The following is a 56,584-nucleotide window of genomic DNA, read 5'->3' on the forward strand; positions in this document are numbered from 1 at the left end:
CGTGGCGGTCCGGACCGCCGTGGTTCGGGTCCATGATGAAGCCCCCAGGTTGGTCGGTGCCGTTGCTCTGCCGGCCGGTCACTCCCCCGGCGGTTGGGGGGTGCCCCCAGCCGTCGCGTGGTCCGGGGGGCGTCGCGGGTACGGGGTGCCGCGCGCCCCGCACTTTAGACCGTCACGCGGGGTCCGGGAAACAGCGGCAGGGGGGCGGAACGGGGAACGTCACGCGTTTGTGAGGAAGCCCGCGGACGAACCGCCGGACGGCCCCGCGCACGCCCGGCGGAAACGGAGTGACGCTGGTCACGGCCCCCGCCGGGGTGCCGGGAGGACAGCGGGGACCGGCGGGGTGCCGGTGGCACCGGAGGCACCGGTGACCCAACCGCGCCCCGCGCGGGGAGGGCCGGGCCCGGCGGGGGCACGGAGAGCGGGCGGTCTCCCGCTCACGCGCCGGGCCGGGCCGGCCGCCGTCACATCCCGGGGCGGGCCCCGGCGTGCAGGCCGTCCTCGATGACGAGGACGCGGTGCAGCCGGGTGGCCACCAGCACCCGCTGGAGCTGCGGCGGGACGCGGCGGAGCACCAGCCGGCGCCCCGCGCGCCCGGCCCGCCGGTGGACCCCCATGATGACGCCGAGTCCGGTGGCGTCCCAGGAGTCGAGTTCGCCCAGGTCGAGCAGGAAGTCGCCGTACCCGGAGTCGAGCGCCGCGTGCAGGGCGGTGCGGGCGTCCGCCGCGGTGCGCACGTCCAGGCGGCCGCCGACGATCAGTTCGGCGTGATCGCCCCTGATGTGCATATGCGCTCCCGGAAGATGCTGCGGTGTTCCCGGCCGGTTCGTCCGGCCCGGGCCTTTCGTCCGGCTCAGGTCTACAGAAGTGACTGCCGCTCAGGCAGCTCCGTTGCCATCTGTGAGCGAACCGATACAGAATTCATCCCACCGGGTGGCCTGGAGTTGCGCCACCGCCGCGGGCGGTGCTAAGCGGCCTTTCGCCACCGGGGTCACCGGCGGCGGCGCCGCGGCGGGCCGGCGGGCATCCGCGGCGGCCCCGACGTCTGCGGCGGCCTCCGGCGGTCCCACGGTCTCCCGCGTCTCTCCTTCCGGACTGTAACGGCCGCCGGGGCCCGAACTGAAGGCGGAGAGACGAGCATCACGTCTCACATGACGGACATCACACCGCTGCGGACCGGGCCCGCGCACGGCGGTCGCCACGGCCGGGACGGCGTGGCGGAAAGCTCCCGATGTCCTTGCGGGCGGGGAGCCGGAGGTGCCCCGGGGCCGGGGCGCGACGGAGGCACGGGACCGCCCGCCGGAGTGCGGGAGCGCCGTGTGCCGGGCGTCACGAGCCGGTGAGCCTTCCGCGGCCCGGCACTAGGCTCGGCCCCATGGTCAACCTCACCCGTATCTACACCCGCACCGGCGACGACGGCACGACCGCGCTCGGCGACATGAGCCGGACCGCGAAGACCGACCTGCGGATCGCGGCCTACGCCGACACGAACGAGGCCAACGCCGTGATCGGGACGGCGGTCGCGCTGGGCTCCCTGCCGGAGGAGGTCACGGCGGTCCTCGTCCGGGTCCAGAACGACCTCTTCGACGTGGGCGCGGACCTCGCCACCCCGGTGGTGCCCGAGCCCAAGTACCCGCCGCTGCGGGTGGAGCAGACCTACGTCGACACGCTGGAGGCCGACTGCGACCGCTTCCTGGCGGACCTGGAGAAGCTGCGCAGCTTCATCCTCCCCGGCGGCACCCCCGGTGCCGCGCTGCTCCACCAGGCGACCACGGTGGTGCGCCGGGCCGAACGCTCGACGTGGGCGGCGCTGGAGGTCCACGGCGACACCATGAACCCGCTGACCGCGACCTATCTGAACCGCCTCTCGGACCTGCTGTTCATCCTGGCGAGGACGGCCAACAAGGAGGTCGGCGACGTGCTGTGGGTGCCCGGCGAGAACCGCTGAGCACCGCGCTCCGCGACGGCCGGTGCGGCCCGGCGGCCTGGAGTGCCCCGGCCGCCGGGCGGCGTACCGGGGCTGCAAGGCATACCGGGGCCGCTCGGCAGGCCGGGCCGCTCGGCCCGGCGGGCCCTCGTCCCAGCGGGTTCTCCCCACGGGAGATTCTCCCGCCACGGCTCAGCGGGTGGCCGGCTCCTTCTTCGGCCGGAGCGTGTAGCTGAGCGCGATCAACGTGTGGACGCCCGCGGCCACGGCCATGCGCCCCTGCCACTGCGCCAGGGTGGAGGTGTCCCCCTCGCCCACGTAGACGATCGCCGCCTGGAGCAGCCCGGCGGCGACGGCCGCGGCCACCAGCGTCCTGACGCACAGCCGCCACTCGTGCGCCGCCCGCGCGGCCCCGTACTTCGGCGGGCCCGCGGGCTTGGCGCCACCGGCGAACCGGTGGGCGAAGTGCCGGTCCGCCCAGGTGATCATGGAGTGGCCGTAGGCGACGGTGAAGCCGATGTAGACGGCCGCCAGGCCGTGCGCCCAGCCGGGCTCCGCCCCGCGGCGCAGCTCCACGGCGGTGGCGGCCAGCAGAACGACCTCCAGCAGCGGCTCGCAGAGCAGCACCGCGACGCCGGCCCGCGGCCGCCGCGCCAGGTAACGCAGGCTCAGGCCGGCCGCCAGCAGCACCCAGAACGCGACCTCGCAGGCGATGATCAAGGTGACGACCACGAGAACCCCCTCTCTCGCGGTGGCCACCGATCCCGGCACCGCGCCCGGCACCGCCCCGGTGCGGGAGCGGCCCGTCCAGCCTCGTGCGCGCACCCCGTCTCCCACATCGTCGCCGGTGGTGAGAGAGGACTGCATCGTTCGGCGGAGGCAGGGCGGGCGGATCCGGGCCCCAGGGCCGAGCCGCCGCCCGCCGCCACCGTGTTGGATGGCGGGGTGACCACGGAACTCGCCACTTCCCGGACCTCCGTGCCCGCCGCGGCCGGGACGGACCCGGTCCGCCGCCCTCTCCCCCGGCCCCACCGGGACGACGTCCTGCTCGCCGCCGGGGGACTCGCCGGCGGACTCGTCCTGTGGTCCCTGGGGATCCCCACGGGCATCCGGTCCGGCCACGACCCGAGCGCCTGGGCGCTGCTGCCGCTGGCCGTCATGGCCGGGTGCGAACTGTTCCGGCGCATCGCCCAGCCGTGGACCCTGCTGGTCGCCTGTGGAGCGCTGGCCGCCGACATCGCGGCCGGCTCCCTCCTGGCGACCGTGCTGATGTTCACCGACGTCATCTACGCGGCGGTGCTCTACGGCCCGGAACGGCGGTACCAGCGGGTCATCCCGGCCTCGGTGATCTGTACGGCCGTCGCCACCGTGACGGCGCTGGCCCTCCACCCCCGCCCCGAGTCCCTGCTCGTCGGTGTCGTGGGGGCGCTCATCTCCGTCGTGCCCGCCTGGACGGGGCTGGCCATCCGCCGCCACCAGGAGGCCGCGCGGGTGGAACGGCTGCGCGCCGAGCAGACCGCGCTCCTCGCCGAGCTGGACCGGCGGAGCGCCGTCACCGCCGAACGGGCCCGGATGGCACGGGAGTTGCACGACGTGGTGGCCAATCACCTCTCGGCCGTCGCGATCCACTCCACCGCCGCGCTCTCCAGGGACGACCCCGCGGCCACCCGGGAGGCGCTCCGCGTCATCCGGGAGAACAGCGTGCAGGGCCTGGCGGAGATGCGCGGCCTCATCACGGTCCTCCGCGCCGGCGAGGACCGGACGGGGCGCGGAACGGGGCCCGGCGGGGGTGCCGGAGGCGGCCACGGGACGGCCGGCACCACCGTCGCGCCCCGTCTCGACGGGCTGGAGGCCCTGGTGGAGCAGGCCCGCACCGGCGCCGCCGGGAGCGGCCTGGCGCTCGTCCTGGACGACTCCCGGCCCCCGGGTACGCGCCTGCCGGCGCCGGTGGAGCTGGCGGCCTACCGGATCGTGCAGGAGTCGCTGACCAACGTCCTGAAACACGCGTCACCGGGGACCGCGACCGTGACGCTGAGGTGTGCCGCCGGCGCACTCGTCATCGAGGTGCGCAGTCCCTACGCGGCGCCGCGCCGGCCCCGGGCGCCCGGCTCGGGCGCCGGCCTCGTCGGCATGGAGGAGCGGGCGGCCCTGCTGGGCGGAGTCTTCACGGCCGGCCCCGCGCCCGGGGGCCCGGAGTTCCCCGCGGGGGAGGGCGGCGGAGAGGACGGCCGGGAAGACGGGCCGGTCTGGCGGGTGCGGGCGGAACTGCCCGCGGGAGGGGAGAAGCGATGAGGGAGCCGGTCGGAGTGACGGCCCCGGTGCGGGTCCTGGTGGCGGAGGATCAGGCCGCGGTGCGCAGCGGGCTGGTGCTGATCCTGGGCTCGGCCCCCGGGATCGAGGTGGCCGGCGAGGCGGCGGACGGGGAGGAGGCGGTGCGGCTCACCCGCGAGCTCCGCCCCGACGTGGTGCTGATGGACGTGCAGATGCCCCGGCTCGACGGGGTCTCCGCGACCCGCGAGATCACCACCGGGAAACTGGCCGATGTCCTGGTCCTCACCACCTTCGACCTGGACGAGTACGTGTTCGGCGCGCTGCGCGCCGGCGCGGCGGGCTTCCTGCTCAAGGACAGCGAGGCGGGCGACCTGGTCGAGGCGGTGCGGACCGTGGCGCGCGGTGACGGGATCGTCGCCCCGGCGGTGACGCGGCGGCTGATCGCCGAGTTCGCCTCCGCCTCCGGGCCGGCCCCCGGTCCCGGCACGCCCCACCCGGCCGCGCTGGAGACGCTCACCCGCCGGGAGCTGGAGGTGCTGGGCTGTCTGGGCGAAGGGCTGTCCAACGCCGGCATCGCGCGGCGGCTGTCCATGGCGGAGGCCACCGTGAAGACGCATGTGAGCCGGCTGCTGGGCAAGCTGGAGCTCCGCAACCGGGTCCAAGCCGCCGTGCTGGCTCGGGAGTTGGATGTGCGGGGCCCGTGACCGGCGGCTCCGCCTCCCGGCCCAGGTGAACTGGTCCAGACCTATTGACCAGAGGTCTGGACCTCCTTAACCTCCTCAGCAATGCGACGGACGTGCCCGTTCCGCCGCCGCACGCGGTGGCCCGGGGCGCCCCGGGCGGCCGCAGGTTCCACCCCCTACGGATCGACTGAGGAGCCCCCCGTGCGATCAGGAACCTCCCCCCGCGTCCCCCGCGGCCCGCGCCCGGTGCGCCGGGCCGCCGCGGTCCTCACCGCCCTGCTGCTCGCCCTCACCGCGCTCACCGCCACCGCCCAGGCCGCCCCGGCCGGAAAAGCGGCGGCCACCAGAGCCGCCGGGCCCGTGAAACTCGGGTACTTCACCAACTGGGCCGGCTACGACCGGAACCACCACGTCAAGAACCTGGAGACCTCGGGCACCGCCGCCAAGCTCACCCACATCAACTACGCCTTCGGCAACGTCACTTCAGGCCGCTGCACCCTCGGCGACGCCTACGCCGACCACGACCGGGCCTACACCGCCGAGCAGAGCGTCGACGGCGTGGCCGACACCTGGGACCAGCCACTGCGCGGCAACTTCAACCAGCTCCGCAAGCTCAAGGAGCGCCACCCCGACCTCAAGGTGCTCTGGTCCTTCGGCGGCTGGACCTGGTCGGGCGGGTTCGCCGACGCCCTGAAGGACCCCGCCGCCTTCGCCCGCTCCTGCCGCGACCTGGTCGAGGACCCGCGCTGGGCCGATGTCTTCGACGGCATCGACCTCGACTGGGAGTACCCCAACGCCTGCGGCCTCAGCTGTGACACCAGCGGCCCCAAGGCGTTCGAGACCATGATGCGCGCGATGCGCGCCGAGTTCGGGAACGACCTGGTCACCGCGGCCATCACCGCCGACGCCACCGACGGCGGCAAGATCGACGCCACCGACTACGCGGGCGCCGCGCAGTACGCCGACTGGTACAACGTCATGACCTACGACTTCTTCGGCGCCTGGGCCGGCACCGGGCCCACCGCCCCGCACTCCCCGCTCACCTCGTACGACGGCATCCCCCAGCAGGGCTTCCACAGCGACGCCGCCGTCGCGAAGCTGACCGCGCAGGGAGTCCCCGCGGCGAAGCTCCTGCTCGGCATCGGCTTCTACGGCCGCGGCTGGACGGGCGTCAGCCAGGACGCCCCGGGCGGCTCCGCCTCGGGCGCCGCGCCCGGCCGGTACGAGGCCGGCATCGAGGACTACAAGGTGCTGAAGACCTCCTGCCCCGCCACCGGGACCGTCGCCGGGACCGCCTACGCCCGCTGCGGCAACCAGTGGTGGAGCTACGACACCCCCGCGACGATCGAGGGGAAGATGGGCTACGCCAAGCAGCAGGGCCTCGGCGGCGCCTTCTTCTGGGAGACGAGCGGGGACACCGCGGACGGCGAACTGATCGCCGCCATCGACCGCGGGCTGAGCTGACCCGGCCCGCCCCGGACGGCCGGGGAGACGGTGCCGCCCGCCGTCTCCCCGGTCTTGTTTGTATCTCCGCTTCTCCCGCTTCTCCCGCTTCCCCCGCTTCTCCACCTCCGGCGGGAGGGGCGCTTCCGCACCTCCAGGCTCCGTTTGGGGGAGAGCACCCCTACTCAGGCAACATTGACCCTCCCCCAGGCTCCGCCCGGGGGCACCCCCAACCAACGAGCGCCCCTACTCAAGCCACATTGACTCTCCCCCAGACTTCGTCCGGGGGCACCCCCAACCAACGAGACGCCCTACTCAGGCAACATTGACTCGTTGGCCCGGTGGGGCTGCTTCGAGCCAGGCGAGGAAGCCGGTCAGGGCGTCCTCGCTCATGGCGAGTTCCAGGCGGATGCCGGCGTGGGCGCAGCCCAGGACGACCGCGTCGGAGAGCAGGGCCAGTTCCTCCTCGCCGCGCGGAGTGCGGCGGTCCAGGACCTCGATGGCGGAACGCTCCAGCATCCGGCGCGGCCGGGGCGCGTAGGAGAAGACCCGGAACCACTCGACCCGGTCGCCGTTGTAGCGGGCGACGCCGTAGGTCCAGCCCTTGCCGCCCGGGTCGGGCTCGGCAGCCGGAACGTCCCAGCGCAGGCTGCAGTCGAAGGTGCCCCCGGAGCGCTGGATCAGCCTGCGCCGCAGACCGAACACGAAGAGCCCCAGCAGCACCAGCGCGACGACCGCGCCACACAGCACAAGAGCGAGGACCATCTTCACCGACCTCCTCGCTTCACGTACCCGACCAGCCCGACCAGTATGACGCCCTGCGCGGCCGCGCACGGCCGGGGGTCGCCGGTCACGGCCCCGCCCCCCGGTACCACGACGGCCGCGGACCGCTCCGGGGTCTCCCGGAGCGGTCCGCGGCTGCGCTCATGTGGTGATGCGTGATGTCGCGTGGCGTGCGCTCAGTGCTTGCCCGCGGCCGCGACGAGGCGGACCTCCGCCCGGCGCTCCGCGGAGGCGTCCGTCTCCGACTTGGCGCGCTCCAGGGCCCGCTCGGCGCGGGCGACGTCGATCTCCTCGGCCAGCTCCGCGATCTCCGCCAGCAGGGAGAGCTTGTCGTCGGCGAAGGAGATGAATCCGCCGTGCACCGCGGCGAGGACCGTGCCCCCGTCGGTGGTGCGGATGGTGACCGGGCCCGACTCCAGCACACCGAGCAGCGGCTGGTGGCCGGGCATGACGCCGATGTCACCCGATGTGGTGCGTGCGACGACCAGGGTGGCCTCGCCGGACCAGACGCTGCGGTCCGCGGCGACCAGCTCGACGTGCAGCTCAGCAGCCAACGTGGCTCCTCGGGTCTTCCACCTGCCGTGGCAGGTGTCCAGAGAACTCTGGGGGTGGGAATTCCGGTTTCACTGGGTGGCCGCCGCTGGCGCGGCGGCGGTCCGGGGGCGGGGCCTCTCCCGCCCCCGGACACCGGGCCGGGGTCAGGAGACGCCCAGCTCCTTGGCCTTGGCCTTCAGGTCGTCCAGGCCACCGCACATGAAGAACGCCTGCTCGGGGAAGTGGTCGTACTCGCCGTCGGCGATCGCGTTGAACGCGGCGATCGACTCGTCCAGCGGCACGTCCGATCCGTCGAGACCGGTGAACTGCTTCGCCGCGTGGGTGTTCTGCGACAGGAAGCGCTCGATCCGGCGGGCCCGGCTGACGACCAGCTTGTCCTCCTCGCCGAGCTCGTCGATACCGAGAATGGCGATGATGTCCTGGAGGTCCTTGTACTTCTGGAGGATCCCCTTGACGCGGGAGGCGCACTCGTAGTGGTCCTGCGAGATGTAGCGCGGGTCCAGGATGCGGGACGTCGAGTCCAGCGGGTCCACCGCCGGGTAGATGCCCTTCTCCGAGATCGGCCGGGAGAGCACCGTCGTCGCGTCGAGGTGCGCGAAGGTGGTCGCCGGGGCCGGGTCGGTCAGGTCGTCCGCGGGGACGTAGATCGCCTGCATCGAGGTGATCGAGTGACCGCGGGTCGAGGTGATGCGCTCCTGGAGGAGGCCCATCTCGTCCGCCAGGTTCGGCTGGTAACCCACCGCGGAGGGCATCCGGCCGAGCAGCGTGGAGACCTCGGAGCCGGCCTGGGTGAAGCGGAAGATGTTGTCGATGAAGAACAGCACGTCCTGCTTCTGCACATCGCGGAAGTACTCCGCCATGGTCAGACCGGCCAGCGCGACCCGGAGACGGGTGCCCGGGGGCTCGTCCATCTGGCCGAAGACGAGGGCGGTCTGCGGGAGCACGCCGGACTCGGCCATCTCCTCGATCAGGTCGTTGCCCTCACGGGTGCGCTCACCCACACCGGCGAACACGGAAACGCCCTCGTGCAGCTTCGCCACACGCATGATCATTTCCTGGATGAGCACGGTCTTGCCGACGCCGGCGCCGCCGAACAGACCGATCTTGCCGCCCTTGACGTACGGGGTCAGCAGGTCGACGACCTTCAGGCCGGTCTCGAACATCTCGGTCTTGGACTCGAGCTGGTCGAAGTCGGGAGCCTTGCGGTGGATCGGCCACCGCTCGGTGACCTCGGCCTCGGCCGACGGGTCGTTCAGGATCTCGCCGAGGGTGTTGAACACCCGGCCCTTGGTGACGTCGCCGACGGGCACGGTGATGCCCTTGCCGGTGTCCGTCACCGGGGCCCGGCGGACCAGGCCGTCGGTGGGCTGCATGGAGATGGCGCGGATCAGGCCCTCGCCCAGGTGCTGCGCGACCTCCAGCGTCAGCGTCTTGGTGGCGCCTTCCGCGGAGGGGTCGGCGACCTCGACGGTGAGGGCGTTGTAGATCTCCGGCATCGCGTCGACGGGGAACTCCACGTCGACGACCGGGCCGATGACCCGTGCGACGCGGCCGGCGGCCACGCCGACCGGGGCGGTCGGCTCAACAGTGGTGGTCATAGTTGTCAGTCACTCCCCGCGTTCGCGTCGGCCAGGGCGCCAGCGCCACCGACGATCTCGCTGATTTCCTGGGTGATGTCGGCCTGGCGGGCCGCGTTCGCAAGCCGCGTCAGCGACTTGATGAGTTCCTCGGCGTTGTCGGTGGCCGACTTCATCGCGCGGCGGCGGGCGGCGTGCTCGGAGGCGGCCGACTGCAGCAGCGCGTTGAAGACCCGGCTCTCGACGTACCGGGGCAGCAGGGCGTCGAGGACGTCCTCGGCGGACGGCTCGAAGTCGTACAGCGGGAGGATCTCCGCCTTCGCCCCCTGCTCCCGGGGCTCGCCGGCCTTCTCGTCGAGGCTGAGCGGCAGCAGCCGCCGGTCCACCGGCGTCTGCGTCATCATCGACACGAACTCGGTGAAGACGATGTGCAGCTCGTCGGCCCCGCCCTCGGCGGTGTCCCGGAGCACGGCGTCGATCACCGGGCCGGCGACGGCCTTGGCGTCCGCGTAGGTCGGGCTGTCGCTGAAGCCCGTCCACGTATCCGCGAGCTTGCGCTCCCGGAAGGTGTAGTACGCGACGCCCTTGCGGCCGACGACGTACTGGACGACCTCCTTGCCCTCCGCGGTGAGCCGCTCACGCAGCGCCTCCGCGGTCTTGATGGCGTTGGAGGAGTAGCCGCCGGCCAGTCCGCGGTCGCTCGTGACGAGCAGGATCGCGGCGCGGACCGGGGACTCCGCCTCGGTGGTCAGCGGGTGCCTGGTGTTCGAGCCGGTGGCCACCGCCGTGACCGCGCGGGTCAGCTCCGACGCGTACGGCGTCGACGCCTCCACCTGGCGCTGGGCCTTGATGATGCGCGAGGCCGCGATCATCTCCATCGCCTTGGTGATCTTCTTGGTGGCGGTGACCGACTTGATACGGCGCTTGTAGACCCGGATCTGGGCGCCCATGGTCAGCCCTCACCCAGCAGCTTGCCGTCCGAGGTCTCGAACTGCCGCTTGAAGGAGGCGATGGCGTCGGCCAGCGCCTGAAGGGTGTCGTCCGACATCTTGCCGCCCTCGCGGATCGACGTCAGCAGGCCCTTGTGGTCACGGTGGAGGTAGTCCAGCAGCTCCGTCTCGAAGCGCCGGATGTCCTCGACGGGCACGTCGTCCATCTTGCCGGTGGTGCCGGCCCAGATGGAGACGACCTGGTTCTCCGTGGAGAACGGCGCGTACTGGCCCTGCTTCAGCAGCTCGACCATGCGGCGGCCGCGCTCCAGGGAGGCCTTGGAGGCCGCGTCCAGGTCGGAACCGAAGGCGGCGAACGCCTCCAGCTCGCGGAACTGGGCGAGGTCCACGCGGAGCCGGCCGGAGACCTGCCGCATGGCCTTGTGCTGGGCCGAGCCACCCACCCGGGAGACCGAGATACCGACGTTCAGCGCCGGCCGCTGGCCCGCGTTGAACAGGTCCGACTCCAGGAAGCACTGGCCGTCGGTGATGGAGATGACGTTGGTCGGGATGAACGCCGAGACGTCGTTGGCCTTGGTCTCGACGATCGGCAGACCGGTCATCGAACCCGCGCCCATCTCGTCGGAGAGCTTGGCGCAGCGCTCCAGGAGCCGGGAGTGCAGGTAGAAGACGTCACCCGGGTAGGCCTCACGCCCCGGCGGGCGGCGCAGCAGCAGGGAGACCGCGCGGTAGGCGTCGGCCTGCTTGGACAGGTCGTCGAAGACGATCAGGACGTGCTTGCCCTGGTACATCCAGTGCTGGCCGATGGCCGAGCCGGTGTACGGGGCGAGGTACTTGAAGCCGGCCGGGTCGGACGCCGGGGCCGCCACGATCGTGGTGTACTCCAGCGCGCCGGACTCCTCCAGGGCCGCGCGCACCGACGCGATGGTGGAGCCCTTCTGGCCGACGGCGACGTAGATGCAGCGGACCTGCTTCGACGGGTCGCCGGAGCGCCAGTTGTCCCGCTGGTTGATGATCGTGTCGACGGCCAGCGCGGTCTTGCCGGTCTGACGGTCACCGATGATCAGCTGGCGCTGGCCGCGGCCGACCGGGGTCATGGCGTCGACGGCCTTGAGGCCGGTCTCCATCGGCTCGTGCACCGACTTACGCAGCATGACGCCGGGAGCCTGGAGCTCCAGGGCGCGGCGGCCCTCGGTCTCGATCTCGCCCAGGCCGTCGATCGGGTTGCCCAGCGGGTCGACCACGCGGCCGAGGTAGCCCTCGCCCACCGCGACGGAGAGCACCTCACCGGTGCGCTGCACCGGCTGGCCCTCCTCGATGCCGCTGAACTCACCGAGAACGATCGCGCCGATCTCGCGCTCCTCCAGGTTCAGGGCGAGACCGAGGGTCCCGTCCTCGAACTTGAGCAGCTCGTTCGCCATGGCCGAGGGCAGCCCCTCGACCTTCGCGATGCCGTCGCCGGCAACGCTTACCGTACCGACCTCCTCGCGCGAGGCCGCGTCCGGCTTGTACGCCTGGACAAAGTTCTCCAGCGCGTCCCGGATCTCCTCCGGCCGGATCGTGAGCTCCGCCATCTGGGTTCCCTGCTCTCCTTGTTGGGCCCGAAGTCTTTGGGGGTCTGGGGTTGGCCCCCAGAGGACTCTGCACGGCCCAACCCGGGCCGCTGCCATGCTTGTTGAGTTGGTGGCTGGTGACGGGTGACCGTCTCAGCCGGCCATCCGGCGGGACACCTCGTCGAGGCGGTCCGCGACGGTGCCGTCGATGACCTCGTCACCGATCCGCACCCGGATCCCGCCGAGGACCTCGGGGTCCACGTCGAGGTTGAGGTGCATCCGCCGCCCGTACACCCGCGCCAGCCCGTCGCCGAGCCGCTGCTTCTGCACGTCGCTGAGCGGCACCGCCGAGGTGACGACCGCGACCAGCCGGTCCCGGCGCGCCGCCGCCAGCTTGGAGAGGGCGTCGAGCCCGCCTTCCAGGCTACGTCCTCGCGGCTGGGTGACGAGCCGGACCACCAGGCGCTCGGTGACCGGGTTCACCCGGCCGCCCAGCAGCCGGCGCAGGAGCGCGGCCTTGGCGGCGGCCTCGCCGCCCCGCTCGGCGAGGGCGGCGCGCAGCTCGGACGAGGAGGAGACGATCCGGCCGAACCGGAACAGCTCGTCCTCGACGTCGTCCAGCGCGCCGGCCCGCTCGGCCGCGACGAGGTCGGCGGTGTCCGCCAGCTCCTCGATCGCGTCCACCAGGTCACGCGAGCGCGACCAGCGGGAGCGGACCATGCCGGAGACCAGGTCGGCGGCCTCGCCGCCGACCTGCCCGCCCAGCAGCCGGGCCGCCAGCCCGGCCTTGGCCTCGCCGTCCTGCGCCGGGTCGGTGAGGACCCGGCGCAGCGACACCTCGCGGTCGAGCAGGCCCGTGACGGCGGCCAGCTCCCCGGCGAGGGCCGCCGCGTCGACGGAGGTGCTGTCCGTCAGCGCGTCGAGACGCTCGCGTGCGGCAGCCAGTGCCTCGCGGCTCGCTCCGTTCATCGGCCGGCCTCGGCCTTCGTCGCCGCCTTGCTCTCCAGCTCGTCGAGGAAGCGGTCGATGACACGGCTCTGCCGGGCGTGGTCCTCCAGCGACTCGCCGACGAGCTTGCCGGCCAGGTCGGTGGCGAGCTTGCCCACGTCCTGGCGGAGCGCGGAGGCGGCCTGCTTGCGGTCGGCCTCGATCTGGGCGTGACCGGCGGCGACGATCTCCTCACGCTGCCGCTGGCCTTCCGCGCGCATCTCGGCGATGAGCGCGGCGCCCTGCTCCTGGGCCTCCTGGCGCAGGCGCGCGGCCTCGTGCCGGGCCTCGGCGAGCTGGGCCTTGTACTGCTCCAGCACGTCCTGGGCCTCGGTCTGAGCCGCTTCGGCCTTCTCGATGCCGCCCTCGATCGCCTCGCGGCGCTCCTCCAGAACCTTGTTGATGTTCGGGAGGAGCTTCTTGGCGAGGAAGCCGAAGACGATGGCGAACGCGATCAGGCCGATGACGAGCTCTGGGATCGGCGGGACCAGAGGGCTCTGAGGCTCCTCCGCCGCCAGGTGAACCAGAACGTTCACATCAGTGCCTTTCGTCGAAAAGTGGTGTCGGTCGAGTCAGATCACGTACCGAACACGAACGGCATGACGAGGCCGATGAGGGCCAGCGCCTCACAGAACGCGAAGCCGAGGATCTGGTTGGCGCGGATCAGGCCGGCCGCCTCGGGCTGGCGGGCGAGCGCCTGGGTGCCGTTACCGAAGATGATGCCGACGCCGACGCCGGGGCCGATGGCCGCGAGGCCGTAGCCGATGGAGCCGAGGGAGCCGGAGACAGCGGCGAGGTTCTCCACAGCGGACATGCTGTTTCTTCCTTCTCTTTCACAAGCCGGTGGGGGTTGGCCACCGGACACCTATGGGCGGAGGTCGGGGCAGCTCAGTGGTGCTCGGCGAGCGCGCCCTGGACGTAGGCACACGCCAGCAGGACGAAGACGTACGCCTGGACGGCCTGGATGAAGAGCTCGAAGACGGTCATCACGAGGACCATCACGAACGAGACGCCGGCGTAGGCGATGCCGATGCCGTTCAGCAGGTACCAGCTGGCGATGGTGAAGAGCACCAGCAGGGTGTGGCCCGCGAACATGTTGGCGAAGAGCCGGACGGCGTGGGTGAAGGGGCGGACCAGCAGGTTCGAGAAGAACTCGATGGTCATGGCCAGCGGCAGCACCGCGCCGAGCGACTTGTCGTAGCCGGTGACGTTCTTGAAGAAGCCGACGAAACCGTGCTTCTTGAAGGTCAGCGAGACCCAGAGGACATAGACGATCAGGGCGAGCGCGGCCGGGTAGGCGATGATCGACGTCACCGGGAACTGGGCCAGCGGCACGATCGACCACAGGTTCATGATCCAGATGAAGAAGAACAGCGAGACCATGAGCGGCACGTACTTCTCGCCGTCCCGCTTGCCGAGCGTCTGGTAGACGATGCCGTTACGGACGAAGTCGTAACCGGCCTCGGCGACCATCTGGAGCTTGCCGGGGACGACCTTCGGCCTGGCGAACGCCATCCAGAAGAAGCCGACGACGACGATCGTGCTGAGCAGCGCCAGCAGCATCGGCTTGTTGAAGTAGAAGCTGGAGTCCGCGTCGCCCGCGATCGGGTCGAAGATGAACGACCACAGGCTGGGGGCCGGGAAGCCGCACCCGGTGAAGATGTGGCAATCGGTCTCGAACGCGAGCACCGTTGTCGGGTCAGCACTCACCGCGAGCTCCTTCAGCGTGGCGCATGGGTACGGCAACCTCGTTGTGTCGGCGCGGCAGCGGGCCGCGGTTCGGCACGGGACAGTTACGGATCTGGGAGTGGCCGGCCGGCGTGGAGCCGGGTGGCCGGGAGGGCGCCGGCAGCGGGGTCCGCCTACCGCTTCCCGTGGGGTCCGGGGGCCCGGCCGGACGCGCCCGCCGACCCGCAGTTGGAACCGGACGATAGCAGGCCCGCTTACGCGTTCTTGACGCGCCCCCCGGCATCATGCGGAGGACCCGGGGGCACCGGATCCGCTGCGCTCGGGATCCACGTAGAGGATCTTCTCCTTCATGTGCGCGCGGGCCTGGGCGGCGACCCAGGCGAGGGTCACGGCGACCAGCGTGGCGGCGAACGCCCGGTGGTCGAAGAGTTCGGTGTCCTTGAAGGCCGCCACGAAGACGAAGAGCAGCAGGAGCTGCGTCGTGTAGAGCATCAGCCCCATGGCCTGGAACAGCTGCGGGTACTTGCGGCCGGTCTGCTGGAGCACGACGAGGCCGATACCCATGAAGAGGATGACCACCGCCGCGCCGACCACCGCGCCGAGGGCGCCCTGGCCGCCCACGAGCACCGCGGACACGACGGCGGCGAGCGCACCGGCCGCGGCGGCCGGTCCGGCCGTGCGGAGGAGCATGCGGACGTCGTTGGACTCCATGGGGGCGGCTCCGGGACGTGGTGGGACGTGACAAGGCAGGGACGTGCGCGGAGTGCCGCGACCTGGTGCGGCACGGCCGCGGGATCCGGCGCGCGAGGCGCCGTCACCGCGGTGGCCGGACGGCCGGACGTCGAGGACGGGCGCGGGCCCTGGAGGAGCCGCGCCTGGCGGCTGATGGGCCCTCACACCGTGGTCCCCGACCCTGACTCCGGGTACTCGTGAACGGTATCACAAACTATTTGATGAGGTCTTTACTCTCCAAGTGTGCGGACCATCACACGAACGAGCTAATGCCCTGGTCACGGGCGGGGTGCATGTGCCACCCGGGACAGGATAAAACCCACGGGCCGGCAAAACTTCGGCGGGGTCCCGGCTGGGCCGTCCGGCCGTTCCCCGAACGGCCGCTTCCGCCGGTCGCCCCGCCCCGTCCCCCGGCTCCGGCGACGCGTCACGGCCGCCACCCGGCGGGCCCGCCCCGGTCCGGGGGTCCCGCGCGCCGGTGGGCCCGCCGTCCGCGTTCCCGGTGCGTTCCCGGTGCCCTCGGGGCCGTCCCGCCTCAGCTCCGGGTGCCGGCCGTGCTGCGCTCCGGGCGGGGGTGGTCGCGGCGGGCGCCCATCGCCGTGGCCCCGTTGGCCCGGGCGACGGCGCGCGGGCGTTCCTCCCCCGGCGCCCCGGCGCCCTCGCCACCGCTGTCCTCGCCGCCGCTGCCCGGCGTCCCCGTGCTCCCGGCTTCCGCCGGTTCCGTGCCCGGGGCGGCTCCGCCGGCGGCCGGCGCACCGGCGGAGGCCGTCGCCCCGCCCCGCCGGTAACGCGGCGGCACCAGGGACTCCGCCCAGCGCGGCACCCGGGGCGTGAACCGCGGCAGCAGCAGGATGAACAGGCCGAGCGCGCTGAAGACGGCCAGCGCCAGCACGACCCACATGGACGCGGAGTTCACCGAGTAGGCGACGGCGGAGAAGCCGATCAGCGCCGACCAGAAGTACATGATCAGGACGGCCCGGCTGTGCGAGTGGCCGATCTCCAGCAGCCGGTGGTGGAGGTGGCCGCGGTCGGCCGCGAACGGCGACTGGCCCTTCCAGGTGCGGCGGACGACGGCCAGCACCAGGTCGGCGACGGGCACCGCGATGATGCTCAGCGGCAGCAGCACCACGGGGATGTAGACGGGCACCGTGGACTTCACGGCCTCCTTCTCCGAGCCGGTGGCCGCCTGGAGCAGGTCCGGGTCCACCTGCCCGGTGACGGAGATGGCCCCGGCCGCCAGCACCAGGCCGATGAGCATGGAGCCGGAGTCGCCCATGAAGATCCGGGCGGGGTGCATGTTGTGCGGCAGGAAGCCGAGCGCCATGCCCATGAGGACGACCGCGAAGAGCGTCGCGGGGGCCGCGGCCTCGACGCCGTAGCCGTACCACATGCGGTAGGCGTACATGAAGAACGCGGCGGCGGCGATGCAGACCATGCCGGAGGCCAGGCCGTCGAGGCCGTCGACGAAGTTCACCGCGTTGATGGTGATGACCACCAGGGCCACCGTGAGCAGCGTGCCCTGCACGGGGGACAGCGCCACCGAGCCCACGCCGGGCACCGGGATCCAGAGGATCGTCAGGCCCTGCCAGACCATCACGCCGGCGGCGATCATCTGACCGCCCAGCTTGATCAGGGCGTCCACGCCCCACTTGTCGTCGAGGACGCCGAGCAGCCAGATCAGCGCGGCGCCGGCCAGCAGCGCCCTCGGCTCGCTGGACAGCTCGAACATCTCACCGATGTTCGACATCTGCGAGGCGACCAGGAGGCCCGCGCAGAGCCCCGCGAACATCGCGATCCCGCCCAGCCGCGGCGTCGGCTCGCGGTGCACGTCCCGCTCGCGGATCTCCGGCATGGCGCCGGCCGCGATCGCGAACTTCCGCACCGGCCCCGTCAGCAGATAGGTGACCGCGGCGGTGACGCAGAGCGTCAGCAGGTATTCACGCACGAACAGCCCCAGGGGTCTCGCCGGCCTTCTCGGCCCCACAGCCTAGAGGGCCGCACACCGGTCCCGTGCACAAGGATCGCTCCCAACGCTCCGTACGCGCGTTCACGGCGGATTTCTCACCGCCTCTTCACACCGGCCCCGCCACCTGCGGCTCACCGCCGGCCGGCCCACCACGACGGGCCTGCCACGAGCGGCCTCGGCGGCCCGGCCGCAGTGCGGCACCGGTCTGCGAGGCCCACGGGGCCCACGAGGCCCACGGGGCGCACAGGGCACGCGGGGAGGAGGCGCCCGTCACCGGTGGTGACGCCCGCGCGGCTCCCGTGGTTCCGCGCCCGGCTCCCATGGTCGCACCTCCCGCCCGCTCCGCGCGGGCCCGCGCGCCCCGCCGGGCTCCGCCGGGCTCCGCAGGGAGCGTCTACGCGCGTCAGCGGACCGCCGGGCTCTCCCCTGCGGCCCGGGATCCGGGCGGGCGGAGCGGAAGGGGCGAGACGTGCGGGACGTGCGGGAGGAAGTGCCGTACGGGCGGCGCGGGGCGCGGGGCCGGGCGCGCGTCAGGGGCGCGGGGCGGGGATCCCGGTGAGGGCGGTCAGCACCGGGTCGAGGGCCTGCTGGATCTCCTCGCCGACGGAGCGGAAGAAGGTGATCGGCGCCCCGTACGGGTCGTGCACCTCGTCGGCCTCCACGCTGGGGGCCAGCAGCCAGCCGCGCAGCGCCGCCGCGGCCCGGACGAGGGCGCGGGCACGGTCGACGACGGCGCCCTCCGGCTCCGGGTCGGGCAGGGTCGCCGGGTCGATGGCCCGGACGAGCCGGGTGAACTCCTTGAGCGTGAAGGTGCGCAGCCCCGCGGAGTGGCCCATGGAGATCACCTGGGCGCGGTGGTCGCGGGTGGCGGTGAGCACGAGGTCGGCGCGGATGACGTGCTCGTCGAGGAGTTCCCGGCCGGTGAAGCCGGTGGGGTCCGCGCCGAGGTCCGTCAGCACGGTCGCCGCGTGCGCCTCCATGGGGGCACCCTCGTGCCCCCAGGTGCCGGCGCTCTCCACGAGGATGCCCCGGGTCCCGCCGAGCCGGTGGGTGAGGGCATGCCGGGTCAGCCGCTCGGTGATCGGCGAGCGGCAGACGTTGCCGGTGGAGACGTGGAGGATGCGGAAGACGCCGGGGTCCCCCGCCCCGTCCGGCGGGGACCAGGGCCCCGGCCGCGGCGCCGGGAGACCGGCCGGTCCGCCGGGGCGGCCGGTCTCCCGGTGAACCGCTATGCCACGCCCCTGGGGGGCGGTCAATTGGCCTCCTCGAGGTCGGGTACCACCTCACGGAGCTGCTCCGCGGAGATCGCCCCCGCGCGCAGCAGCACCGGCACCTTCCCCGTGACGTCCACGATGGAGGACGCCACGGCGGCCGGGGTGGGCCCGCCGTCGAGGTAGACCGAGACGGAGTCGCCGAGCATCTCCTCGGCCGCGTCGCAGCTCTGCGGCGAGGGGTGCCCGGTGAGGTTGGCGCTGGAGACGGCCATCGGGCCGACCTCGGTGAGCAGTTCGATGGCGACGGGGTGCAGCGGCATCCGGACGGCGACGGTGCCCCGGGTGTCCCCCAGGTTCCACTGGAGCGACGGCTGGTGGCGCGCGACGAGGGTCAGCGCACCGGGCCAGAAGGCGTCGACGAGTTCCCAGGCGAGCTCGGAGAAGTCGGTGACCAGGCCGTGCAGCGTGTTCGGGGAGCCGACCAGCACGGGCGAGGGCATGTTCCGGCCGCGCCCCTTGGCCTCCAGGAGGTCGCCGACGGCCTCGGAGCTGAAGGCGTCCGCGCCGATGCCGTAGACGGTGTCGGTGGGAAGGACGACCAGCTCACCGCGGCGGACGGCGGACGCGGCCTCGCGCAGTCCGGTCTTCCGGTCGGTCGCGTCGGTGCAGTCGTATCGCCGTGCCATGTAACGGGCCTCCCTCGGCCGGAATGGAGTCTGCGCCCTGGGGCGGTGGGTGCAAGTGTGCTGGGTGCGGCGCCCGGGGTGGGCGCGCGGCGTGCGCGGCGCGGCGCGCCGCCGCCGGCCGGCCGGTCCGCGCGGGCCGGGCGGCGTCACGGCGAGGCTCACGGCACGGCCCGGCGGGCCGTGGCGAACCGCGGGCGGTTGTTGAGGTCGGGGTGGTCGGCCGCGTCCGCCCAGCCCCGCTCCTCGGTGAAGATCCACGGCACCTGGCCGCCCTGGGTGTCCGCGTGCTCGACGACGACGACCCCGCCCGGGCGGAGCAGCCGGTGCGCGGTGCGCTCGATGCCGCGGATGGTGTCCAGGCCGTCCTCGCCGGAGAAGAGGGCCAGCTCCGGGTCGTGGTCGCGGGCCTCGGGGGCCACGTACTCCCACTCGGTGAGCGGGATGTACGGCGGGTTGGAGATCACCAGGTCGGCCTGGCCGTCGAACTCGGGGAGCGCGGCCAGGGCGTCGCCCTGGTGCAGGGTGACGCGGGAGCCCTCGACGTTGCGGCGGGCCCAGCGCAGCGCGCCCTCGTCCAGCTCCACGGCGTGCACGCGGGAGCGCGGCACCTCCTGGGCCAGGGCGAGCGCGATGGCGCCGGAGCCGGAGCACAGGTCCACGATCAGCGGTTCGGCGACGTCCATGGCGCGGACCGCGTCTATGGCCCAGCCCACCACCGACTCGGTCTCCGGGCGGGGGACGAAGACCCCGGGCCCGACCTGGAGCTCCAGGTAACGGAAGAAGGCGCGGCCGGTGATGTGCTGGAGCGGCTCGCGGGCCTCCCGGCGGGCGACGGCCTCCCAGTAGCGGGCGTCGAAGTCGGCGTCGGCGACGGTGTGCAGCTCGCTGCGCCGGACGTCGTGCACGAACGCGGCCAGTTCCTCGGCGTCGAAGCGCGGCGAGGGCACGCCCGCGTCGGCCAGCCGCTGGGTGGCCTGCGCCACCTCGGCGAGCAGCAGCGACCGGGACGACCGGGAACGCGAAGAGCGCCCGGCGGCGGGCGGGTGCGGGGGGCGATCCCCGGACGTGGGCGGCACGCTGTTCCTCCAGCCGGTCCGACGGTGTTCGGCGCGGCGGCTTCCCGCCGCGCCACGGGGGTTAGTGGGCGGCCGCCAGCTTCGCGGCCGCGTCGGCGTCCACGCAGGCCTGGATGACCGGATCCAGGTCGCCGTCGAGCACCTGGTCCAAGTTGTACGCCTTGAAGCCCACGCGGTGGTCGGAGATGCGGTTCTCCGGGAAGTTGTAGGTGCGGATCCGCTCCGAGCGGTCCACGGTGCGCACCTGGCTGCGCCGGGCGTCGGAGGCCTCCCGCTCGGCCTCCTCCTGCGCGGCGGCCAGCAGCCGGGAGCGGAGGATACGCAGCGCCTGCTCCTTGTTCTGGAGCTGGCTCTTCTCGTTCTGGCAGGAGACGACGATGCCGGTGGGGAGGTGGGTGATCCGCACCGCGGAGTCCGTGGTGTTGACGGACTGGCCGCCGGGCCCGGAGGAGCGGTAGACGTCGATCCGCAGGTCGTTGGGGCCGATCTCCACCTCGACCTCCTCGGCCTCCGGGGTGACCAGCACCCCGGCCGCGGAGGTGTGGATCCGGCCCTGGGACTCGGTGGCGGGCACCCGCTGCACCCGGTGCACCCCGCCCTCGTACTTCAGCCGCGCCCAGACGCCCTGGCCGGGTCCGGTGGCGCCGCGGGTCTTCACGGCGACCTGGACGTCCTTGTAGCCACCGAGGTCGGACTCGTTGGCGTCGAGGATCTCCGTCCGCCAGCCGGCGCGCTCCGCGTACCGCAGGTACATCCGCAGCAGGTCACCGGCGAAGAGTGCGGACTCCTCGCCGCCCTCCCCCGCCTTGACCTCCAGGATGACGTCCTTCTCGTCGCTGGGATCGCGCGGGACGAGGAGCAGCCGCAGGCGCTCGGTGAGTTCCTCCCGGCGGCTCTCCAGCTCCTTGACCTCGTCCGCGAAGTCCGGGTCGTCGGCTGCGAGTTCGCGCGCGGTCTCGATGTCCTCGCCGGTGCGCCGCCAGTCGCGGAAGGTGTTCACCACGGGGGTCAGCTCGGCGTAGCGCTTGTTCAGCCGCATCGCCTCGCGCTGGTCGGCGTGGACCGCGGGGTCGGCGAGCCGTTTCTCGAGACCGGCGTGCTCACCGACCAGTTCCTCGACCGCCTCGAACATCGGGACTCGTTTCCTCGGAAGGTGTCGACAGGGGGCCGCGGCGCGCAGGGCCGGCCCGCCGGAGGGTGGGGTGGTGGCGTCCCCGGAGGGCCGGGGACGAGAAAGCGCCGGCCCGGCCGCCCCTGGCTGCGGGGCGGCCGGAGACCGGCGCCGTGGGTCGCTACTTCTTCCGGGACCCGGCGTTCTTGCCGAAGCGGGCCTCGAAGCGGGCCACGCGGCCACCGGTGTCGAGGATCTTCTGCTTGCCCGTGTAGAACGGGTGGCACTCGGAGCACACGTCGGCGCGGATCGCGCCCTCGGTGACGGTGCTGCGCGTGGTGAACGAGGCTCCGCAGGTGCAGCTCACCTGGGTCTCGACGTACTCGGGGTGGATGTCACGCTTCAAGGGATGCTCCTAGGTTCGGGAGGGCTCCGGGTCGTGCGGGCCCCGCCTGCCCGATGGCGGACGAGGAGGGGTGACGCCCGTACGTGAACCGGGACCGACGCACCAGTCTGCCAGGACCGGCCGCATCTCCCAAAACCGGGGAGGGCCCCCGGGTATTCCCCCCTGCCCCGCGGCGGGCGGGGGCGCGGCCGGGGAGCCGCCGCGGCGGGGCGGTGACGGGGGCGGCACGGGCCGTGCGGCCGGTGGGCGGCGGCCGGGCGGGGAGCCGTCCCGCACGGCCGCGCGGGACGGGCGTCCGCGGGGTCCCGGGCAGCCCGGGGCGGGGGTCCGCGCGGTTCCGGGCCGCGCACCGCCGGTGACGGGAAGCCGCGCACCGCCGGTGACCGGGCGCCGCGTACCGCCGGTGACGGGGCGGGTCCGTACCGTGGACGCCCCGGCGGGTGCTCCGGCGGGGGCGCCGGGCGGACCGGGGCCGTGCCGGTCGAGGTCCGCCGCCGGCGGACGGGACGCCGGCGCCGGGTGGCTCAGCCGATGAGCCGGGCCGGGTCGTCCCCGGCGAGGTCCCCGGCGGAGTCCTCCGTGGCCGAGCCCGGGATCGCCTTGTCCTCGTGCAGGGCGTCCCACACCTCGCGGGCCTGCTTCTCGCGCGGGACGACGCGGTTGCGGTCGACCGTGTCGTACTCCACCGGAAGGGTGACCATCGTGAGGTCGCCCGAGCCGATCTCGCGCATGCTGCGGCTGAAGTCCAGCAGCTTCTTCACCCCGGCCAGCTCGGAGTCGGTGGTGACGGCCTGGGTGGCGGTGTCGGCGAGCTTGTAGAGCTTGCCGGGGTCGCTGAAGAGGCCGATCTCCCCGACCTGGTCGAGCAGGGCCCGGACGAACGCCTGCTGGAGGTGGATCCGGCCGAGGTCGCTGCCGTTGCCGACGGCGTGGCGGGTGCGGACCAGGCCGAGGGACTGCTCGCCGTCGAGGACGTGCGTGCCGGGGGGCAGGTCCAGCCGGCTCCGCTCGTCCTTGATCGGCTCACGGGTGGTGATCTCCACCCCGCCCAGCTCGTCGACGAGCTTCTTGAAGCCGGTGAAGTCGACCTCCAGATAGTGGTCCATCCGGATGCCGGACATCTCCTCCACGGTCTTCACCGCGCAGGCCGGCCCGCCGATCTGGTACGCCTCGTTGAACATCACGCGGTCGGCGGCCGGGGCGGTGCCACCTTCGGTGCGCTCGCAGGAGGGGCGGTGCACGAGGGTGTCGCGGGGTATGGAAACGACGCTGGCCTCGCGGCGGCCCTCGTGGACGTGGACGACCATGGCCGTGTCGGAGCGGGCCCCGTCCTGGCCGGCGCTGCCGTACTTCTTGTTGGCGCCGGTGCGGGAGTCCGAGCCGAGGACGAGGATGTCCGTCGAGCCGTTGTCGACGTTCTCGGGGCGGTGGGTGCCGAGCGCGGCGTCGATGTCCACGCCCTGGAGGTTGCCGTCGAGCCGGCTCCAGACGTAGCCGAGGCCCGCGCCGCCGAGGAGCACCGCGGCGGCGGCCGTCCAGGCGACGATGCGCAGCGCACGGCGCCGCCGACCCGCGCCGCCGTCACCGGCGGCGGAGTCGTTCCGTCCGCTTGTCCTGTCGTCCGCCATGTGCTCCCCACGTCCTTGCTGTCCGGTTACCCCCATCCGTGGAGGTCAGGCCTGGTCGGGCGGTGTACCGCCGGGCTGTCCCGCACCGTCACCGACCGCGCCCGGCCCGCGTCGCCCCGTGCCCGCCGGGGTGACGGGGCGCGTCGTGGTGGTGACGCGGCGGATACGCGCCGTGGGCTCCCCCGCCGTGGCGGGGAAGCCCACGGGAAGCGCGGCAGGGCGCGGTCAGTCGCCGTTGCCCGGCGCGGGTGTCGTCTTCTGGATCTGCAACAGGAACTCGGCGTTGCTCTTGGTTTCCTTGAGCTTGTCCAGGAGCAGCTCGATGGCCTGCTGGGAGTCCAGGGCGTGCAGCACCCGGCGGAGCTTCCACGTGATCGCCAGCTCGTCGCTGCCGAGCAGGATCTCCTCCTTACGGGTACCGGACGCGTCGACGTCCACCGAGGGGAAGATCCGCTTGTCGGAGAGCTTGCGGTCCAGCTTGAGCTCCAGGTTACCGGTGCCCTTGAACTCCTCGAAGATCACTTCGTCCATGCGGGAGCCGGTGTCCACCAGGGCCGTGGCCAGGATGGTCAGCGAACCGCCGTCCTCGATGTTCCGCGCGGCGCCGAAGAAGCGCTTCGGCGGGTAGAGCGCGGTGGAGTCGACACCACCGGAGAGGATCCGGCCGGAGGCCGGGGCCGCCAGGTTGTAGGCGCGGCCGAGGCGGGTGATCGAGTCCAGCAGGACGACCACGTCGTGCCCCAGCTCGACCAGGCGCTTGGCCCGCTCGATGGCCAGCTCGGCGACGGTGGTGTGGTCCTCCGCGGGGCGGTCGAAGGTCGAGGAGATGACCTCGCCCTTCACCGACCGCTGCATGTCGGTGACCTCTTCCGGCCGCTCGTCGACGAGGACGACCATCAGGTGGCACTCGGGGTTGTTGCGGGTGATCGCGTTGGCGATCGCCTGCATGATCATGGTCTTGCCGGTCTTCGGCGGCGCCACGATCAGCCCGCGCTGGCCCTTGCCGATCGGGGAGACCAGGTCGATGATCCGGGTGGTCATCAGGTTCGGCTCGGTCTCCAGACGGAGCCGGTCCTGCGGGTACAGCGGGGTGAGCTTGCCGAACTCCGGCCGCCCGCGCCCGGTTTCGGGCGCCATGCCGTTGACGGAGTCCAGCCGCACCAGGGCGTTGAACTTCTCCCGGCGCTCGCCCTCCCGGGGCTGCCGCACCGCGCCCGTGACGTGGTCACCCTTGCGCAGGCCGTTCTTGCGGACCTGGGCGAGGGAGACGTAGACGTCGTTCGGGCCCGGCAGGTATCCCGAGGTGCGGATGAACGCGTAGTTGTCGAGGATGTCGAGGATGCCCGCGACGGGGATCAGGACGTCGTCGTCGGCGACCTGCGGCTCGTTGCCGAAGTCCTCGCGGCCGCGGCGGCCGCGGCGGTCCCGGTAGCGGCCCCGGCGGCCACGGCGGCCGCCGTCGAAGTCGTCGTCGTCGTCGCGCTGCTGCTGCTGGCCGCGCTGGTCGCGCCGGTTGCCCTGGCCGCCACCGGCGCCCGCGCCGGCACCCGCACCCGCGCCGGCACCGTCGTCATTGTTGTTGTTCTTGTTGCGGCGGTTGTTGCCCCGGCGGTCGCCCTTCTGGCCCGCCTGGCGGTCCCCGCCCTGGCCGCCCTGGCGGTCGCCCTTGCCCCCGCGGCCCTCGGCGTTGTCCTGCCGGTCACCGCCCTGGGACCGGGCGTCGTTCTGGGGGCTCCGCTCGGCCTGCTCGGCCGGGGCCTCCGCCGCCTCCTCGGCGCCGGAGCGGCGCCGGCGGCGCTCACCGGCCGGCTGCTCGTCGCTGGCCGGCTGGCCGGGGATGTCGATCTGCTGGGCGTCGTCACCGGTCCGGGACTCGCCACCGGACTCGGCGTCGCCCGTGCGCGCCTTGGACGTGGCGCGGCGGCGCGGCTTGGCGGGCGCCTCGGCGGCGCCCTGGTCCGCGGCGGGGGCGCCGGCACCCGCCTGCCGCTCCTTGATGACCTCGATCAGCTGGCTCTTGCGCATCCGCGCGGTGCCCCTGATGCCGAGCTTGGAGGCAACCTGCTGGAGCTCGGCCAGGACCATGCCGTCGAGGCCGGTACCGGAGCGGCGGCGCCTCGGAGCGCTGGTGGCAGCACCGGTGGCAGGCGCGGCAGGAGCGTCCGTGGCGGGCGCGGAGGCTGCGCCGACGTTCTCGTCGGCAGTCACGCCCATCAGATCGGTGGTGTCGCTCACGAAGGGTCCTTCCCTGGAGCGGGCGTCGGCCTGTCTGGCTCGGCGACCGGTCGTGCTGTCCGGCTGCGGTCCGCGGATCGATGTCCGGACCGGGCCGGTGCGGTGGTAACCGCCCTGTACGGCGGAGAAAATCATCTGAATGGTCCGGCGGGGGGACTGTCGGGACGTCCGCCACGCCGATTCCGGAGCGTGCTCACATGCTCAGGCAGGCTGCGCAGGCAGTTGAGGAGGCTCCCGGAAGAAGTCCGCCCCCGAAGGGGGACGCGAAGCACCGCACCGCTCAGGTGCCGAGTGCTGACTTGAGGTTAACACTACCGGACCCAACAAACATTCCCCCTCTCGAAGACCGGCATGCGCCGGATGTCACCTGTCACCCGGCGGCGCGCGACCCGGCCGCCGGAACCGCTCCCTGCCCCGCGAGGGGCAGCACACATGTGCCGGTGGCGTCGAGGGACAGCCGGTTGGCCGCCCATCCCTCACCGGCGAGCCGCGCGACCTTGTCGGCCGTGCCTTCCTCGGCGAGCGCGAGCACCGTCGGGCCGGCGCCGGAGATGACCGCCGGTACGCCGTCCTGGCGGAGCCGGCTCACCAGCGCCGCGCTGTCCCGCATGGCGGGGGCCCGGTACTCCTGGTGGAGCCGGTCCTCGGTGGCGGCGAACAGCAGCTCCGGGCGCCGGGTCAGCGCCTCGACCAGCAGCGCCGCCCGCCCCGCGTTGGCCGCGGCGTCGGCGTGCGGGACGGTGCGCGGCAGCAGGCCGCGGGCGGTCTCGGTGAGCAGCGGGGTCGCCGGGACGAAGACCACGGGGACGACGCCCGCCGCGGGCTCCATCCGGACGGCGCGGGCGGCGCCGCGGTCGGTCCACGCGAGGGTGAACCCGCCGAGCAGGCAGGCGGCGGCGTTGTCCGGGTGGCCCTCGATCTCGGTGGCCAGCTCCAGCAGCGCCGCGTCGTCGAGCCGCTCCGCGCCGCCTATGGTCACGGCGCGCGCGGCGGTGATCCCGGCGCAGATGGCGGCGGAGGAGGAGCCCAGGCCCCGGCCGTGCGGGATGCGGTTGGCGCACACCACCTCCAGGCCGCGGGGCTGGCCGCCCAGCACGTCGAAGGCCGTGCGCAGGGCGCGGACGAGCAGGTGGTCCTCGGTCCGGGGCAGCGTGTCCGCGCCCTCGCCGGCGATGTCGATGTGCAGCCCGGATTCGGCGACCCGGACGACCACGTCGTCGTAGAGACCCAGAGCGAGGCCGAAGGCGTCGAAGCCGGGGCCGAGGTTTGCGCTGGTCGCGGGGGTACGCACCCGGACGGCGGCGGCTCGGAAGGCGGGACCGGCCATCGCTCGACGACTCTCCTCGTGGTGGAACGGGTCTGGGCCTCGTGGTGGAACGGATCTGGGGGGGGTCGTGGGACGGCGGGAAACGGCGGGACGCTTCCCGCGGGGTCGGCGGCGGTGCCCGGCCAGGTGCGTGCCGGTGCGCTGTCCGTCGCTGCTGCCGGTCGCCTGCTGCCGGTGCGCTCCGCGCCGACGCCGGGCACATGCGTCCGGCAAGCGGGGGGCGGGCGGGGTTCGTCCACCAGCCTATCGAAGGAAAGTTCTGTCGCGACATAGGGCGCACAGAAGGCGCACGATGCGTGTCGGCGATCCGGCGTGCTCCCCGGCGCGTTCTGCGGCGGTTGACGCCGGAATGGGGCGGGGTGGCCGGGGTGGGAAGAGATGGGCGGGCGTGGGCCGGGGTGAGCGGTATTCGCCGGTCAGGAGCGCTTCGGCGCCGTGCGGGCGGGTTGTCCTGGCGGTACCGCTGCCCGGCCGGCTCGTTTCCCGGCTGCGTCGCTGCCCGGCCACCTCGCTGCCCGGCCGCTTCGTTGCGCGGCCGCCTCGCTGCCCGCGCCGCGTCACCGCTCCTGGCGGCCCGCTCCCGGCCGGGGCCTGCTCGCAGCCGTCCCGTCGGCCGTCGCCCGGCGCCCGGCACGGCCGCGGGGCCGGCGGGGTGGCCGGCGGCGCACCGGCGTTCGGCCCATGGCCGACCCCCTGGCTGACCGGAAACGCCGCCGGACCTGGCCGGACGCGGGCGGCAGGCGCTCGCGTCCGGCCAGGTCCGGCGGGGCGGACCCCGTCAGCGGTGTGACGTGTTCGTCATGACCGGTCCGTCACGACGGGCGTGTCGCGCCCCGCCGGCGCACCGGCCGGGGCGCGCCCGTCACGCCAGGCCGAGCCGCTCCGCGGCCACGTCGGCGTCGACGGGGACGACCACCGGCTGCGGCGCGCCGGCCACGGCCCAGTCCGGGTCCTTGAGCCCGTTGCCGGTGACGGTGCAGACGATGCGCTGCCCCGGGTCGACCAGCCCCAGCTCCGCGGACTTCAGCAGACCCGCGACGCTCGCGGCGGAGGCGGGCTCCACGAAGACGCCCTCGCGCGAGGCCAGCAGCCGGTAGGCGGAGAGAATCTGACGGTCCGTCACCTCGTCGATCCTGCCCCCCGACTCGTCCCGCGCGCGCTCCGCGAACTCCCAGGAGGCCGGGTTGCCGATGCGGATGGCGGTGGCGATGGTCTGCGGGTCCTTGACGGGCTCGCCGCGCACGATCGGCGCGGAGCCGGAGGCCTGGAAGCCCCACATCCGCGGCCGGCGCGAGGAGCTGCCGTCGGCGGCGTACTCCTGGTAGCCGCGCCAGTAGGCGGTGATGTTCCCGGCGTTGCCGACCGGCAGGACGTGCAGGTCGGGGGCGTCCCCCAGCATGTCGACCACCTCGAAGGCGGCCGTCTTCTGCCCCTCGATGCGGACCGGGTTGACGGAGTTGACCAGCGAGACCGGGTACTTGTCGGCGAGGCCGCGGGCCAGCGTCAGGCAGTCGTCGAAATTCCCGTCCACCTGGAGGATCTTGGCGCCGTGCACCAGGGCCTGGCCCATCTTGCCCAGCGCGATCTTCCCCTTGGGCACCAGCACCGCGCAGACCATCCCGGCGCGCCCGGCGTAGGCGGCGGCCGAGGCGGAGGTGTTGCCCGTGGAGGCGCAGATGACGGCCTGCGCGCCCTCCTCCTTGGCCCGGGTGATGGCCATCGTCATCCCGCGGTCCTTGAAGGAACCGGTGGGATTGGCGCCCTCGACCTTGAGATGGACCTCACAGCCGGTGCGCTCGGAGAGCACCTGCGCGGGAACGAGCGGCGTGCCGCCCTCGCGGAGGGTGACGACCTCGGTGTCCGGTCCGACCGGCAGCCGGTCGCGGTACTCCTCGATCACCCCCCGCCACTGGCGGGTGGCGCGCTCCTCGCGGGAACCGGTGGCGGTGGCAGCAGACATGGTTTCCTTCCTCACTCCCCTTCGACCCGCATGATCCCCGCGACGCCGCGCACGGTGTCCAGCCGCCGCAGCGCGTCGACCGTCGACGTCAGGGCCGCGTCGCTCGCCCGGTGCGTGACGACCACGAGGGAGGCCTCACCGCCGTCCCGCACCTGCTGGTGGACGGTTTCGATGGAGACTCCGTGCTCGTTGAAGACCGCCGCCACCTGCGCCAGGACACCGGGCTTGTCGGCGACGTCCAGGTTGACGTGGTAGCGGGTGACGACCTCGCCCATGGGGCTCACCGCCAGCCGCGAGTAGGCCGACTCCCCCGGGCCGCGCGCCCCGTTGAGCTTGTTCCGGCAGACGGCGACGAGATCGCCGAGCACGGCGGAGGCGGTGGGCGCGCCGCCCGCGCCGGGGCCGTAGAACATCAGCCGGCCGGCGGCCTCGGCCTCGACGAACACTGCGTTGTACGCCTCGCGGACGGAGGCCAGCGGATGGTCGAGCGGGATCATCGCGGGGTGGACGCGGGCGGTGACCGAGCGGCCGTCCTCGGCGCGCTCGCAGATCGCCAGCAGCTTGACCGTGCGGCCCATGCGCCGGGCGGAGGCCATGTCACCGGCGGTGACCTCGGTGATGCCCTCGCGGTGGACGTCGTCCAGGCGGACCCGGGTGTGGAAGGCGATCCCCGCCAGGATGGCCGCCTTGGCGGCGGCGTCGAACCCCTCGACGTCGGCGGTCGGGTCGGCCTCCGCGTAGCCGAGCGCCATCGCCTCGTCCAGCGCCTCGGAGTAGCCGGTGCCGCCGGTGTCCATCCGGTCGAGGATGAAGTTGGTGGTGCCGTTGACGATGCCCAGCACGCGGTTGACCTTGTCGCCGACGAGCGACTCGCGCAGCGGGCGGACCAGCGGGATGGCACCGGCGACGGCCGCCTCGAAGTAGAGGTCCGCGCCGTGCTGCTCGGCGGCGGCGTGCAGGGTGACACCGTCCTCGGCGAGCAGCGCCTTGTTGGCCGAGACGACGCTCGCGCCGTGCTGGAAGGCGGTGGTGATCAGGGTGCGGGCGGGCTCGATGCCGCCGATGACCTCGACCACGACGTCGATGTCACCGCGTTTGACCAGCGCCGTCGCGTCGGTGGTGATCAGTTCCCGGGGGATGCCCGCCCGGACCCGGTCGGGGCGGCGCACCGCGATACCGGCCAGCTCGGCGGGGGCCCCGATGCGCGCCGTGAGATCGTCCGCGTGCGCCGTCATGATGCGCGCCACTTCGGAGCCGACCACTCCACAGCCCAGCAGCGCCACTTTCAGCGGCCGCGTACGCATCATCCGACCTCGTCTCTCCGCGTTCTGCTCTTCCGGTGTTCTTCCGGCTGTTCCGCCGGTCCTGTCCGCCGGTCCTGTCCGCCGGTCGTACGGCCGGCCGTTCTTCCTGTTGCCGAGGCCCGGGTTCCCCGGTGACCTTCCGGTTCCGGTCGCTCGTGTTCCGGCGGGCCGCCGGAGCGTTCCCGGCCGCTCCGGGGACGGACGCCGGGGACGGGACGCTCGGTCGCGTCCCGGGTCCGCCGCGCACACCCGGCTGCCCTCCAGTCTCACCCACCTTTCGCGAGGCTCCGCGCTTTGTCCGGATCCCGAGATTCCCGGCGGGGGCACGGAGGCGCGCCACGGCGCGCGGGGCGGACGGCGAGAAGCCCGCTCGGGCGCGCGCCGTGGCGCCTCCTGCGACGGTGCCGGCGCCGACGACGGGGGGACGGCGACAGGGACGAGGACGGATACGGCGACGGGGGCCGTCTCGTCAGCCCACGTCCAGCCGGAGCAGGTCCTCCTCCGTCTCCCGGCGCATGATCACCCGGGCCTCGCCGTTCTTCACGGCCACCACCGGCGGGCGCAGCGCGTGGTTGTAGTTGCTCGCCATGGAGCGGCAGTAGGCGCCGGTGGCGGGGACGGCGAGCAGGTCGCCGGGGGCGAGGTCGGCGGGGAGGAAGGCGTCCCGGACGACGATGTCCCCCGACTCGCAGTGCTTGCCGACGACGCGGGAGAGCATGGGCCCGGCGGTGGAGGTACGGGAGACGAGGGACACCGAGTACTCGGCGTCGTAGAGCGCCGTACGGATGTTGTCGGACATGCCGCCGTCCACGCTGACGTACGTACGCAGCCCCGGCAGCTCCTTGAGGGTGCCCACCTCGTAGAGCGTGAACGTCGTCGGGCCGACGACGGCCCGGCCCGGCTCGACGGAGATCCGCGGCACCGCCAGCCCGGCGACCTCGCACTCGCGCGTCACGATGGAGGCCAGGGACCTGGCGATCTCGTGCGGCTCCCGCGGATCGTCCTCGGAGGTGTACGCGATGCCGAGGCCGCCGCCGAGGTCGATCTCGGGCAGCTCCACCCCGTGCTCGTCCCGCACCTCGGCCAGGAGCTGGACGACACGGCGGGCGGAGACCTCGAACCCGGCCATGTCGAAGATCTGCGAGCCGATGTGCGAGTGGATCCCGGCCAGTTCGAGGCTGTCGAGCTTGAGGACGCGGCGGACGGCCTCGGCGGCCTGGCCGTCGGCGAGGGCGATGCCGAACTTCTGGTCCTCGTGCGCGGTGGCGATGAACTCGTGCGTGTGCGCCTCGACGCCGACCGTGACCCGGATCTGCACGCGCTGACGGCGCCCGAGGCGCTCGGCGATGTGCGCGACCCGGGCGATCTCCTGGAAGGAGTCGAGGACGATCCGCCCGACACCGGCCTCGACGGCCCGCTCGATCTCCCGGGTGGACTTGTTGTTGCCGTGCAGGGCGATCCGCTCGGCCGGCATCCCGGCGGCCAGGGCGGTGCTCAGCTCGCCGGCGGAGCAGACGTCGAGATTGAGCCCCTCCTCGTACAGCCAGCGGACGACGGCGCGGGAGAGGAACGCCTTGCCCGCGTAGAAGACGTCGGCACCGCCGCCGAAGGCGTCGTGCCAGGCGCGGCAGCGGGCGCGGAAGTCGTCCTCGTCGAGGAAGTACGCGGGGGTGCCGAACTCCTCGGCGAGCCGCGTGACGGGGATGCCGCCGACGGTCGCGACCCCGTCGGCGTCCCGCGCGACGGTGCGGGACCAGACGCGCGGGTCGAGAACGTTGAGGTCGGCGGGCGGGGCGACGTAGTGGCCCTCGGGGAGGACGTCGCCGTGGCGGGGCCCGGCGGGGTGTGCGGAACGGCTCATGGCGGCTCTGGGACTCCTCGGGTGGTGGTGGTGCTTGCTGGTGACGGTGGTGGTCGGGTGGCTGGCGGTTCGGTGGCTGGTGGTTCGGGGGCTGGCGGTTCGGGGGCTGGCGGTTCGGGGGCTGGCGGTTCGGGGCTGTTCGGTGGCCTGCGACAGGTTGGCGTGGGGCGACGGCCGACGTCTCCGGGGGTCTCGCCTTCGGCGGCGGGCTCTTCGGCGGCGGGCGACCGGAGCGCGCGACCACACGGAGCCTGCCGTCCGTTTCGTCCGTAAGGCCCGTCTCCAGACTACGGACTCCCGGCCGGGCGGGGGCCACGATCGCGACGATGCGACCGTGCGGTGCAACCGCCCCCCTCACCGCCCACCGACGTCGCCGTTGACGTCCGATGTCCGATGTCCGACGTCACCGTTGACGTCGCGGCACGGAACCGGCCGACGGGCAACCGCCCCACAGGAGAACCGGAGGACCGGCAACCCGATCGACCGGGCGACCCGGCAGCCGGGCAGCCGACGGAGAACCGGTCGGGGTCAGAGATGGTCAGGTGCGTCGATGCCGAGCAGGTGCAGGCCGCCGGCGAGCACCGTCCCGGCCGCTTCGACGAGAGCGGCACGGGCCCGGTGGGCGGCCGTGGGTTTCTCGTCACCGCGCGGGAGGACGGGGCAGTCGTCGTGGAAGCGGAAGAAGGCGTCCGCGACCCGCTCCAGGTGACGCGCGACCCGGTCGGGTTCGCGGTGGCGCGCGGCGGCCTCCAGGACGGCGGGGTGATCGCCGATGGCGGCCAGCAGCTCCCGTACGGAGCCGGGGCGGCACGACGCGGATGCGACCGCCGTGCCGGTCGCGCCCGTCACGCCGGGATCACCGGGGACGGGCCGGATATCGAGGTCGGCGGCGTTCCGCAGCAGCGCGCGGGTGCGCGCGTGGGCGTACCGCACGCGGAAGAGCGGGTTGGTCTCGCGCTGCACCAGCAGCTCGTGGACCGCCTGCCCGGTGCCCGGACGGCCGTGCGCGGCGGGCCGGAGCAGCGCCCACCGGGCGGCATCGGGCCCGAGCACGGCGAGCAGCCCGGCGGCGGAGTCGGCGGCGGGCACGGGCCGGACGGCGACGATCCCGGTCACCGCGACCGCGTCCCCTTCCCCCCGCACCTCCCCCACCTGGCCGGAAACGGCGGGGCGCGCGCCGCCCACGGAGGGCGCGCGGGAGGGCTCGATGGCAGGAGCGACGGCCGGCCCGGCAGCGGGAGCGACGGCGCGCACGTCCACCCCGAGCGCACCCCACTCCCCCTCGGGCACACCCGCACACCGGAGACGAGCCGAAACTCCCTGCGCCCCGAGCAGGCGGCGGAGCACGTCAGCCACGACAGTGGCCCGCACCTCCGCGGGAAAGACCAGGTCGACGGCGCCGGGCGGCCCGTCCGGCGATTCCGCGTGCCCGTACCGGAGGCCGCGCCGCAGCACGCCCCGCACCACCGCGGCACCGGACTCGTCGGCGAGCGTGACGTTCAGGAACCCCGGCCCCGTGATCTCGACCCGCTCGATCCCCGGGGCGGCGGCGAGCCGCGACCGCAGAATTCCGGCCACCCCGAGCGGGGGAAGCCCGGCGGGCCGGGCGAGCTGGAGGGCGACCGCGGTGGCGTAGTCACCCCGGCCACCGCCGGAGGGGCGCTTGACCGCGACCCGCTCGGGCAGCGGCACGCTCAGTTCGCCGTCCGCGACGGCCTCGCGGACGCTCCGCAACACGGTCCGGGAGAGCTGGGCGGGGGTCACGCCACCAGCGTATGGGAGTCGGCGGCCGGACCACCGAACCGTTCCACAGGCCGGGACGGCACCCCCCGATCCGGCCCTCCCGCCGACACGACTCCCGCCCGGATGCCGTCGAGACACCCGACCCGCTCACCTCGGACGAAGTACGCGCTCGCCCCCACCACTCCCACGACGCGACGGAACGAACCCGACCACCGCCACCACCCTCCCCGACGGCCCCGGCCGCCGGGGAAACAGGCACGACGTGGACCCGTGGAAGCTGACACGGACACGGAGGATGACCCGAGAACCGGAGGCCGACAGGTAACCGGCGCCACGCAGGACGGCCGCCGAGCCGAGAGGCCCGGGCCGGGACTCACCGCACGGGGGTGGGATTCATCGCAGGGGGGTGGGATTCATCGCAGGGGGGTGGGATTCATCGCAGGGGGGTGGGATTCATCGCAGGGGGGTTCATCGCAGGGGGTGGGACTCAGCCGGCGGGGTGGGCGAAGGGCTCGGTGCCGCCGGGAAGCTCACCGCCCGGCGGCTCCCCGGGGGCCCTCTTGCCGCCCCGCACCAGCCTCCGCACGACCCGGACCAGCTCGGCGGGCTCGAAGGGCTTGGCCAGAAAGGCGTCCACGCCCACCGCTTGCCCGTTGTTGACCTCCTGCTGGGTGCAGGCGCTGATGATCGCGATGGGCAGGTTCCGCGTCTCCGGGTCCTCGTGCAGCCGGGCGGCGGTACGCAGCCCGTCGAGGCGAGGCATCACTACATCCAGGGTGACGGCATCGGGACGCACGTCACGTACGACGTCCAGACACTCGGCACCATCGGCCGCGGTCACGACCTCGAACCCTTCCAGTTCGAGGTTGACCCTGATCAACTGCCGGATCACCTTGTTGTCGTCAACCACAAGGACCCGCGCGGACGAGCCAGGCACAACTCGAGAGTAGGCGCGGAACCGCACCGGCGTCCTGCTTTTCCGCACTTCCGCCCCCTGCGGGGGACGTTTCCCACACATCCCGGCCCCGGCCCCACCCCATGCGCTACAAGCCCCCGGCCCCAACCGGACCGACCCCCTCCCCTCCCCCACCACCCCACGACCACCCGCACTCCTCACACCCACCGCTCCCGGGACACCCACCCCGCACGCAGCCACCTTCACGGCGCCCGGGCCGCGGGGCCGCGGGGCCGCGGGGCCGCGGGGCCGCGGGGCCGCCGAGAACAGCACCACCGCCTCCCCCGGCGTCACCGCCCGCGGAACCCCACAGAACAACCGGCCCCGGGAAGCCGCACCCGCCCCCGACCCCGACGTGACCACGCAAGCCGCTCACCCCTCGGCCCGACGCCCACCACCTCCGGTCCGGAGCCGAGCAACCGCCCCCGACGACGCCGCCACCGGGCTCACCCCTCGCCCGCCCCTACCCCACCAATCGCGTTCATGGTCACCCCCGGAGAGCTGGTAGTGTTCTACCCGTCGCCGCAAGCGAAGCGAAGCGGATGACACGCCCCCGTAGCTCAGGGGATAGAGCAACGGCCTCCGGAGCCGTGTGCGCAGGTTCGAATCCTGCCGGGGGTACTTCACTCGAAGTGCCAAAAGACCCCGCCACCAGCCACAACGCTGGACGCGGGGTCTTCGCGTATGCGCAGGCGGATGCCGCCGAAAGCAGCCCGATGACAGTGATCACGTTGTAATGGCGTAGTAGACCGGAGTGCCGTCGCCGCAGCTCAGAACGGGATTCGCGGCAGCCTCGGCCTCACTGTACGGAACCGGGAACGACGAGAGCCCCGGGGCCGCCGGGGCTCTCGTCTAACGGCCGGGTGACCGGTCATCTATCGGGGGTGTTCGGGTTCTACTCGTCGAGTCCTTTCATGATCCGGTCATTCATCTCCTGCTCCTGGCCGTCGATGCACTTGGCGTAGATCTTGAGCAGGACTTCCACCGAGTGGCCGGCCCTGGCCGCCACCTCCGGAGCGGGATCTCCGGAATCAATCGGAGAAAGCCCAGGCCAAGTACCGCCAGATCGCGGAACACCTGCGGCGCGGGATCTTGGACGGCACTTACCCGGCCGGCCAGCCGCTCCCGTCGGAAGAAGTCCTCGCCAAGCAGTTCGGCGTCACGCGCCCGACCGTGCGTCAGGGCATCGCGGAGCTACGGGCCGCCGGCCTGGTCGAGGTCATGATGGGCCGCGGGATGTTCGTCCGCTCCCCCCACAGCCGCCCGAGCCTTACGCGCCCACGCGGTCTGCGCCGCGAGCCGAACGGCCACTACGCCGAGGCGGACGGCCTCCGCTGGGAGAACGCCGAGGACCCCGTGGCTACGCGCACGGACGCCCCGTTGGCCCTGGCCGATCTGCTCCGCATCCCGCCGGGCGAACCGCTCTACACCTACGACGCCTTGCAGACCGCGGACCGGGGCCGACTCCGCCAGCTCCACCGCACCTACGTGCCGTTCTCCGTACTCCTCGACACCAAGTACGAGGACCAGGCCCCACCGCCGGCCCCACACCTCTACACGGCGTTGACCGAGCTGGGCCACGAACTCCACTTCACGGAGTACGTCCGCACCCGGATGCCCCTTCCGGACCAGGCCCAGGCCCTCCGCCTCCCGGACGGCGTCCCGATGCTCCAGATCCTCCGCGTAGCCCTCAACACCGCAGATAAGCCGCTTGCCCTGGAGGAGTTCCACGTCCCGGGCGACGACCTGGAGTTGTCCTACAGCCTCTGACTGCGTGGCTCAGACTTTCTCTACGATCATCAAGGCGGCTCGCTCCGCTCACCGCGCGCGGCCCGGCCCCCGGCCGGGCCTGCGCTCCTGTCTCCGCCCCGCTCCAGCCCGGCCGGCGCCCGCACCGCGCCTAGGCGGGCGAGCCGAATGCCGAATCACATGAGTCGCATACCGTACAAGGGCCGGTCAAGACCAGAGCGATGTCTGCGGCGGGGGATCGGATAGCACCGGGATGCGAGGTACCGTCGCCGACTACAAACCCGTAAGGGGCGTTCGCGGGGAACTCCCATTCCGTCCACCGTCGCCCCAGGCAGAGCCGAGCGGACGCGACCCGGGGCGTCAAGGTCATTCGTACAGTGGCGCGCTCCACCTTGACGCCCTAAACCACGCTCGCTCCACGGTGTGTGGTCGGCGGCGGACTGGACGGGGGCCATTCAGAAGCGCGATGAAAGGGTCACTCATAGGGGCCGAGGAACCGTGAGCCGTTCAGATGGATCATGTGGTCGGGCGCGTCCGCGACCCAGGCTTCGGTCTCCCATGCCAGGTCATCCCACCACTTGCGCATGGTGGCACGGTTCGGGAAGCAGTTCACGAACACCAACCCTGCCTTGTCCGTCGCGAACAGTTTCTTCAGGTGCTCACGCCGTCCGAAGTCGATCGGTCCGTGAGACGTGACGGCTTCCATCAGGAAAAGCCAACCGCGCTGCTCGTCGTAGACCACGAGGTCCGGGTTCTTGCCGTGCTCGTCGAAGGCCAGCCCGAGACGTGCGAAGACGTCGTCTTGGCGGATGTCGTAGCGGTGATCCTTGGCGTCCCCCAGGTAGAGCACCTGTCCGCCGGGGACGAAACGAGGGCAGAACTCCTCAACCATGTTCCGGATCAGGGGGTTCTGGCCACCGGGAGAGAGGCGGAACAGAGAACCGTCCGGCAGCGTGACCGGGAGCATCTGCATCTCGCGGGTGGCTTTGTAAGCGGCCTGCTGGGTGGGAGCTTCGGCCACCCAGGCGTCGAGGGCGTCGTGGAACCCCCGGGTGCCGAAGAGACGCACTACGGACAGAGCAGCAGGAGCGATCCGGTAATTGTTCTTGGAGGAGTTGACCGCGCGCCCTTCGGGAGCATCGGAGTTGTGCTCAGCGAACCCCGCGTCGACGAACTGGTGGAGCGTCTGCTTGCGGAAGGATTCGCGCGAGTTCGGGGCGTACTCCTTGCCCCACTTCTCCGCAATGACACCCATGACTTCCGTTACGCCGAGACGCGGGTTGGTTGCCGTATCCCACGGCTCGCCGGGCTCCAGGCCGAGCAGCACGAGGGCCGTCAGGGCGGACCTGTTATTGCAGCGGACCCTGTCGAAGCCGAAGGCTCGCAGTAGGGCGCTGGCGTTGTCGACGGAGGCTCGTAAAGTGCTGATCACTCTGTCGAGCCTACGACAGCCGGGAACAAGTCAGCCACGAGGGCGTCGAGCTTCGCCTGTTCCGGGAGCCATTCCGGCGCGTTCTGCGCCAAGCGCACCAGGTCGTCACGGGAGGGGAAGGGGAGCGTCTTGACGTCCCCGGCGTTGACCTGGGTGTGCCCGGAGAAGGTGCGGAAGATCGCGTCGAGCGTCGAGGAGTTCAGCCAGAGCATCAGCCCGTGCGCGAGCTGAGGGTCGATAGGCCCCTTCTTCTCGTGCAGGAAGTTGGTCTTGTTGTCCAGGGCCACCGGGCCGTCGCGCTTCCAGACGCCCGCGACCACGCGCCGCTTCTCCTCCTTCGCAGAGAAGCGCTTGATGACGACGTAGTGCCCTTCAGGAAGGAGCAGTTTGCGGGCGGCCTCGGTACTGGGGACGAAGCCCTGCGGCTTCTTCGCTGAGCGCTGTGGCCACTCGACCTCTCCGCCGCGCACGTTGGCCTGGTAGACCATCGGCACGACGCCGTCGGCGCTGAGGTCTTCGGTCAAGTGCTCGCGATTGCGGAAGTCGACGACCTTGCCCGTACTGACGCTCAAGCCCAGGTCGGCCAAGGTGAAGGAGACGGCCGGCGGCACGACAGCGGAGTCATCGAAGCGGACGAACCGCTCGCGGTCCCCGGGCAGGACCACGGCATCGAACGGGACGATGCGGCGCAGCGGGGCGTCGTCGTGCGCGATCGACGCCGACAGGACGACCTGTGGCTGCTGGTCGCCTCGTGTACCAAGCACGATGACGTTTTCCTGGAGGACACCAGTGTCGGCGAAGACTGTGTTGCGGCTCTCGAAGACGTGTAGGAGGTCGATGCTGGTGCGGTCGAGCATCCACCGACGAAAGGCGCGGTGGTAGGTGCCGTTGGCCCAGGAGCGGGGCACGATGATCGAGATCTGGCCGCCGGGGGCAAGGGCGGCCGTAGCCCTGGCCCAGAAGGCCGTGTAGATGTTGCTGGTATCGACCAGGTGGCGCGCAATGCTCGTACGGTGCAGGCTGCCTGCGGCGAGCTTTCCATAGGGTGGATTGGCGACGACGAGGTCGAACGGCCCGTCGATGAGTGCGTCATCGTAAGTGAGGTAGTCGCCCTGCACGAGGTCGAACGTGGTGCCGTAGGTTGCCCTGCATTCCTCGAGCGTGGCCCGTAGGTAGGGCACGACCTGCGGGTCGATCTCCACAGCAACCACGTGAACGTCCAGGTCAGGGCGCTCTTCGTGCAGTCGGGTCGCCAGTGCGGCGACCAGCGAACCGACCCCGGCGCCGGGGTCCAGAACGCGCACGGTATTGCTCAGCGCGTCCAGGCGAGGCATCGAGGCGATCAGGTCGGCGGCTGATGCAGGGGTAAAGAACTGCCCCAGGGCGGCCTGAGTCCGAGGGACAAGGGCCCTGAGCGCCTCCACCCGTCGTGCCTCGGTGTTCTCGATCAGTTTCACGTTCGGAATCCTCTCACGGGACACCGCCGTGGGGTCGTTGGTGCTGTTCGAGGTGCCTGCGAAGCAGTCGGCCGGGCTCGGGAAGTGGGTCTCCGCGCATGAAGGCGGACAGTGCCCCAATAGCCTCCAAAGTCCCGGCAAGGCACTTGTGGACGTGCGTGAGATGCTCTCGATCCGTCATCTGCCGCGCCTCTTCCCGCCCGATCATCAGGGTCTCCGTAATCAGTCCCGCAGCTTCTGTGATTCGGGACTGCACCTCTCCCGCGTTCGGCATCAGCATTACCGCCAGCTCGGCTTCGTCGATGAACCCCCGAGCGATGACACGCCAGGGTTGACGCTCTTCGGGGACGGGCCTCAGCTCGCAGTCGTTCAGGTGTCTACGGAGGGCGTACAGCTCGGACAGGGCCTTCTCTCCTGCGGCTCGTCCGCGCTCCTCCAAGAGACTGGCTCTGGCAGCTTCCTGCTGCTCGCGCATCGCCGCGGCCTGATGCTTTTGTTGGAACCATCCGCCGAGCAGGGCACCTCCGGCTCCCACCACGGCACCACTGAACCCGATGAGCCCGACCAAGATTTCTGTCTGCATCGTCTCCCTACTTCCTGACGGGCGTCATGACGGCGAAGACGTGTTGTCTTCCTCTCGCGGGTCGACGTTGGCAGGGTCGGGGTCCTGCATCAGCTCGAAGCGACGCCGCTGGTCCAGCTCGTGCTTGGTGACTCTGCGCTGCTTCTCCTCTGTCCGCTCGGAGAGTGACGGGAGGGGGTCGGAACGGATGTAGGCCGACAGGAGGTCGGTCAGCTCGTCCGTTAGCTCCGCAAGCCAGCTCACCGCGAAGAAGTGCCGGACACCGGCAGCCCTGAACCGTCTCATCATGATAAGGAGGGACTTCACGCGGTCGCGGAGTTCCCGGTTCGGGATGCGGGCCACAGCTCTCTCGACGTTCTCCATGTGGCCGAACACGGTGTCCAGGTATGACGCCCGCTCGTCCGTGGGCATCGTGGCGACGTCGCTACTGACTGATGCCAGAAACTCCCCGAGCGTGATCAGCTCGCTCAGGGCCTTGTCCGCTGCTTCTTGGCCGATCTCCGCAAGGCGGGCCTCCCGGGCCAGCTGCCTCTGGTGGGAGAGGGTGAGCCACACGCCACCGAAGGATGCGGCACCACCGACCAAGGCGCCGCCGAAGCCGATGAGACCTGAGAGAACTTCTGGTTGCATGACGATCATCATGCCGACGGGACAAACCCAATGGGGCTGATCCCGTCAAGTCCTCGGCGGCCGGCTCACCGCTCGTGGCCTCGGATCCTCTCGGGAAGGTCTTGGGCTCTCTCAATGGTCGGCCTCCTTCCTCGAAAGCCTCATCACCTCCTGAATGCCAGCGTCTGTCTATCGGGCCTTGAGACGGCTGCGGAGTTCGGCGGAGTGGCGGCCCGTGCAGCGCTCATATCTACCGGCTCGCGGTGGTCACGGTCACAACCGAGCACCGTGGCTGAGCCCGGTGGTCGGTACCGCGAGACATACGCGCGCCTGGTCAGTCGGCGCACCCGCCGTCGTGGCTGACTTTCTGTGGCTGAGGTCCCCAGAGCCGCGACTGGGTGAAGGTACGTGCCAGATGCGTGCCAGAAGGGGCGGTGAACCCGGGGCAAGAGCGGTTACGTCGGGTCCGTTCTTGGAACTGCGGGGACGGGCATGTGTACAGGTCAGCCCGACTTCCGCCCCAAGACCGCCGGTGCTTCCCAGGCTCAGGGTTCCACTCCGCCGCATCGGCCGGGCTGCGGCGCTGGGGCGCCGGTCCCGGCCATGCGGCGGATTGCCCACAGTCACGCGCGGAGGCCCCGCACACCGGCTGCCTACGAGGACGAAGGCAACAGTGGTGCGCGGGGCCGATCGCCGACCGACGGCTGTTCTTCAGGCTGCGGAGCACTCCGAGCCCGGCGTACCGGGGTCCGTCTCTTCCAGCTTCTGAGCGATCTCGACCGACAGGCCGGCGGTCAGCAGACAGGTAAGGAGTTGTGCCGCGTCCGGGCGGATCATGCCGAGCCGGACCACGCCTTCACCGGAGACGTTCACGTCGGCGCGGAGGCCGGGGAAGTCGGTGTCCAGGCTTAGCGCCCGCAGTTGTTCGGCCAGGGCGTCAGCGCCTCGCTTCGCAGCCGCCCAGCCGCGTACGTAGGGCACCGCCGGAGACAGGGCCTCTGCCCACCGCTGGCACACTCCTCGCGCGTCGGTCATGTCGTGTTCTCCTCTGCCTCTGGTCGGTCCGGTGATCAGTTCGGGCGACGATCGGGGCTGCCGCCGGTGTTCGCGTCCTGTGGGCAGGTCAGGGCCAGCCGCAGCAGGTGAGCCACCCGCTCCGCCGTCTCCGGAGAGATCCGCCCGAGTTCGATGAAGCCTTGCCCGAAGGCGTTGAGGTCCGCGCGGAGGTACGGGAAGTCGCGTTCCATGCCCGCGGCCATCAGTACATCCCGGAGGGAGCCCGCCGCCTCACGAGCCTGGTACCACTCGCGGCTGTCGATCGGGGACCACGTGGCGGAGTCCTGGGGGTCGGAGCCGTCGTCATACACGGGAGACCCCCGCGGCGAGCGTTTCCGCCTCGGCCGGATCGTGAGCGCTCTCGTTGTAGCGGTCGGCGCTGGCGAGCAGCGAGGAGGCCGCTACGAACATGGCCGCCAGGGAGGCGCAGCGCAGGTAGCCGCGTTTGGAGCGCTTTCCGGGTGCCCGGAGCCACTGGAAGCGGTCGCCGCTCAGCATCATCGGGCCCGGTACGACGATATGGCTTCCGTAGGCGAGGTACTTGTACGCCGGGGGCGGGCAGTTGTGGCGCGCGCTCTCGCAGTGCACGAGGTTCGCGAACTGCTTCTCGGAGCGCGGCGGCAGAAAGAAGCCGACCTGATGGGATGCCCAGTCCGCCATCACGGGGCCCACCGGCAGGTTGGTGCGGCGGAGTTGATCGAAGGTCTCCAGGCCGGCCCGTTCGTCTATCACCACGACTTCGAAGATGCGGCCGACCGCCAGCAGATAGGGCTCACGGGGGTTGTCGGCCCATGTCGCCTGGCACGCGATTCCGTCGTCCGCGGCCACGGCGAGCCACTGCACGCCCAGCCTGGTCACTCGCTCCATGTCATCCCACCTCGGCAGTCATTCCGTAACCCGTCGGGGGCTCGTGGAACCAGCTTTCTGCCGGAGGGGTTGGGCTGGGCAGATGACGAGGGGTGACGGGGGATGACGAGCAACGGGGCGCCGCGTCATCCCCCGTCAGCTTCTCCGGCGCCGGTCGTCATCTGCGGAGCAGTGATCGTGACCCCTTGAGTGCGTAGAGTCATGGGAAGTACCGTCGAGGCCAGTTCCGTTCGAGGGGAAGCCAGTGACAGGGCCCGCACAGCCCACGGGAGCGTTGATCAAGACCGCGCGCAAGGGGCGCGGGTGGAGTCAGACGCGGTTGATCGCCGAGTTACGGCGGATCGCCGTACGTCGAGGCCAGGTGTTGCCGGCCGAGGCCAGTGTGAAGCGCCGCATCGCCAGTTGGGAGAACGGGCACGGTAGCCCGGACGACTTCTACGGCCCTCTGCTGTGTGAGGCACTGCAACTCACGGCCGCCGAACTGGGGTTGAGTCAGCTCACTCGGCAGGACACGCAGTTTCTCCAGGCCGAGTATCCCGTGAGCCCCGAAGCCGCCATGAGTACGGTTGGGCAGCTCTGGCAGGCGGACCTCAACGGATATGAGCCCCTGATCCAGTCTGAGCCGTCCGAGCCCGCGTGGAACGAGGCGTCGCTCCGGTGGCTCGTCGCCCCGGAACCGGCACCCCCAGGTGGGCACGACGGGAGCGGCATCCGGGTCGGTCTGGCCGATGTCGCCGCCATCAAGTCGACGAGCGAGATGTTCGCGCAGCTCGACGACCGATTCGGCGGTGACCATGCCCGGCACGCCGTCATCCAGTACCTGAGCCGCGATGTGGCCCCTCTCCTCGGCGGCCGGTACAAAGAGTCGGTGGGCCAAGCCCTCTTCTCCACCGTGGCGGAGGCAACGCTCCTTGCCGGGTGGATGTCCTACGACGCCTGTCACCACGGACTCGCCCAGCGGTACTTCCTCCAGGCGCTGCGGTTCGCCCAGGACGGGAAGGACCGGCGCTTGGCGGGGAGCATCCTGTCCGCGATGAGCCACCAGGCGACCTTCCTCGGCCGCTACACACCGGCCGCCACTCTGGCGCGAGCGGCGCGTATGGGCATCTCCGGCGTGGCCACGCCGACGCTGATGGCGCAGTTCCATGCGATGGAGGCCCGCGCCCTGGCACGCACCGGGGACCGACGCGGGTGCGAACGGGCGCTCTCTGAGGCCACGAGGGCGCTGGAGAGCCGCAACCACGGCGACGAGCCGGAGTGGATCAGCTACTTCGACCAAGCCGAGCTGGCCGCCGAGGCCGCCCACTGCTTCCGGGACGTGAACAGCGCCCGGCAGGCCGTGGCCCACGCCGAGAACGCCATGAGCGGCAGCCACGTCCGCAGTGACTTCTTCGCCACGATGGTTCTCGCGGACGCACACCTACGGGCCGGCGAGCCGGAAGAAGCCTGCCAGGTCGCCTTGGAGGCCCTGGACCTGGGCGAGCAACTGAAGTCCGGCCGCTGCGTGAGCTATCTCGCCGAGTTCCGAACCCACTTGGCCGAGCTGGGCAACATGGCGGCCGTGCGGGAGCTGAACGAGCAGGCCGCGGAACACCGCCTCTGGATTGCCGCCGCGCCGCCGTCCCACCGGGCATAGGCCGGGGCTAGAACGCCTGCCAGTCCTTCCGGCTGCCGTCGGTCCTGATCGCCCGGACCCTCTTGGGGAACTCCGCCGCGAAGCGCTCGTCCGTGGGCACCTGCTGGCCGACCCACAGCGTCATCATCAGTTCGCGGATGTCCGCCAGGACCGAGTACCCGGGCCAGTTCATCAGGTCGAAGCCGTAGCGGTGGACGAACGCTTCGTACTGGCCGCGCGAGTGCCAGCCCAAGCGGTCGTAGAACAGCGCCGTGAGGACGAGGTCCCACTCGCGTGGCGCCAGGGCGACGCCGTCGAGGTCGATCAGGACCGCCTGCCCGTTGCGGTGCCGGAGCACGTTACCGATGTTCGCGTCCCCGTGGATCAGGCCGAAGGGGAGGACGAAGTCCAGGCGGTCATACTCCTTGCTCAGCCGTTGGGCCCGCTCCTCCAGGAAGCTCCGGTCCTTCTCGTCCACGACCCCGCGCAGGTTCCGCAGCGAGGTCCACACCTTGGCGAACGGGTCGAAGTACGGCAGGCCCAGCGACTCGGGTTCCTTCAGCCAGTGGAGGCGGCGGAGTAGATCCGCCAGCTCCTCCAGGGTGGCGTACTCCTCCCGGTCCTGAACGTTCTCCCAGAAGGTGACGACGTGGCCGTCCACGGTGGCCGGCTGACCCACCCCCGGCACCAGGCGCACAGCCGGGAAGTCCTCCTCGGCCAGCCAGCGCGCGACACGAACGGCCCGCTCCATCTCCTCCAGGCTGTCCCGGTCACGGGCGATGCGAACGATCACCGGGGAGGCCACCAGCCGGTACACCGCGTTGGAGCCGAGCCGCAGCAGTTCCGCCCCGGCCGCGTCCAGCCCGGCCGACTCGCACGCTGACCGCAGGGCCGCGCCCGCGGTCTCCTCCGTGAAGTGCTCGCGCTGGTCGGTGCCCGACTCGTTCCCCTCAGCCATGCCGTTGACGCTACCGCCCGGCGGAGCCACCACGACAGCCCGCCCACGTAGTAGGGGCGTAATGATCTTCTCTGACTGGCCTCTCAACGAGGCCATACCGGCAGGTCAGAGGCGTCCGGGACCTGCCGCCGGGACGGCCTCCGGAGCCGTGTGCGCAGGTTCGAATCCTGCCGGGGGTACCCTGTATGAGGTGCCCAAAGACCCCGTCACCAGCGGAAACGCTGAGGCCGGGGTCTTCGCGTATGTGCAGGCGTATGCGGCCCGAAGCGGCTCTATGTCGAGGTCTGTGAACGAGGCGTGGACGGGATCTTGAAGCATCGCCGCAGGTGAGCCCCCGAATAGCGGGAGGCGGCCACAACGCTAGCCGAGACCGGCCGCGGGCGACTCAGTACTCGGCTCAAGCCTGCCGCCACGCCTGTCGATGCCGAGCCACTCTGTAGACCTGCTCGACCTGATCGGGCTTCAGCGCACCGGAGAGCGGCGCGAGAGCCGACACCTGGCGCTCCTGGTACACCCGCACGCTCAGCTGCATGGCGACCACCTTCAGATCGGCGACCCCGACGAAGACGAGGACCGGCTCGACGGGCACGGGGAACGGACAGTAGGTCTCCAGGACCCTGGCGACGCGACGGGCCTCCGCCCGACTCTTGCGCGCGTAGGGCGCCAGCTTGCCGTGATCGACCTTCACCGAGTCGTCGCCCACCCACACGGCTCTCCCCTGGTGGTACTTGGTGTTGATGCTGAACCCAATGAGCAGGTGATCGAGATCAACGTCGTTGGCCAGAGGTATGGAGTGCAGGACATGCCAGCCGTGACGCCTCAAGCGGTCGAGTTCGGCTCCGACTCGCTTCTCCCCCGCCAGCCCCCTGCGCCATGAATCCCATTCCGTAGGTCGCCTCAGAACTAGGGACACGAATCGTTGCCAGGCTCGCACCGGCGGCAGCTCCGGCAGTGGACCATCCGTGGACAAGCCAGGTCTTGCCTGCACCCGCTGCCGCAGCGCCCTCACCACCGGTGATCGTGGTCAGCACGTTGAAGCGGCCGGGTGGCAGTATCGCCGGGCGGGCGGCGACGAGGCCTTCTCGGTAACACACTCGCCGAAGAGCAGTACGGCACCACCGGGATCGGCCGACCCAACCAGAGCCTGAAGTCTGCCCGCAGTGCCGCACGCCCCGAGAGGGCGGCGCTTCTTCTGGAGCCCGTCCTGTCATGAGACAGAGCATGCGAAAGACGCCGTAACCGACTTCGCACCCGCATAGGATGCGGGTGCAGCAGGTGGTGGGGGACACGGTACGGGCGCCAAGCCTCCTGCCAGATCGTATGCGCAAGGAATCAGGGGGATTCATGGCTAAAAGTACGTTTCTTCCCGTCAGCCGTATGCTCGAGCGAGCAAACCTCGCTCGGGAGGAATCAGACACAGCGTACTTCTTTGATCTCCTCTACATGGGTGAGATGATCATCAAGGTGCTGGTCGTGGAACTCCTTGCTGCACTTCAGGCAGACCGAGAGCAGCACCGCTACGCTGCCATTTCAGAACTGGTTAGGGCCGACAGCATCGGTCGATGGGCCGAGCTACTCGACCAGCTCGCCTCCGGCCCGGCCAGCCAGCACTTTGTTCACGCCGGCCGGGATTCGCAGCGCGCAATCACCATCGCTCTTGGGCCGGATAGCGATAGTTGGCAGCGTAAGGCAGTCGACGCACTAAACAGTGTCTGCACCTGCCTGGACTCAAACTATGAGGACACGTCTGGGAAGAAGGTGAGCTTCCGCAGGTGGGCCCACGACTTCAGCTGGCTGAGGAACCGAACTCGTGGTCACGGTGCACCCCGCGGAGCGACGCTCTCCGTCATCTGTCCTCAACTAGCAAGATCACTCGTTGAGGTCATCAACAATGCGCCAGCCTTCAGTCGCTCCTGGGTCCACCTGCGGCGCAACCTGTCCGGCAAATATCGTGTCAGCCCCTTTGGGAACGGTCACGAAGGCTTCGCCTACCTGGCGCGTGAGAGCGAGCACAATCTGCCCGACGGCACCTACGTCGATCTCGAGAGCCCACGACCCTGCGAGCTGCTTTTCACAGACCCTGATCTCACAGACTTCTTCTTGCCCAACGGGAACTTCCGGAACGGAAAGTACGAGACGCTCTCCTACATCAGCGACGAGCGGCGCTCCGGAGACGGCAGTTCCTACCTTCTGCCCGTCGAGGCGCAACCACGCAGCGAGACCGCGGCGCAACCGGACATGGCGAACGTTGGCAACCTCTTCAGCAACATGCCGCCCCTCCACGAGCACTACGTGCAACGTGCCGAACTTGAACAGCAGCTCACCGAACGCCTCTGCGACGACCGCTACCCGGTCATCACACTCCAGGGTCGAGGCGGCGTAGGCAAGACATCGCTTGCCCTAGAAGTGCTACATAAAATAGCCCACATGGACGAGTTCTTCGGCATTGTGTGGTTCAGTGCCAGGGACATCGACCTACTCTCTGAGGGACCCAAAGTAGTACGGCCCGATGTGCTTTCCACGGACGACATTGCACTGGACTTCTCGCAGCTAATGGCTCATTCGTCAGCTCGCAAATCGAAGGAGTCCCGGAAGTACCTTGCCGACTGTCTTTCTGGCAGCGCCGACGAGGGTCCTTTTATTTTCGTATTCGACAACTTCGAAACCGTACGAGAACAGGCCGAACTTTACCAGTTTGTCAGCAATTCAGTGAGACTTCCCAACAAGGTGCTCATTACGACGCGGACGCGTGAGTTTAAAGCTGACTACCCCATCGAAGTTGGTGGTATGCGCCGTGGAGAGTACTCGGAACTTGTCGCAACCATCGCAGGCAGATTGGGTATCGCTTCTCTTCTTGATGCGGAGTACGAAGAATCTCTTTTCCGCGAGTCGGACGGTCACCCGTATATCACCAAGGTGCTGCTAGGCGAGATCGCCGAAGCGGGACGCAGGGTTACCGTGAAGAGGGTCGTCGCAGCCAAAGACGCTATGCTCGACGCACTCTTCGAGCGCTCCTTTGCCTCGCTTTCCTCCGCAGCGCAAAGAGTGTTTCTCACGCTCTGCGGCTGGCGTTCGCTGGTTCCTCGCCTCGGCCTTGAGGCCGTATTGCTACGCCCCGAGAACGATCGACTTGATGTGGAGGGAGCAATAGCTGAGCTAGAACAGCGCTCTCTGATTGAAGTGATGTCCTCCCAGGGGGCGACTGGCGAAGAGTTCCTCTCTGTGCCTCTTGCTGCTTCGCTGTTCGGCAAGAAGAAGCTTGTGACTAGCCCAATGAGGATAGCCGTCAACTCAGACCTCAAGCTGATTCAGGAATTCGGACCGACGACTGATGCAGCTCATGGCCTCGCCTCACGAATCGAACGGCTAGCCAGGTTCGCAGCAAGGCAAATGGAGGTCGGGAAAGACATCAGGCAAGAACTGTCCGTCATCGAATACATGGCGACGGGTTACCCCAAGGCCTGGTTGACTTTGGCAGAGTTTCAGCGCAATCAGATGTCTGACAACACTGCGGCAATCCGAGCCGTTAACCGATATGTAGAGAATTGCCCCGATGACCAGTACGGGTGGGGACTGCTCATCACGCTTTACCGCGCAACAGAGGAACCGTTGGCGGAGATGAACGCCCGACTGCGGCTTGCGGAACTGGCAAAGCCGCCATTTCACGACCTTAGTTCCGCCGCCTCCCGACTCAACGGACTGCTGCACCGAAAAGAGCTTGTCCTGGACGCCGACGAGCGGCGTCACATCGTACGGAGGATGCGTGAACTCCTCGAAGCCCGAAATTCGGAAGGTGATGCGACAGATCTATCTCGACTCGCCTGGCTGTGCATGTACGACGACAAGGACACGGCATCCGCTGATCGTTGGGTGACCGAGGGACTGCAGAGGGAGCCGACTAACGAGCACTGTTTGCGGCTGAAGCGGCGCCTCGCGGCCAATAGTCCCGAATCAGCGTAGGTTCGAGGCTGGCTCATGTGAGTGCCCCAGCGACCACTGTCCGTGCCTGGCATGGTGTTCTTCAGGTCGCCTCGGCCCTTCTGCCACTCAGCCGGTCTCGCGGACTACTTGTGGACGAGAGCGCCCCACGTATCTCCTTGAGCAGCTCTGACGAGCAAAGATGCTAGGAGACGAAGCGGCCTCCGGAACCGTACTCGTAGGTTCCGACTTGGTGCCAGTCGCTCGACCAAAGGCGCGGTGGGGCCGACCCGATGATCTGCCGGGAGGGGAACGGCTGCGACGAGGCGATCTGGCCCGTCTGGCCTTCTGTTCCCTCCCGGCCGGCGGGCCTGCCTGGTCAACCGCCCCGGCGGAAGGAGAAGCCAGCGATGACGGAGGTTCCGCGGACGGGGCGGGGGCGGACGGTCCAGGTGGTGGCGAGGGTGTCGACGAGGAGGAGGCCGCGGCCGTGTTCGGAGTCGGCGGGCGGGTGGGTGAGGACCGGGTTGCCGGTGCCGGGGTCGGAGACGGCCAGCCAGTAGTGGCCGTCGGCCGGCCAGAGGACGAGTTCGATCAGGTTCTCGTCCTCGCTGCGGGCGCCGTGGCGGATGGCGTTGGTGACCAGTTCGGAGGTCAGGAGGCCGAGGTCGTCGCCGAGGTGGGGGTGGAGGGCTCGCGGCAGCGTTGCGGCGACGGCCTGGCGGGCCTGGCGTACCGAGGTGGGGTGGGCGGGGAAGCGCCAGTGGGCGGGGACGAGGGGGATCTCGGGCATGGCGAACTCCATGGGCGGGATGAGCGATTCGGCGCCCTGGCCGCGTGCCCAACCGTCCCAGGGCAGGCGGGCACGCTCGCGCGGTGCACTTCCGGCGTTGCGATGTGTAGCGTTCGCGCTACTGAAGGTAGAGCATGCGGTGGTAAATTTTCCACGCACCAATGCGAATTAACCCCGGAGGGTGAAGTGCTCTCCGCGCGCGACTGATCGGCCTTTGCTGGACGGAAGGAACCTCATGCCCCCGAGGACGGCCCCCACGGAACGGCAGAAGCGGCTCGGAAGTGAACTGCGACGCATCCGTACCGCTGCGGGGATGCCGGCGGAGTTCGCGGCGGGCCTGCTGGGTGTGGACCGGGGCAAGATCTCCAACATCGAGTCCGGCGTGCGGGGTATCAGCGCCGACCGTCTCCGCACGCTGGCCTGCAACTGCGATCTGACCGACGAGCCGTACGTCGAAGCACTCGTCGCGATGGCTCAGCCGAGTCCGGGCTGGTGGGAGCGCTACCGAGGAATCCTGCCGCAGGGCCTGCTGGACATCGCGGAAGCGGAGAGCAACGCGGTGCGCCTGCGCGGCGCCAACACGGTCCACGTGCCCGGCATGCTCCAGACGTCGGAACAGGCCATGGCCATCTTCCGGGCCGCCGTTCCCCCCTTGCCCGAGCACGAGGTCGCCCTACGCCTCGCACTGCGCGCGGAACGCCAGGAAGTGATCACCGGCGAGAAGTCGGTCCCCTACATCGCGGTCATCCACGAGGCCGCGCTCCGGATGCAGTTCGGTGGAGTCGACGTGGCTCGTGCCCAGTTGGAGTACCTGTTGGAGGTCTCCGAGCGGGAGAACGTCACCGTGCTTGTTCTCCCCTTCGACCGTGGCGCCTTCCCCGGCGCGGGCCAGACGGTCGTCTACATCGAAGGGCCCGTGCCGCAGCTCGATACGGTGCAGGTGGACAGCTCCCACGGGCCCACCTTCCTGTACGCCGAGGGGCAGTTGGCGAAATACCGGGCGCAGCTCGACCTGTTGGAAGGTCTGGCTCTGCCGGCGGAGCAGTCCCAAGACTTCATCCGTGACATCGCACGCCAACTGTGAGGAGTTCCAGTGCCGGAGATCACCTGGGAAAGCCCGTTCTGCGCCGAAGGCAGCTCCTGCTTCCGCCTCGGCACCGATGCCGACGGCAACGGATACATAGCCGTCAACGGCCAGGAGGAGAACCACCTCACCGACTCCCTCGACGCTCTGCGCACCCTCATCACCGAGATCAAGGCCGGCAAGGCGGATCACCTGCTGTAGGGCCCGCCTGACGCGAGCGCGGTCCCGGGCGCTCGTTCGCCACGGGCATCGCCGGGCGAGCGGGGGCCGAGCCGTTCGCCACGGCGTCGCACGAGCGGGAGCCGGGCCGTTCGGCACCGGCACAGTGGTACGCGCCGGCGGCCGCGCGGCGGAGCCAGCTACGACGGCGGGAGGGCGAGGGCGCCCAAGTGCCGGGCGCCCTCGTGCGGCGGGTGAACGGTGCGGCTCCCGGGCGGACGGCTCCGGGATGCCGCGTTCATCTGGGAGTTCGCCGTCGTCCGCCGGAAGAGGCTCGGCTACCGCGGGCAGATGGACACGCCTGCCACGGACCGGAGCCTCAAGCGCTCACGTGGCGTGTTCCGGGCGGCTGCCGTGCCGGTTCCGGCCCTGGACGAGGCACAGGGCCTCCTTCACCTCGCGGCGTTCCTGCTCCGTGAGTTCGGCGGCTGGTTCGGGGACGAGTCCGGCGGGGAGGCTGTCCGCGGCCCGCTCGGCCTGGGCGATGACCGCGTCCACCTCGGCGAACTGCTCCTCCATGGCTTCGACCCCGGCCATCTGGCCCGTTGCCGCATGCGCCAGATACGCCGGGCCATCCTTGCCGGCCCACTCCGCGTGCTGCCTGATGCGTTCGGCCCGGTCGGGCTCCGGGCCAATGCCGATGCGCGTCTTCGCCACGACGAGCACCGTAGTGCGCGTCTGGCGGCAGCGCGAGCGCCGGTGGTTGGGTCCGGCTGGGCATGCCCCCGCTCCCCGGCGTCCCGGTGAGGCACCACACCCGCGACCGGCGCCCGAGCCGCGCCGGTGCCGGTCGCGGGACGCGTCGGCGCCACACACCGGCGCCGCTCCCCGGAGTCCCGCCGCCGCGAGGCGGGCCCGGCCAGGTCAGGGGCCCGTGCCGCCGGGGCGCTTGGGTGGGAGGTCGAGGGGCAGGCCGGCCAGGAGGGCGCGGCGGCTGGCGCGGACGTGTTCGCGCATCATGTACTCCGCGCTGTCGCCGTCCTTCTCCAGGATCAGCTCCAGGACGAGGTGGTGTTCGCGGTCGGACTGCAACGCGCGGCCGGGCTGGCTCAGCGAGGTGTTCACCAGCCGGGAGTAGGCGAGCTGGTTCATCAGCATCCGGTAGTGGACCTCCAGCTTGCTGTTGTCGGCACCGGCTATGAGCAGGTCGTGGAACTCCTGGACCAGCTCCGCGTAGCGCTCCCGGTCGTCCCGCGCCACGGCCTCGTCGGCCTCGCGCAGGTTCCGTTCCAGCAGGCCGATCTCCGTGACGCGGCCGCGCCGGGCGAGGAGGCGGGCCGCGGCGCCCTCCAGGAGTTCCTTCATCTCGAAGAGTTCCGTGATCTCGCGGCGCGAGGGGGTGGTGACGAACGTCCCGACGCGGGGCCGGATCTCGACCAGGCCCTCGGTCTGCAACTGCTTGAGGGCTTCGCGCACCGGCGTGCGGCTGACGCCGAACTCCTCCGCGAGCGCCAGTTCCGAGAGCGGCGCCCCGGGCTCGATCTCTCCCTTGATGATCCGCCGGCGCATGTCGGCGATCACCCTGGCCTGCCTCGACCCTCCCCCGTTCTCGGGCTGGGGTGACCGCGACCTCGGTTCGCTCTCCGCGCGCTTCACCGAATCCTCCTCCGTCTCCCGGGCGGCCCGCCCGTCATCCCAGCGGAGCGAGCGCGCCGCCGTCGAAGAACTTACCCGCGCTGTAGACCATGGGAGAGCGTTCGTCGACCTCGGCGTGGAGCACGCGGCAGATGAATACCGTGTGGGTACTGGCCTGGAGCCGCTCGCGGATCTGGACCTCCATCCGCGCGCTGCTGCGGGCGATCAGCGGGCTGCCGAAGGGGCCCCTCTCCCACTCCACCTGCTCGAACTTGTCCTGGGCCTTGCTCGCGAAGGTGCCGACGACGTCGAGCTGGTCCGTGGAGAGGATGTTGATCGCGAGGTGGTCCGCCCGGAACAGGCAGTCGTGGGTGGACGAGGTGCACTGGACGCACACCATCACCGTGGCGGGCTCCAGCGAGATGCTGGAGAAGGCGTTGACGGCCAGCCCTCGGGGCGTGTCCCCGTCCATCGCGGTCACGACGGTGACTCCGGTGACGAACTGCCGGTTGACCTGCTTCATCACGGTGATGTCGGGGGCCGGGGCGGTCGTGGTCATGGCGGTGTTCCTCCTCATCTCGCTCGTCAGTCCTGTCCCACGCGGATGATGCCCAGCGCCGAGAGCAGCGCCCGGGGATCCCACGTCACATGCTCCTCGGCGATCCGGTCCCCCTCGAAACGGGCGAAGGTGGCGCCGCTGACGGCGACCCGCCGGTGGGTGGGCGGGACCCCGAGGAAGGAGTGGGTGTGCGTGGCGTCGCTGTGCCAGCGGATCGCGACCCGGTCGCCGTCCATCACGATGTCGTCGACGACCGTGGTCAGGTCGGCGAACGCGGCGCGGGTGGAGACGATCGCCGCCTTGAAGCCGGCCAGGTCCTGCGGTTCGGGGTCCTGGCCGTGGCGGAGGTAGGCCGGGCTCAGCAGCTCGTCGAGGGCGTCGACGTCACCGTGGCCCCAGGCCGCGGCCCACACCTTCTCGATCAGCTCGCGCCGGGTGCCGGGGTCAGGGTGTGACATCGGTCTTCTCCTTTCGGTCCGTGGGGTCTGCCTGGGCTGCCTGGTCCGTGGGGTCTGCCTGGGCTGCGGGGTCTGCCTGGTCCGTGGGATGTGCCTGGGCTGCGGAGTCCGTGGGGCCGGTGTGAGGTGCGGGAGGCGTGGCTTCCGCGCGGGCCGGCGGGTGCGGTACGGCCAGGCGTCCCGCCGCCAGGTCCGCCTCCCGGTCCGCGCGCAGCTCCTTCCAGAAGGACACCGCGAGGGCCGCGATGATCACCAGGAAGGGCAGCGAGGTGACGATGACGGTGTTCTGCAACGCGTTGAGCCCGTCGGCGAGCATCAGCGCGACCGCGGTGACACCGGTGAGGACGCCCCAGAGCACGAGGACGGGGCGGGTCGGGTTCAGCGAGCCGTCGGAGGTCATCGACCCCAGGACGTAGGTGTTGGAGTCGGCGCTCGTCACGAAGAAGATCAGTGCGAGCAGGACGGCGGCCCCGGAGGTGACGGTCGCCAGGGGGAAGTGCTCCAGGGTCGCGAAGAAGGCGTTGCCGAAGTCCGCCGCGGTCTGCTCGGCGATGTCGCCGCCCCGGTTGAGGTCCACGTGGATGGCCGAGCCGCCGAAGACCGTGAACCAGGTGAAGAAGGCGACGCTGGGGACGGTCAGGACGCCCAGGATGAAGCCGCGGATCGTCCGGCCGCGGGAGATCCGGGCCAGGAAGATGCCGACGAAGGCGCCCCAGGACACCCACCACGCCAGCATGAAGTACGTCCACCACTGCATCCACTCCAGCCCGCCGAACGCGGTGCCCTGGAGGCTCATCCGGACGAAGTCGGTGGCCCACAGGCCGATCGACTCGGTGTAGAGGTTGGCGATGAAGACCGTCGGCCCGACGACGAGCATGAACAGCAGCATCGCGATCGCCAGGAAACCGCTGGTGAAGCTGAGCGCCTTGATCCCCTTGTTGATGCCGGTGACGGCCGACAGGGTGAACACCGCGGTGACGGCCGCGATGATGACGACCTGGGCGACGGAGTTGACGGGCACGCCGAACAGCCGGCCCATCCCGTTGTTGATCTGGAGCGCGCCCAGGCCCAGCGACGTGGCCGTGCCGAAGAGGGTCGCGAACACGGCGAGCACGTCGATCACCTTGCCCACCGGCCCGTTCACCCGGTCCCCCAGCAGCGGTACGAACAACTGGCTGACCAGGGGGCGGCGGCCCTTGCGGTAGGTGGAGTAGGCGATGGCGAGCCCGAAGACGGCGAAGACCGCCCAGGCGTGCAGGCCCCAGTCGAAGTAGGAGTACTGGAGGGCCCGCACCGCGGCCTCCGGCGTGTTCGGCTCGGCGAGGCCGTGCGGGGGCGCCGTCAGGTGGGAGATCGGCTCGGCGACGCCGTACGAGATCAGGCCGATGCCCATCACGGCGCCGAGGAGCATCGCGAACCAGGCCGGGGTGGTGAACTCGGGCCGGTCGGACTCCTTGCCCAGCCGCAGGTTTCCGACGGGGCTGAAGGCGAGGACGACGAGGAACAGCAGGATGCCGAGGGTGACGACCAGGAAGGCCCAGCCGAAGGTCGACGTGACCCAGTTCAGCGAGGCCGAGGTCACCCTGTTGAGGTTCCCGGTGAAGACGGTCGCCCAGGCGACGAAGATCGCGGCGACGCCGACCGAGGCCCAGAAGACGGAACCGAGCCTGCCGCTCCCACGCACCGGATCGGGGGTGCCGGGGGTGTCGGGGGTGTCGGGGCTGCCGTCGGGGGTGGTGTGCCGACCGCGCCCCGGCGGCGTCACGGGCGTCGCTTCCGCGCCCGTTCCAAGGTGACTGGACATAGAACTCCTTGGGTCGGCGGGGCCCATGGCCACCCGCTCTGGCATACAAGGAGCAGTAAGGCATGCCACACATGGAGCGTCAAGGGTTCGTGACCGGAAATCGTTCTCTACTTTTCGAGCATGTAAACAGTGCAGGTCATTGATAGTTGGCTGACCTACTCCACAGCAGGTACCGGCCAGGGGAACCTTCCCGCCGCTCCCCCTTGACCGGTGCGAGAAGCGACACCTAGCATCCTGTGGCATGCAAGAGCGCACGGATCATCCTGACGAGAACATCGGTCTGCGGAAGCTCGTGCTCTACCGCGACACCGTCGTGACCGAGGCGGGCGCGACCCCCGCCGAGCCCGCACGGCGCGCCAGCGTCGCCGCGGTCATCCGGAACCCCTGGGTGGGCACGGGCCCGTCGGCCGACCTGTCCCCGGAGCAGAGCCGCGTCGCCCCGGTGCTCGCCAGGCTGCTGACCGGCCGCCTCATCGCCGCCCTGGGCGGCGCCGACGCGATCGAGTCCTTCGGCAAGGCCGCCATCGTCGGCACGGCGGGCGAGATCGAGCACGCCGGGGCCCTCATCCACACCCCGTACTTCGGCAACCTGGTACGGGAGTTCCTCCAGGGCGAGTCGATCATCTGCTTCGCCGACACCCGTGCCGAGGCGGGCGAGGAGCTGGTCGTCCCGCTCTGGCACAAGACCCACGCGGCGACGCGCAGCCACTACCAGACCATCAGCGCCCGCGTCTCCGACGCCCCGCGCGCGGACGAGATCGTCGTCGTCGCCGCCGCGTCGACGGGGCCGCGCCCGCACCCCCGGATCGGGGACCGCGTCACCGACCCCGTCGTCACCACCGAAACCCTGGAGGTTGTTCCCTCATGAGCGTCCGCAAGATCGTGACCGTCGTCGAGGAGATCCACACCGAGGGCGGCCGGGCGGTCGCCCAGCCCGCCCGGGTGGCCGTCGTCGCGGCGGTCGTCGCGAACCCGTGGGCCGGTCAGGGCTTCGTCGAGGACCTCGCCCCCGGCATCGAGGCGCACGCCTCCGACCTGGGCGCGCTGCTGGCCCCGGCGGTGCTCGACGCGCTCGGGGCCCCCGCCGAGGCCTACGGCAAGGCCGCGATCGTCGGCCTGGGCGGCGAGATCGAGCACGGCTCGGCCCTGATCCACACCCTCAAGTTCGGCGACCACTTCCGCAAGGCCGCGAACGCCACCACCCTGCTGCCCGCGGTCGAGAAGCG

At 71.1% G+C, this 56,584-nt stretch carries 53 protein-coding genes, 2 tRNA genes and 1 pseudogene (2 of these 56 only partly in view); 13 read left to right on the forward strand and 43 right to left on the reverse strand.

Annotated features, from left to right (window positions below; genetic code table 11):
- Both HCK00_RS09665 and HCK00_RS09670 read right to left on the reverse strand, forming a co-directional pair.
- Positions 1-82: the 5' portion of an ATP-binding protein gene (locus HCK00_RS09665; protein WP_168101415.1), read on the reverse strand. The gene continues 3,047 nt to the left of window position 1, outside the view; the window shows 82 of its 3,129 coding nt (coding positions 1-82); the start codon lies at positions 80-82; its stop codon lies beyond the left edge, outside the window.
- A 382-nt stretch (positions 83-464) separates the two neighbouring features.
- On the reverse strand, positions 465-788 hold the full coding sequence (locus HCK00_RS09670) for an STAS domain-containing protein (RefSeq protein ID WP_168101416.1): 324 nt from the start codon (positions 786-788) through the stop codon (positions 465-467).
- Positions 789-1,375: 587 nt separating this feature from the next.
- Between HCK00_RS09670 and HCK00_RS09675 the strand changes: the two genes are divergently transcribed.
- On the forward strand, positions 1,376-1,948 hold the full coding sequence (locus tag HCK00_RS09675; protein WP_168101417.1) for a cob(I)yrinic acid a,c-diamide adenosyltransferase: 573 nt from the start codon (positions 1,376-1,378) through the stop codon (positions 1,946-1,948).
- A 171-nt stretch (positions 1,949-2,119) separates the two neighbouring features.
- Here HCK00_RS09675 and HCK00_RS09680 read toward each other — a convergent pair whose 3' ends face one another.
- The gene (locus HCK00_RS09680) at positions 2,120-2,659 is read right to left on the reverse strand and encodes a hypothetical protein (protein WP_168101612.1); all 540 of its coding nucleotides are present in this window, start codon (positions 2,657-2,659) and stop codon (positions 2,120-2,122) included.
- Positions 2,660-2,905: 246 nt separating this feature from the next.
- Between HCK00_RS09680 and HCK00_RS09685 the strand changes: the two genes are divergently transcribed.
- From HCK00_RS09685 to HCK00_RS09695, 3 genes are all read left to right on the forward strand, one after another.
- Complete coding sequence (locus tag HCK00_RS09685; RefSeq protein WP_168101613.1) at positions 2,906-4,219, forward strand: sensor histidine kinase; 1,314 nt, start codon at positions 2,906-2,908, stop codon at positions 4,217-4,219.
- Positions 4,216-4,902 (forward strand): response regulator, encoded by a 687-nt coding sequence (locus tag HCK00_RS09690; protein ID WP_168101418.1) that lies wholly within the window; start codon positions 4,216-4,218, stop codon positions 4,900-4,902. Before HCK00_RS09685 ends, HCK00_RS09690 begins: the two co-directional genes overlap by 4 nt.
- 180 nt (positions 4,903-5,082) lie before the next feature.
- Positions 5,083-6,345, forward strand: coding sequence for a glycoside hydrolase family 18 protein (locus HCK00_RS09695; RefSeq protein ID WP_375781941.1), 1,263 nt, complete (start codon positions 5,083-5,085; stop codon positions 6,343-6,345).
- 294 nt (positions 6,346-6,639) lie between these two features.
- Here HCK00_RS09695 and HCK00_RS09700 read toward each other — a convergent pair whose 3' ends face one another.
- The 24 genes from HCK00_RS09700 to HCK00_RS09815 all read right to left on the reverse strand — a co-directional run bounded on the left by HCK00_RS09700 (position 6,640) and on the right by HCK00_RS09815 (position 34,685).
- Positions 6,640-7,089 carry a DUF2550 domain-containing protein gene (locus tag HCK00_RS09700; RefSeq protein ID WP_168101420.1) on the reverse strand — a complete coding sequence of 150 codons (450 nt, stop codon included), beginning with the start codon at positions 7,087-7,089 and terminating at the stop codon, positions 6,640-6,642.
- A gap of 194 nt (positions 7,090-7,283) precedes the next feature.
- The gene (locus tag HCK00_RS09705) at positions 7,284-7,661 is read right to left on the reverse strand and encodes a F0F1 ATP synthase subunit epsilon (protein WP_168101421.1); all 378 of its coding nucleotides are present in this window, start codon (positions 7,659-7,661) and stop codon (positions 7,284-7,286) included.
- Between the two features lie 144 nt (positions 7,662-7,805).
- Positions 7,806-9,260: a F0F1 ATP synthase subunit beta gene (atpD, locus tag HCK00_RS09710; RefSeq protein WP_168101422.1), complete on the reverse strand. Its 1,455-nt coding sequence runs from the start codon at positions 9,258-9,260 to the stop codon at positions 7,806-7,808.
- A 5-nt stretch (positions 9,261-9,265) separates the two neighbouring features.
- Positions 9,266-10,189 carry a F0F1 ATP synthase subunit gamma gene (locus HCK00_RS09715; RefSeq protein WP_168101423.1) on the reverse strand — a complete coding sequence of 308 codons (924 nt, stop codon included), beginning with the start codon at positions 10,187-10,189 and terminating at the stop codon, positions 9,266-9,268.
- Positions 10,190-10,191: 2 nt separating this feature from the next.
- The gene (atpA, locus tag HCK00_RS09720) at positions 10,192-11,763 is read right to left on the reverse strand and encodes a F0F1 ATP synthase subunit alpha (RefSeq protein ID WP_168101424.1); all 1,572 of its coding nucleotides are present in this window, start codon (positions 11,761-11,763) and stop codon (positions 10,192-10,194) included.
- Positions 11,764-11,895: 132 nt separating this feature from the next.
- Positions 11,896-12,711 (reverse strand): F0F1 ATP synthase subunit delta, encoded by an 816-nt coding sequence (locus HCK00_RS09725; RefSeq protein ID WP_168101425.1) that lies wholly within the window; start codon positions 12,709-12,711, stop codon positions 11,896-11,898.
- Positions 12,708-13,265 carry a F0F1 ATP synthase subunit B gene (locus tag HCK00_RS09730; protein ID WP_168101426.1) on the reverse strand — a complete coding sequence of 186 codons (558 nt, stop codon included), beginning with the start codon at positions 13,263-13,265 and terminating at the stop codon, positions 12,708-12,710. Before HCK00_RS09730 ends, HCK00_RS09725 begins: the two co-directional genes overlap by 4 nt.
- Before the next feature lie 41 nt (positions 13,266-13,306).
- The gene (locus HCK00_RS09735) at positions 13,307-13,543 is read right to left on the reverse strand and encodes an ATP synthase subunit C-like protein (protein WP_019710010.1); all 237 of its coding nucleotides are present in this window, start codon (positions 13,541-13,543) and stop codon (positions 13,307-13,309) included.
- A 74-nt stretch (positions 13,544-13,617) separates the two neighbouring features.
- Positions 13,618-14,439: a F0F1 ATP synthase subunit A gene (atpB, locus tag HCK00_RS09740; RefSeq protein WP_311765239.1), complete on the reverse strand. Its 822-nt coding sequence runs from the start codon at positions 14,437-14,439 to the stop codon at positions 13,618-13,620.
- A gap of 261 nt (positions 14,440-14,700) precedes the next feature.
- On the reverse strand, positions 14,701-15,129 hold the full coding sequence (locus tag HCK00_RS09745; RefSeq protein ID WP_168101427.1) for a Cg1360 family ATP-synthase-associated protein: 429 nt from the start codon (positions 15,127-15,129) through the stop codon (positions 14,701-14,703).
- A gap of 556 nt (positions 15,130-15,685) precedes the next feature.
- Positions 15,686-17,095, reverse strand: a complete 1,410-nt coding sequence (locus HCK00_RS09750; RefSeq protein WP_168101428.1) for an MraY family glycosyltransferase — start codon at positions 17,093-17,095, stop codon at positions 15,686-15,688.
- A gap of 551 nt (positions 17,096-17,646) precedes the next feature.
- The gene (locus HCK00_RS09755; protein WP_311765252.1) at positions 17,647-18,237 is read right to left on the reverse strand and encodes an arsenate reductase/protein-tyrosine-phosphatase family protein; all 591 of its coding nucleotides are present in this window, start codon (positions 18,235-18,237) and stop codon (positions 17,647-17,649) included.
- A 131-nt stretch (positions 18,238-18,368) separates the two neighbouring features.
- The gene (locus HCK00_RS09760; RefSeq protein ID WP_168101429.1) at positions 18,369-19,016 is read right to left on the reverse strand and encodes an L-threonylcarbamoyladenylate synthase; all 648 of its coding nucleotides are present in this window, start codon (positions 19,014-19,016) and stop codon (positions 18,369-18,371) included.
- A 158-nt stretch (positions 19,017-19,174) separates the two neighbouring features.
- The gene (prmC, locus tag HCK00_RS09765; RefSeq protein WP_168101616.1) at positions 19,175-20,014 is read right to left on the reverse strand and encodes a peptide chain release factor N(5)-glutamine methyltransferase; all 840 of its coding nucleotides are present in this window, start codon (positions 20,012-20,014) and stop codon (positions 19,175-19,177) included.
- A gap of 139 nt (positions 20,015-20,153) precedes the next feature.
- Positions 20,154-21,224 (reverse strand): peptide chain release factor 1, encoded by a 1,071-nt coding sequence (prfA, locus tag HCK00_RS09770; RefSeq protein WP_168101430.1) that lies wholly within the window; start codon positions 21,222-21,224, stop codon positions 20,154-20,156.
- A gap of 160 nt (positions 21,225-21,384) precedes the next feature.
- Positions 21,385-21,609 carry a 50S ribosomal protein L31 gene (gene rpmE / locus HCK00_RS09775; protein WP_168101431.1) on the reverse strand — a complete coding sequence of 75 codons (225 nt, stop codon included), beginning with the start codon at positions 21,607-21,609 and terminating at the stop codon, positions 21,385-21,387.
- Between the two features lie 524 nt (positions 21,610-22,133).
- Complete coding sequence (locus HCK00_RS09780; protein ID WP_168101432.1) at positions 22,134-23,237, reverse strand: LCP family protein; 1,104 nt, start codon at positions 23,235-23,237, stop codon at positions 22,134-22,136.
- Positions 23,238-23,462: 225 nt separating this feature from the next.
- Positions 23,463-25,472, reverse strand: coding sequence for a transcription termination factor Rho (rho, locus tag HCK00_RS09785; RefSeq protein WP_168101433.1), 2,010 nt, complete (start codon positions 25,470-25,472; stop codon positions 23,463-23,465).
- Positions 25,473-25,842: 370 nt separating this feature from the next.
- Complete coding sequence (gene thrB / locus HCK00_RS09790) at positions 25,843-26,799, reverse strand: homoserine kinase (RefSeq protein WP_168101434.1); 957 nt, start codon at positions 26,797-26,799, stop codon at positions 25,843-25,845.
- A gap of 862 nt (positions 26,800-27,661) precedes the next feature.
- Positions 27,662-28,759 (reverse strand): threonine synthase, encoded by a 1,098-nt coding sequence (gene thrC / locus HCK00_RS09795; RefSeq protein ID WP_168101435.1) that lies wholly within the window; start codon positions 28,757-28,759, stop codon positions 27,662-27,664.
- An 11-nt stretch (positions 28,760-28,770) separates the two neighbouring features.
- Complete coding sequence (locus tag HCK00_RS09800) at positions 28,771-30,066, reverse strand: homoserine dehydrogenase (RefSeq protein ID WP_168101436.1); 1,296 nt, start codon at positions 30,064-30,066, stop codon at positions 28,771-28,773.
- 466 nt (positions 30,067-30,532) lie between these two features.
- Complete coding sequence (lysA, locus tag HCK00_RS09805; RefSeq protein WP_168101437.1) at positions 30,533-31,924, reverse strand: diaminopimelate decarboxylase; 1,392 nt, start codon at positions 31,922-31,924, stop codon at positions 30,533-30,535.
- Positions 31,925-32,452: 528 nt separating this feature from the next.
- On the reverse strand, positions 32,453-33,688 hold the full coding sequence (gene nrtL / locus HCK00_RS09810; protein ID WP_168101438.1) for an ArgS-related anticodon-binding protein NrtL: 1,236 nt from the start codon (positions 33,686-33,688) through the stop codon (positions 32,453-32,455).
- 466 nt (positions 33,689-34,154) lie between these two features.
- Positions 34,155-34,685, reverse strand: coding sequence for a response regulator (locus HCK00_RS09815; protein ID WP_168101439.1), 531 nt, complete (start codon positions 34,683-34,685; stop codon positions 34,155-34,157).
- A 486-nt stretch (positions 34,686-35,171) separates the two neighbouring features.
- On the opposite strand from HCK00_RS09815, the gene HCK00_RS09820 reads away from it, so the two are divergent.
- Positions 35,172-35,243 (forward strand) — tRNA-Arg (locus HCK00_RS09820).
- A 274-nt stretch (positions 35,244-35,517) separates the two neighbouring features.
- Here HCK00_RS09820 and HCK00_RS28150 read toward each other — a convergent pair.
- A pseudogene (locus HCK00_RS28150) lies at positions 35,518-35,658 on the reverse strand (tyrosine-type recombinase/integrase); the annotation flags it as partial.
- A 29-nt stretch (positions 35,659-35,687) separates the two neighbouring features.
- On the opposite strand from HCK00_RS28150, the gene HCK00_RS09825 reads away from it, so the two are divergent.
- Positions 35,688-36,392, forward strand: a complete 705-nt coding sequence (locus tag HCK00_RS09825) for a GntR family transcriptional regulator (RefSeq protein ID WP_168101617.1) — start codon at positions 35,688-35,690, stop codon at positions 36,390-36,392.
- A 454-nt stretch (positions 36,393-36,846) separates the two neighbouring features.
- On the opposite strand, the gene HCK00_RS28430 is transcribed toward HCK00_RS09825, so the two are convergent.
- From HCK00_RS28430 to HCK00_RS09860, 7 genes are all read right to left on the reverse strand, one after another.
- Positions 36,847-37,803, reverse strand: a complete 957-nt coding sequence (locus tag HCK00_RS28430) for a BsuBI/PstI family type II restriction endonuclease (protein ID WP_206320144.1) — start codon at positions 37,801-37,803, stop codon at positions 36,847-36,849.
- Entirely contained in the window at positions 37,800-39,260 is a 1,461-nt protein-coding gene (locus HCK00_RS09835) for an Eco57I restriction-modification methylase domain-containing protein (protein WP_168101440.1), read from the reverse strand. Before HCK00_RS09835 ends, HCK00_RS28430 begins: the two co-directional genes overlap by 4 nt.
- 13 nt (positions 39,261-39,273) lie before the next feature.
- Positions 39,274-39,843, reverse strand: coding sequence for a hypothetical protein (locus HCK00_RS09840; protein WP_168101441.1), 570 nt, complete (start codon positions 39,841-39,843; stop codon positions 39,274-39,276).
- A 24-nt stretch (positions 39,844-39,867) separates the two neighbouring features.
- Positions 39,868-40,473 (reverse strand): hypothetical protein, encoded by a 606-nt coding sequence (locus HCK00_RS09845; RefSeq protein WP_240965433.1) that lies wholly within the window; start codon positions 40,471-40,473, stop codon positions 39,868-39,870.
- 690 nt (positions 40,474-41,163) lie between these two features.
- The gene (locus HCK00_RS09850; RefSeq protein ID WP_206320145.1) at positions 41,164-41,487 is read right to left on the reverse strand and encodes a hypothetical protein; all 324 of its coding nucleotides are present in this window, start codon (positions 41,485-41,487) and stop codon (positions 41,164-41,166) included.
- 35 nt (positions 41,488-41,522) lie between these two features.
- Positions 41,523-41,819 carry a hypothetical protein gene (locus tag HCK00_RS09855; RefSeq protein WP_168101443.1) on the reverse strand — a complete coding sequence of 99 codons (297 nt, stop codon included), beginning with the start codon at positions 41,817-41,819 and terminating at the stop codon, positions 41,523-41,525.
- Entirely contained in the window at positions 41,812-42,375 is a 564-nt protein-coding gene (locus HCK00_RS09860) for a bifunctional DNA primase/polymerase (protein ID WP_206320146.1), read from the reverse strand. Before HCK00_RS09860 ends, HCK00_RS09855 begins: the two co-directional genes overlap by 8 nt.
- Before the next feature lie 244 nt (positions 42,376-42,619).
- On the opposite strand from HCK00_RS09860, the gene HCK00_RS09865 reads away from it, so the two are divergent.
- Positions 42,620-44,011, forward strand: coding sequence for an NsdA family TPR-like regulatory protein (locus HCK00_RS09865; protein WP_168101444.1), 1,392 nt, complete (start codon positions 42,620-42,622; stop codon positions 44,009-44,011).
- Between the two features lie 7 nt (positions 44,012-44,018).
- On the opposite strand, the gene HCK00_RS09870 is transcribed toward HCK00_RS09865, so the two are convergent.
- Positions 44,019-44,948 (reverse strand): phosphotransferase enzyme family protein, encoded by a 930-nt coding sequence (locus HCK00_RS09870; protein ID WP_168101445.1) that lies wholly within the window; start codon positions 44,946-44,948, stop codon positions 44,019-44,021.
- Between the two features lie 91 nt (positions 44,949-45,039).
- Between HCK00_RS09870 and HCK00_RS09875 the strand changes: the two genes are divergently transcribed.
- Positions 45,040-45,127: transfer RNA gene (locus HCK00_RS09875), tRNA-Arg, on the forward strand.
- A gap of 218 nt (positions 45,128-45,345) precedes the next feature.
- On the opposite strand, the gene HCK00_RS09880 is transcribed toward HCK00_RS09875, so the two are convergent.
- Complete coding sequence (locus tag HCK00_RS09880) at positions 45,346-45,960, reverse strand: nuclease-related domain-containing protein (protein WP_311765240.1); 615 nt, start codon at positions 45,958-45,960, stop codon at positions 45,346-45,348.
- A 365-nt stretch (positions 45,961-46,325) separates the two neighbouring features.
- Here HCK00_RS09880 and HCK00_RS09885 point away from each other — a divergent pair, with 365 nt between their 5' ends.
- Positions 46,326-48,908 (forward strand): NB-ARC domain-containing protein, encoded by a 2,583-nt coding sequence (locus HCK00_RS09885; protein WP_168101446.1) that lies wholly within the window; start codon positions 46,326-46,328, stop codon positions 48,906-48,908.
- A 337-nt stretch (positions 48,909-49,245) separates the two neighbouring features.
- Here HCK00_RS09885 and HCK00_RS09890 read toward each other — a convergent pair whose 3' ends face one another.
- A complete protein-coding gene (locus tag HCK00_RS09890; RefSeq protein ID WP_168101447.1) occupies positions 49,246-49,659 on the reverse strand; it encodes an ATP-binding protein in 414 nt (137 codons plus the stop codon).
- Between the two features lie 235 nt (positions 49,660-49,894).
- Between HCK00_RS09890 and HCK00_RS09895 the strand changes: the two genes are divergently transcribed.
- Both HCK00_RS09895 and HCK00_RS09900 read left to right on the forward strand, forming a co-directional pair.
- Complete coding sequence (locus HCK00_RS09895) at positions 49,895-50,743, forward strand: helix-turn-helix domain-containing protein (RefSeq protein WP_168101448.1); 849 nt, start codon at positions 49,895-49,897, stop codon at positions 50,741-50,743.
- 9 nt (positions 50,744-50,752) lie between these two features.
- The gene (locus tag HCK00_RS09900; protein ID WP_168101449.1) at positions 50,753-50,944 is read left to right on the forward strand and encodes a hypothetical protein; all 192 of its coding nucleotides are present in this window, start codon (positions 50,753-50,755) and stop codon (positions 50,942-50,944) included.
- A gap of 345 nt (positions 50,945-51,289) precedes the next feature.
- Here HCK00_RS09900 and HCK00_RS09905 read toward each other — a convergent pair whose 3' ends face one another.
- The 5 genes from HCK00_RS09905 to HCK00_RS09925 all read right to left on the reverse strand — a co-directional run bounded on the left by HCK00_RS09905 (position 51,290) and on the right by HCK00_RS09925 (position 55,358).
- Entirely contained in the window at positions 51,290-51,619 is a 330-nt protein-coding gene (locus HCK00_RS09905) for a hypothetical protein (RefSeq protein WP_240965435.1), read from the reverse strand.
- 207 nt (positions 51,620-51,826) lie between these two features.
- A complete protein-coding gene (locus tag HCK00_RS09910; RefSeq protein ID WP_311765241.1) occupies positions 51,827-52,483 on the reverse strand; it encodes a GntR family transcriptional regulator in 657 nt (218 codons plus the stop codon).
- A 109-nt stretch (positions 52,484-52,592) separates the two neighbouring features.
- Entirely contained in the window at positions 52,593-53,096 is a 504-nt protein-coding gene (locus tag HCK00_RS09915; protein WP_168101452.1) for a flavin reductase family protein, read from the reverse strand.
- 26 nt (positions 53,097-53,122) lie between these two features.
- Positions 53,123-53,554, reverse strand: coding sequence for an ester cyclase (locus HCK00_RS09920; protein WP_168101453.1), 432 nt, complete (start codon positions 53,552-53,554; stop codon positions 53,123-53,125).
- A complete protein-coding gene (locus tag HCK00_RS09925; RefSeq protein ID WP_206320148.1) occupies positions 53,541-55,358 on the reverse strand; it encodes a BCCT family transporter in 1,818 nt (605 codons plus the stop codon). The genes HCK00_RS09920 and HCK00_RS09925 overlap by 14 nt, the downstream gene beginning before the upstream one ends.
- A 241-nt stretch (positions 55,359-55,599) precedes the next feature.
- Between HCK00_RS09925 and HCK00_RS09930 the strand changes: the two genes are divergently transcribed.
- Together HCK00_RS09930 and HCK00_RS09935 are read left to right on the forward strand one after the other, a co-directional pair.
- Positions 55,600-56,226: an amino acid synthesis family protein gene (locus tag HCK00_RS09930; RefSeq protein WP_168101454.1), complete on the forward strand. Its 627-nt coding sequence runs from the start codon at positions 55,600-55,602 to the stop codon at positions 56,224-56,226.
- Positions 56,223-56,584, forward strand: the 5' portion of a protein-coding gene (locus HCK00_RS09935) for an amino acid synthesis family protein (RefSeq protein WP_168101455.1). 190 nt of this gene lie beyond the right edge of the window; only the first 362 of its 552 coding nucleotides appear in the window; its start codon is at positions 56,223-56,225; its stop codon lies beyond the right edge, outside the window. Before HCK00_RS09930 ends, HCK00_RS09935 begins: the two co-directional genes overlap by 4 nt.

Origin of the sequence: Streptomyces zingiberis (assembly GCF_012034935.1) — a bacterium.
In the GTDB taxonomy this organism is placed as follows: domain Bacteria; phylum Actinomycetota; class Actinomycetes; order Streptomycetales; family Streptomycetaceae; genus Streptomyces; species Streptomyces zingiberis.

Excerpts from the sequence above, each read along its gene's own strand:
- HCK00_RS09860 (WP_206320146.1), bottom strand. The coding sequence starts at position 42,375 with ATGGAGCGAGTGACCAGGCTGGGCGTGCAGTGGCTCGCCGTGGCCGCG.
- thrB (WP_168101434.1), bottom strand. The coding sequence starts at position 26,799 with ATGGCCGGTCCCGCCTTCCGAGCCGCCGCCGTCCGGGTGCGTACCCCC.
- thrC (WP_168101435.1), bottom strand. The coding sequence starts at position 28,759 with ATGTCTGCTGCCACCGCCACCGGTTCCCGCGAGGAGCGCGCCACCCGC.
- HCK00_RS09760 (WP_168101429.1), bottom strand. The coding sequence starts at position 19,016 with ATGGCACGGCGATACGACTGCACCGACGCGACCGACCGGAAGACCGGA.
- HCK00_RS09735 (WP_019710010.1), bottom strand. The coding sequence starts at position 13,543 with ATGTCCGCTGTGGAGAACCTCGCCGCTGTCTCCGGCTCCCTCGGCTCC.
- HCK00_RS09920 (WP_168101453.1), bottom strand. The coding sequence starts at position 53,554 with ATGTCACACCCTGACCCCGGCACCCGGCGCGAGCTGATCGAGAAGGTG.
- HCK00_RS09895 (WP_168101448.1), top strand. The coding sequence starts at position 49,895 with ATGCCCCCGAGGACGGCCCCCACGGAACGGCAGAAGCGGCTCGGAAGT.
- HCK00_RS09780 (WP_168101432.1), bottom strand. The coding sequence starts at position 23,237 with ATGGCGGACGACAGGACAAGCGGACGGAACGACTCCGCCGCCGGTGAC.
- HCK00_RS09850 (WP_206320145.1), bottom strand. The coding sequence starts at position 41,487 with ATGACCGACGCGCGAGGAGTGTGCCAGCGGTGGGCAGAGGCCCTGTCT.
- HCK00_RS09845 (WP_240965433.1), bottom strand. The coding sequence starts at position 40,473 with ATGCAACCAGAAGTTCTCTCAGGTCTCATCGGCTTCGGCGGCGCCTTG.
- HCK00_RS09675 (WP_168101417.1), top strand. The coding sequence starts at position 1,376 with ATGGTCAACCTCACCCGTATCTACACCCGCACCGGCGACGACGGCACG.
- HCK00_RS09715 (WP_168101423.1), bottom strand. The coding sequence starts at position 10,189 with ATGGGCGCCCAGATCCGGGTCTACAAGCGCCGTATCAAGTCGGTCACC.
- HCK00_RS09840 (WP_168101441.1), bottom strand. The coding sequence starts at position 39,843 with ATGCAGACAGAAATCTTGGTCGGGCTCATCGGGTTCAGTGGTGCCGTG.
- prfA (WP_168101430.1), bottom strand. The coding sequence starts at position 21,224 with ATGTTCGAGGCGGTCGAGGAACTGGTCGGTGAGCACGCCGGTCTCGAG.
- HCK00_RS09815 (WP_168101439.1), bottom strand. The coding sequence starts at position 34,685 with ATGTGTGGGAAACGTCCCCCGCAGGGGGCGGAAGTGCGGAAAAGCAGG.
- HCK00_RS09870 (WP_168101445.1), bottom strand. The coding sequence starts at position 44,948 with ATGGCTGAGGGGAACGAGTCGGGCACCGACCAGCGCGAGCACTTCACG.
- HCK00_RS09725 (WP_168101425.1), bottom strand. The coding sequence starts at position 12,711 with ATGAACGGAGCGAGCCGCGAGGCACTGGCTGCCGCACGCGAGCGTCTC.
- HCK00_RS09670 (WP_168101416.1), bottom strand. The coding sequence starts at position 788 with ATGCACATCAGGGGCGATCACGCCGAACTGATCGTCGGCGGCCGCCTG.
- lysA (WP_168101437.1), bottom strand. The coding sequence starts at position 31,924 with ATGAGCCGTTCCGCACACCCCGCCGGGCCCCGCCACGGCGACGTCCTC.
- HCK00_RS09700 (WP_168101420.1), bottom strand. The coding sequence starts at position 7,089 with ATGGTCCTCGCTCTTGTGCTGTGTGGCGCGGTCGTCGCGCTGGTGCTG.
- HCK00_RS09885 (WP_168101446.1), top strand. The coding sequence starts at position 46,326 with ATGCTCGAGCGAGCAAACCTCGCTCGGGAGGAATCAGACACAGCGTAC.
- HCK00_RS09890 (WP_168101447.1), bottom strand. The coding sequence starts at position 49,659 with ATGCCCGAGATCCCCCTCGTCCCCGCCCACTGGCGCTTCCCCGCCCAC.
- HCK00_RS09925 (WP_206320148.1), bottom strand. The coding sequence starts at position 55,358 with ATGTCCAGTCACCTTGGAACGGGCGCGGAAGCGACGCCCGTGACGCCG.
- HCK00_RS09800 (WP_168101436.1), bottom strand. The coding sequence starts at position 30,066 with ATGATGCGTACGCGGCCGCTGAAAGTGGCGCTGCTGGGCTGTGGAGTG.
- HCK00_RS09690 (WP_168101418.1), top strand. The coding sequence starts at position 4,216 with ATGAGGGAGCCGGTCGGAGTGACGGCCCCGGTGCGGGTCCTGGTGGCG.
- HCK00_RS09915 (WP_168101452.1), bottom strand. The coding sequence starts at position 53,096 with ATGACCACGACCGCCCCGGCCCCCGACATCACCGTGATGAAGCAGGTC.
- atpA (WP_168101424.1), bottom strand. The coding sequence starts at position 11,763 with ATGGCGGAGCTCACGATCCGGCCGGAGGAGATCCGGGACGCGCTGGAG.
- HCK00_RS09930 (WP_168101454.1), top strand. The coding sequence starts at position 55,600 with ATGCAAGAGCGCACGGATCATCCTGACGAGAACATCGGTCTGCGGAAG.
- atpD (WP_168101422.1), bottom strand. The coding sequence starts at position 9,260 with ATGACCACCACTGTTGAGCCGACCGCCCCGGTCGGCGTGGCCGCCGGC.
- HCK00_RS09745 (WP_168101427.1), bottom strand. The coding sequence starts at position 15,129 with ATGGAGTCCAACGACGTCCGCATGCTCCTCCGCACGGCCGGACCGGCC.